At 41.5% G+C, this 46171-nt stretch carries 37 protein-coding genes, 2 tRNA genes, 3 rRNA genes and 2 pseudogenes (1 of these 44 cut by a window edge); 29 read left to right on the top strand and 15 right to left on the bottom strand.

Annotated elements, in window-relative coordinates:
• Positions 1–660: 660 nt before the first annotated feature.
• The 5 genes from rpmH (at position 661) to mnmE (ending at position 4769) form a co-directional block, all read left to right on the top strand.
• Complete coding sequence (rpmH, locus tag MST16_RS16955) at positions 661–795, top strand: 50S ribosomal protein L34 (protein WP_000831329.1); 135 nt, start codon at positions 661–663, stop codon at positions 793–795.
• 31 nt (positions 796–826) lie between these two features.
• A complete protein-coding gene (rnpA, locus tag MST16_RS16950; RefSeq protein WP_078189509.1) occupies positions 827–1219 on the top strand; it encodes a ribonuclease P protein component in 393 nt (130 codons plus the stop codon).
• A 9-nt stretch (positions 1220–1228) separates the two neighbouring features.
• On the top strand, positions 1229–1549 hold the full coding sequence (gene yidD / locus MST16_RS16945) for a membrane protein insertion efficiency factor YidD (RefSeq protein WP_078189510.1): 321 nt from the start codon (positions 1229–1231) through the stop codon (positions 1547–1549).
• Between the two features lie 5 nt (positions 1550–1554).
• Positions 1555–3321, top strand: a complete 1767-nt coding sequence (gene yidC / locus MST16_RS16940) for a membrane protein insertase YidC (protein ID WP_180011578.1) — start codon at positions 1555–1557, stop codon at positions 3319–3321.
• Positions 3322–3413: 92 nt separating this feature from the next.
• Entirely contained in the window at positions 3414–4769 is a 1356-nt protein-coding gene (gene mnmE, locus MST16_RS16935; RefSeq protein WP_180009134.1) for a tRNA uridine-5-carboxymethylaminomethyl(34) synthesis GTPase MnmE, read from the top strand.
• 85 nt (positions 4770–4854) lie between these two features.
• On the opposite strand, the gene MST16_RS16930 is transcribed toward mnmE, so the two are convergent.
• The 3 genes from MST16_RS16930 to MST16_RS16920 form a co-directional block, all read right to left on the bottom strand.
• Complete coding sequence (locus MST16_RS16930; RefSeq protein ID WP_180009136.1) at positions 4855–6033, bottom strand: hypothetical protein; 1179 nt, start codon at positions 6031–6033, stop codon at positions 4855–4857.
• Between the two features lie 128 nt (positions 6034–6161).
• On the bottom strand, positions 6162–7337 hold the full coding sequence (locus MST16_RS16925) for an MFS transporter (protein ID WP_257222694.1): 1176 nt from the start codon (positions 7335–7337) through the stop codon (positions 6162–6164).
• Between the two features lie 115 nt (positions 7338–7452).
• Positions 7453–7719 carry a metal/formaldehyde-sensitive transcriptional repressor gene (locus tag MST16_RS16920; RefSeq protein ID WP_180009138.1) on the bottom strand — a complete coding sequence of 89 codons (267 nt, stop codon included), beginning with the start codon at positions 7717–7719 and terminating at the stop codon, positions 7453–7455.
• Positions 7720–7775: 56 nt separating this feature from the next.
• On the opposite strand from MST16_RS16920, the gene dmeF reads away from it, so the two are divergent.
• Together dmeF and MST16_RS16910 are read left to right on the top strand one after the other, a co-directional pair.
• Positions 7776–8732: a CDF family Co(II)/Ni(II) efflux transporter DmeF gene (dmeF, locus tag MST16_RS16915; RefSeq protein ID WP_180092501.1), complete on the top strand. Its 957-nt coding sequence runs from the start codon at positions 7776–7778 to the stop codon at positions 8730–8732.
• A 113-nt stretch (positions 8733–8845) separates the two neighbouring features.
• Positions 8846–9544 (top strand): DsbC family protein, encoded by a 699-nt coding sequence (locus tag MST16_RS16910; protein ID WP_180009161.1) that lies wholly within the window; start codon positions 8846–8848, stop codon positions 9542–9544.
• A gap of 79 nt (positions 9545–9623) precedes the next feature.
• On the opposite strand, the gene MST16_RS16905 is transcribed toward MST16_RS16910, so the two are convergent.
• From MST16_RS16905 to guaD, 3 genes are all read right to left on the bottom strand, one after another.
• Positions 9624–9881 (bottom strand): GlsB/YeaQ/YmgE family stress response membrane protein, encoded by a 258-nt coding sequence (locus tag MST16_RS16905; RefSeq protein ID WP_078189516.1) that lies wholly within the window; start codon positions 9879–9881, stop codon positions 9624–9626.
• Between the two features lie 179 nt (positions 9882–10060).
• Positions 10061–10588, bottom strand: coding sequence for a hypoxanthine phosphoribosyltransferase (gene hpt, locus MST16_RS16900; protein WP_180009142.1), 528 nt, complete (start codon positions 10586–10588; stop codon positions 10061–10063).
• Between the two features lie 225 nt (positions 10589–10813).
• Positions 10814–12130 carry a guanine deaminase gene (gene guaD / locus MST16_RS16895; protein WP_180009144.1) on the bottom strand — a complete coding sequence of 439 codons (1317 nt, stop codon included), beginning with the start codon at positions 12128–12130 and terminating at the stop codon, positions 10814–10816.
• A gap of 208 nt (positions 12131–12338) precedes the next feature.
• Here guaD and MST16_RS16890 point away from each other — a divergent pair, with 208 nt between their 5' ends.
• The gene (locus MST16_RS16890; RefSeq protein ID WP_249748283.1) at positions 12339–12953 is read left to right on the top strand and encodes a nucleotidyltransferase family protein; all 615 of its coding nucleotides are present in this window, start codon (positions 12339–12341) and stop codon (positions 12951–12953) included.
• Positions 12954–13019: 66 nt separating this feature from the next.
• Here the strand turns inward: MST16_RS16890 and MST16_RS16885 are convergent, their stop codons facing one another.
• Together MST16_RS16885 and MST16_RS16880 are read right to left on the bottom strand one after the other, a co-directional pair.
• Positions 13020–13985, bottom strand: coding sequence for a TerC family protein (locus MST16_RS16885; protein WP_078194460.1), 966 nt, complete (start codon positions 13983–13985; stop codon positions 13020–13022).
• Between the two features lie 302 nt (positions 13986–14287).
• Positions 14288–15481, bottom strand: a complete 1194-nt coding sequence (locus MST16_RS16880) for a sugar transporter (protein WP_180009146.1) — start codon at positions 15479–15481, stop codon at positions 14288–14290.
• 156 nt (positions 15482–15637) lie between these two features.
• Between MST16_RS16880 and MST16_RS16875 the strand changes: the two genes are divergently transcribed.
• Together MST16_RS16875 and MST16_RS16870 are read left to right on the top strand one after the other, a co-directional pair.
• Complete coding sequence (locus MST16_RS16875) at positions 15638–15919, top strand: GNAT family N-acetyltransferase (protein WP_078194462.1); 282 nt, start codon at positions 15638–15640, stop codon at positions 15917–15919.
• A gap of 358 nt (positions 15920–16277) precedes the next feature.
• Positions 16278–16562 (top strand): GNAT family N-acetyltransferase, encoded by a 285-nt coding sequence (locus tag MST16_RS16870; protein WP_180009148.1) that lies wholly within the window; start codon positions 16278–16280, stop codon positions 16560–16562.
• 57 nt (positions 16563–16619) lie between these two features.
• On the opposite strand, the gene MST16_RS16865 is transcribed toward MST16_RS16870, so the two are convergent.
• Complete coding sequence (locus MST16_RS16865; RefSeq protein WP_180011574.1) at positions 16620–16955, bottom strand: hypothetical protein; 336 nt, start codon at positions 16953–16955, stop codon at positions 16620–16622.
• A 209-nt stretch (positions 16956–17164) separates the two neighbouring features.
• On the opposite strand from MST16_RS16865, the gene MST16_RS16860 reads away from it, so the two are divergent.
• Positions 17165–17635, top strand: a complete 471-nt coding sequence (locus tag MST16_RS16860) for a BLUF domain-containing protein (protein ID WP_180009150.1) — start codon at positions 17165–17167, stop codon at positions 17633–17635.
• A gap of 63 nt (positions 17636–17698) precedes the next feature.
• Here the strand turns inward: MST16_RS16860 and mpl are convergent, their stop codons facing one another.
• Entirely contained in the window at positions 17699–19063 is a 1365-nt protein-coding gene (gene mpl / locus MST16_RS16855; protein WP_180009153.1) for a UDP-N-acetylmuramate:L-alanyl-gamma-D-glutamyl-meso-diaminopimelate ligase, read from the bottom strand.
• 274 nt (positions 19064–19337) lie between these two features.
• On the opposite strand from mpl, the gene MST16_RS16850 reads away from it, so the two are divergent.
• Positions 19338–19676 carry a DMT family protein gene (locus tag MST16_RS16850; RefSeq protein WP_180009155.1) on the top strand — a complete coding sequence of 113 codons (339 nt, stop codon included), beginning with the start codon at positions 19338–19340 and terminating at the stop codon, positions 19674–19676.
• A 129-nt stretch (positions 19677–19805) separates the two neighbouring features.
• On the opposite strand, the gene MST16_RS16845 is transcribed toward MST16_RS16850, so the two are convergent.
• Positions 19806–19940 (bottom strand): hypothetical protein, encoded by a 135-nt coding sequence (locus MST16_RS16845; protein WP_257222697.1) that lies wholly within the window; start codon positions 19938–19940, stop codon positions 19806–19808.
• Between the two features lie 445 nt (positions 19941–20385).
• On the opposite strand from MST16_RS16845, the gene MST16_RS16840 reads away from it, so the two are divergent.
• From MST16_RS16840 to MST16_RS16825, 4 genes are all read left to right on the top strand, one after another.
• A complete protein-coding gene (locus MST16_RS16840) occupies positions 20386–21447 on the top strand; it encodes a transposase (RefSeq protein WP_257245665.1) in 1062 nt (353 codons plus the stop codon).
• 113 nt (positions 21448–21560) lie between these two features.
• Complete coding sequence (gene purE, locus MST16_RS16835) at positions 21561–22073, top strand: 5-(carboxyamino)imidazole ribonucleotide mutase (RefSeq protein ID WP_078189531.1); 513 nt, start codon at positions 21561–21563, stop codon at positions 22071–22073.
• A gap of 16 nt (positions 22074–22089) precedes the next feature.
• Positions 22090–23211, top strand: a complete 1122-nt coding sequence (locus MST16_RS16830) for a 5-(carboxyamino)imidazole ribonucleotide synthase (protein ID WP_180009614.1) — start codon at positions 22090–22092, stop codon at positions 23209–23211.
• 725 nt (positions 23212–23936) lie between these two features.
• The gene (locus MST16_RS16825; protein WP_180009615.1) at positions 23937–25223 is read left to right on the top strand and encodes a lytic murein transglycosylase; all 1287 of its coding nucleotides are present in this window, start codon (positions 23937–23939) and stop codon (positions 25221–25223) included.
• Between the two features lie 56 nt (positions 25224–25279).
• Here MST16_RS16825 and MST16_RS16820 read toward each other — a convergent pair whose 3' ends face one another.
• Entirely contained in the window at positions 25280–26407 is a 1128-nt protein-coding gene (locus MST16_RS16820) for an anhydro-N-acetylmuramic acid kinase (RefSeq protein WP_180009616.1), read from the bottom strand.
• A 63-nt stretch (positions 26408–26470) separates the two neighbouring features.
• On the opposite strand from MST16_RS16820, the gene tyrS reads away from it, so the two are divergent.
• Positions 26471–27703, top strand: coding sequence for a tyrosine--tRNA ligase (tyrS, locus tag MST16_RS16815; protein ID WP_171262600.1), 1233 nt, complete (start codon positions 26471–26473; stop codon positions 27701–27703).
• A 495-nt stretch (positions 27704–28198) separates the two neighbouring features.
• On the opposite strand, the gene MST16_RS16810 is transcribed toward tyrS, so the two are convergent.
• Positions 28199–28840 (bottom strand): YitT family protein, encoded by a 642-nt coding sequence (locus tag MST16_RS16810; RefSeq protein WP_180009617.1) that lies wholly within the window; start codon positions 28838–28840, stop codon positions 28199–28201.
• A gap of 250 nt (positions 28841–29090) precedes the next feature.
• Between MST16_RS16810 and MST16_RS16805 the strand changes: the two genes are divergently transcribed.
• Together MST16_RS16805 and MST16_RS16800 are read left to right on the top strand one after the other, a co-directional pair.
• Positions 29091–29951, top strand: a complete 861-nt coding sequence (locus MST16_RS16805; RefSeq protein WP_179992267.1) for an IS982 family transposase — start codon at positions 29091–29093, stop codon at positions 29949–29951.
• 91 nt (positions 29952–30042) lie between these two features.
• Entirely contained in the window at positions 30043–30315 is a 273-nt protein-coding gene (locus MST16_RS16800) for a hypothetical protein (RefSeq protein WP_111886092.1), read from the top strand.
• Positions 30316–30559: 244 nt separating this feature from the next.
• On the opposite strand, the pseudogene MST16_RS16795 reads toward MST16_RS16800, so the two are convergent.
• Positions 30560–31655 (bottom strand): annotated as a pseudogene (locus MST16_RS16795) (IS4-like element ISAba33 family transposase).
• Positions 31656–32038: 383 nt separating this feature from the next.
• On the opposite strand from MST16_RS16795, the gene MST16_RS16790 reads away from it, so the two are divergent.
• Complete coding sequence (locus MST16_RS16790) at positions 32039–33658, top strand: oleate hydratase (RefSeq protein WP_004883953.1); 1620 nt, start codon at positions 32039–32041, stop codon at positions 33656–33658.
• A 111-nt stretch (positions 33659–33769) separates the two neighbouring features.
• Here MST16_RS16790 and MST16_RS16785 read toward each other — a convergent pair.
• A pseudogene (locus MST16_RS16785) lies at positions 33770–34007 on the bottom strand (IS4 family transposase); the annotation flags it as partial.
• Between the two features lie 450 nt (positions 34008–34457).
• Between MST16_RS16785 and MST16_RS16780 the strand changes: the two are divergent.
• The 9 genes from MST16_RS16780 to MST16_RS16740 form a co-directional block, all read left to right on the top strand.
• A 16S ribosomal RNA gene (locus MST16_RS16780) occupies positions 34458–35995 on the top strand.
• Positions 35996–36056: 61 nt separating this feature from the next.
• Positions 36057–36133, top strand: a tRNA-Ile gene (locus tag MST16_RS16775).
• Positions 36134–36196: 63 nt separating this feature from the next.
• Positions 36197–36272, top strand: a tRNA-Ala gene (locus MST16_RS16770).
• A 441-nt stretch (positions 36273–36713) separates the two neighbouring features.
• Positions 36714–39607: ribosomal RNA gene (locus MST16_RS16765) — 23S ribosomal RNA — on the top strand.
• Between the two features lie 176 nt (positions 39608–39783).
• Positions 39784–39898: ribosomal RNA gene (rrf, locus tag MST16_RS16760) — 5S ribosomal RNA — on the top strand.
• Together the 16S, 23S and 5S rRNA genes with 2 tRNA genes alongside form the textbook arrangement of a ribosomal RNA operon.
• 602 nt (positions 39899–40500) lie before the next feature.
• Positions 40501–41874, top strand: a complete 1374-nt coding sequence (locus tag MST16_RS16755) for an MFS transporter (RefSeq protein WP_180005363.1) — start codon at positions 40501–40503, stop codon at positions 41872–41874.
• Positions 41875–42235: 361 nt separating this feature from the next.
• Complete coding sequence (locus tag MST16_RS16750) at positions 42236–43681, top strand: aldehyde dehydrogenase family protein (RefSeq protein ID WP_180009583.1); 1446 nt, start codon at positions 42236–42238, stop codon at positions 43679–43681.
• A gap of 87 nt (positions 43682–43768) precedes the next feature.
• On the top strand, positions 43769–44329 hold the full coding sequence (locus MST16_RS16745) for a DUF1287 domain-containing protein (protein WP_180009584.1): 561 nt from the start codon (positions 43769–43771) through the stop codon (positions 44327–44329).
• A gap of 367 nt (positions 44330–44696) precedes the next feature.
• A protein-coding gene (locus tag MST16_RS16740) for a sodium-dependent transporter (RefSeq protein WP_180009585.1) crosses the window boundary here: on the top strand, positions 44697–46171 show its 5' portion. The gene runs 10 nt beyond the window's last position; 1475 of the gene's 1485 nt are visible here — the first part of the coding sequence; its start codon is at positions 44697–44699; the stop codon falls past the right edge of the window.

The following is a 46171-nucleotide window of genomic DNA, read 5'->3' as shown; positions in this document are numbered from 1 at the left end:
GTGAAACCCCTATTTCAGTCCATTGTACGTAAAAAAATAATTCAACCCCACCTAAGCGGGCAGCCATTCTAACCATCTTATCCACATCTGTCATGAACAAATCAGTCGAAATCGATCAAAAAAACGCAAATTGAGTTTAAATTTAAATTTAAATCACGTGTGGATAAGTTTATCCGCAAGCTGTGGATAAATTGTAGCACAAAGTTATCCACAAACTATCAAAATTATAAAAACATCGTTATCCACAATGTAATCATTTGTTTTTTAAATCTAAAAATACGTTTTCCACAGAAAATATCAACACTAATAGTAATAAATTTAAATTTTAAAATTTGAATTTATTTATAAGACCGACCCATTCTGGGGATAACTTGATGGTTGGTTTAAATTCAAATTTAAATTCATAAAAACCAATTCACAAATTTGAGGTTGTGGATAAATCTGTGAGTAAACTTGAAGATAACTTAAATAATTAATATATACAATGATTTAGTTTGTGAATATTTTAATTTAAAACTTTCTGACTGATTTCTAATCCTTATATTATCTTGATATATCACAGCCTAGATTTTGAAAGAAAGCGTGTTTTTCATTGACAGCTCAAGCAATGAGCACTAAAATCGCGAACCTTTACTGAAAGATCATTTGTGGAGTTTCGATATGAAACGTACTTTCCAACCTTCTGAGTTGAAACGTAAACGCGTTCATGGTTTCCGTGCTCGCATGGCTACTAAAGCTGGCCGTCAAGTATTAGCGCGTCGTCGTGCAAAAGGTCGTCACAGCTTAACTGTTTAATTTCAGTTAAGACTGTCAAGACTTGGGTGTTATGACAACACTTTACGGCTTTAGCACAGATGTGCGAATACACTGTGCTGCCGATTATAAAAGTGTGTTCGATGGTGCGCTTTTTAAAGTGCATCAACCCCATTTCTTATTTCTAGCAAAAATCTCCGAACAGCCGAATAGCCGTTTGGGTATTGTTGTTGCTAAGAAAAAAGTGCGCCGCGCACATGAAAGAAATCGAGTAAAACGACTTGCACGCGAAAGTTTTCGCCTGCATCAACAGCAGTCTAATGTATTAGATATTGTCGTTATGCCAAAAATGGGCATAGAGGCGGTACCGAATGCAGAGTTGCATCAGCAATTACAATTTGCTTGGCAAAAATTGCAGCGCCTTGCAAATAAGCATAAAAAAATAGCTACCTCCCCACAAGCGTAGAGATGACCAATGGTTCGTTTACTGCATTGGCTCATTCGTTTCTATCAGATTGCGATTAGTCCTTTATTGGGACCACGCTGTCGTTATATTCCAACATGTTCTCAATATTCTTTGGAAGCAGTCCATCAACATGGTGCTGTACGTGGAGTGTGTCTAGCTGTTCAGCGTATTTGCCGTTGTCATCCTTGGGGCGGTTCAGGCTATGATCCTGTTCCATCAAAAGCAATTCGTTTTATTTCATTTCAGCAAATAGATTCTCAAACGCTTCACGTTGCTGTACCCTTTCGTGAACGTTTATTGAACCAAAATCACTCTAACCACTTGGGGTAATACCTATGCAACAATGGGCCAGGATTGCAATTCTAGGGGCCATGTTTGTTGTCGCATATTTGCTCATTTTGGCTTGGCAGAAAGATTATGGAAATGCGGAACAAAAACCTCAGCAAAATGCTGCGGTGGTAACGCATGAAGTATCTGCCGATTTACCAAATGGCCAGACAGCTACGGCTGCTACTGATGTGCCGCAAGCAAATAATGCTGCTACACAACAAACAACAGATGCCACTGCACCTGTTAGTCAACAGTTAATTTCAGTACAAACTGACCTTTACCATCTTTGGATTAATCCAAAGGGTGGCGATATTGTTCGTATTGAATTACTCAATCATGACAAAAATAAAGACAGCGACGAACCGTTTGTAATGCTTGAAAGCGATGCAAAACGGACTTATGTTGCTCAGTCTGGCTTAATTGGTCTTAATGGCCCGGACAGCAATCCGAAAGGACGTCCGACGTATGAGATTGAAAAATCTTCATATACGTTAAATGACGCAAAAACTGTGAAGGGTAAAAATGGCCAAACAGCAAAAGTTTTGTCAGTACCAATGGTTTATAAAACAGCAGATGGTGTAGAGGTTATTAAAACCTTTAACTTCACTGAAGGTGAATACCCTGTTGTCGTGAATCATAAAATCGTGAACCGCAGTGCTCAGAACTGGCAAGGTCAGATGTTTGGTCAGCTTAAACGCGACAACTCTGAAGATCCAGGTAAATCTGATCAAGGTATTTTCACTTTAGGTACATTCCTTGGTGGTGCATGGGGTTCGCCTGAAGAACATTACAACAAACTTAAATTTGCCAACTTCAATGAAGAAAAATTGAATGTTGAAGCAACTGGCGGTTGGGTTGCAATGGTTCAGCATTACTTCGTGAGTGCGTGGATTCCTGGACAGATCAAATTAACGCAAGCCAATGGTCAACCGTATGCTGCGAAACTTGAGTCACGTAAATCTACTGATGATATGAACATTATTCAGTTCACATCGCCTGCAATCAATGTTCCTGCAGGAACTGTGGCAGAAGTAGATGCAACGTTCTATTCAGGTCCAAAAATCCAATCTGAATTGAAAGAATTGGCGGTTGGTTTAAACCAAACTGTAGACTACGGTTGGTTATGGCCTATTGCGAAATTATTATTCGTCGGTCTTGAGTTTTTCCACGGTTTAGTGGGTAACTGGGGTTGGTCAATTATTCTATTGACGATTCTGGTGAAACTGATCTTGTGGCCATTGTCGTCGAAGAGCTACCGCTCTATGGCGAAAATGCGTGTGATTGCACCTGAAATGCAACGCATGAAAGAAGAGTTCGGTGAAGACCGTATGCGCTTCTCGCAAGAAATGATGGCATTGTATAAACGTGAACAAGTGAACCCACTATCAGGTTGCTTGCCGTTATTGCTCCAAATGCCGATCTTCCTTGCTTTGTACTGGGTATTGATGGAATCTGTTGAACTACGTCATGCGCCATGGTTAGGTTGGATTCAAGATTTATCTGCGATGGATCCATGGTTTATTTTGCCGCTATTAATGGGCTTGACCATGTTCATTCAGCAAAGTTTGAACCCACAACCGGCTGATCCAATGCAGGCGAAAGTCTTCAAAATCATGCCAGTGATCTTTACGGTATTTATGTTGTTCTTCCCTGCGGGCCTTGTGCTTTACTGGATCTGTAACAACAGTATTACTATTCTTCAACAAGGTTTGATTAACAAATCTGTTGAAAAAGACCGTTTAAAACGTGAAGCAGCTGACTCAGCAAACTAAGCATTGCTGATGGGCTGAATAAATCCGCTTAAGATGGTAATCTTAGGCGGATTTTTCTTTATCTGTCGTTTGAAAATTTTTAGGTGAATTTTATGTTAAACCGAACCACCATCGCAGCAATTGCCACACCGCCGGGTCGTGGTGGTGTCGGCGTGATTCGCCTGTCTGGTCCCAAATCTTATGCCATTGCAGAAGCATTAACGCAGCAATCCTTACCACAAGCACGTTTTGCTGGTTTCCGTAAGTTTTATGATGCATCGAATGAAATCATGGATGAAGGTTTGGTGATTTGCTTTCCAAATCCGCACTCCTTTACGGGTGAGGATGTGGTGGAGCTTCAAGGTCATGGCGGCCCCGTTATTCAAAATGCATTATTGGCACGGTTACTTGAATTGGGTGCTATTGCTGCAAAAGCGGGCGAATTTTCAATGCGCGCCTTTGAAAATGGCAAAATGGACTTGGTGCAAGCCGAGGCGATTGCTGATCTGATTGATGCCACCTCACAAGCTGCTGCACGTTCAGCGGTACGTTCATTACAAGGTGCTTTTTCGAGCAAGGTCAATACGGTGTTAGAAAAACTTATCCATTTGCGTTTGCATGTGGAAGCAGCGATTGATTTTCCTGAAGAAGAAATCGACTTTTTGGCGGATGGTAAGATTTTGGGCTTATTGGATGAAGTGGCAAGCTCGGTCCATGCTGTGCAGCAATCTGCTCGTCAAGGTCAGCTACTGCGTGAAGGTCTACAAGTGGTGATTGCCGGTAAACCCAATGCAGGTAAGTCTTCTCTACTTAATGCTTTGGCAGGTGTTGAACGTGCGATTGTGACGGATATTGCCGGTACGACACGAGATGTTTTACATGAAAAAATCAGCCTCAATGGTTTGCCGATTACCTTGACCGATACCGCAGGTTTACGTGAAACCGGTGATATCGTCGAAAAAGAAGGGATTCGCCGCGCAATTAAAGAAATTGAGCAAGCTGACTTGTTACTTTTGGTCTATGACTTAAGTCAGGGCGAAGATCCACTGCAATTGGCTCAAGCGTACTTCGCCGATCATATTGAACCGAAGCGTTTGATGCTGATTGGTAATAAATGCGATTTGACGGGATCTACCGCAGAAATTACCGATTTAAACGGTTTTCGACATATTCGTGTTTCGGCTAAACAAGAAACCGGCGTTCAAGCGCTTATTGATGCGATTACAGCGCATGCAGGCTTTCAACCAGAAGAAGATACCTTTATTGCTCGAACACGCCATTTAGACGCAATGAAGCGCACGCAGCGCTATCTTGCAGAAGCACGTGAGCAGTTGGTGGTTTATCATGCGGGTGAGTTGGTAGCCGAGTCTCTACGTTTGGCGCAAAATGCCTTAGGTGAAATTACGGGCGATTTCAGTGCAGATGATCTACTCGGTAAGATTTTTGGATCGTTCTGTATCGGAAAGTAATAAAACGATTGAGCTCCTCATTTCACCTATGGATAGATCCATCCAAAGCACGATGTTCGAAAACATCGTGCTTTTTTGCATGGCTTTAGCGTGGGTTTGAGCCAAAAATGATTTTAAAGATTGTTCTCAGCACATCTTTTATTTTCATCCCATAAAAAGGATTAATTGCTGCTCTTTTCGATACAGCCTCAACTTTGACTTTGAGTGTTGCATAGTCTGGAAATTGTTGCTGTTGCGAGGATTTTTCGACCGCTGACAAAATATCAATTAAAAATGCACGATTAATTTTTGAACTTAATGGAATGGATTGATACCACTGTTTTTCAAAGCGACGATCTAAAAAGATATCGGGAATTTCGGGGCTAGTGGCATAAAACATGGCTTTGGTGCGCATACATTTACTGCATTGACCACAATTTTTTGGTCGAGCCCTATAGTCCACACAGATCGACAGGGTTTGTAAATCTAAGTCCCATTGGCTTAGAAGTGCGGTTTTTTGTGATCGCGTGACATCATCGTCGAGGGTGATTAAGACCCCGGATCGGTTCTTCATCAATCGGTTGGATGCCGTATTTGAGCCATAGGGATGAACGAATAATTGTTGATCTAAACGGTAATCGGCTGAAATTCGATATTGCTGGTAATGTTCAAAAATCGAAGCGCAGGAAAACAGCGAAAAGATATGTGTGACATGCGAACCTTTAGGGTTACAGCCATATTTACTGTACAGCGTGTAAGCATCGGTTTTTACCACGCGACTTTGCTTAAAAACTTGGCTTCTAAAGTCATGGGTCTGATCCATTAAGGCCTGAAATTTTTTATGGTCATCAAATTTATAATCCATTCCATGCACAGTGAGACAATCAGAGTCTTGCCCATTTTCAAGAAAAGCTTTGTATGTACTATAAGTGGAGTCAATCCCACCGCTAAAAAAGCTTAAATTTTGAGTGGGTTGGTTTGCCGGTGGTGTTTGGATAATCGATGCAGCACTGAGCATGACTGGTTGATATAAATCAGGTAACCAAGCGGCCCAGACCGTTGAAACCTCCCGTGCGGAGTGGAGGGTTTGTATTGAAATAGGTCCTTCTACATGCAGCGGGATGCCAAGGCGCATGGCAATGGGTAAAAAGCCCCAAACGATAAAATCATAGGTTTCTAATTGCGGTAAGGATTCAAACGGTAAAATATAGTGAATATTCCCGTATTTGCTGCTGGCGATGATTTGATTTTCCGCAGTGTTAATTTGACATTGAATTTTTAGCATTTTTTTAAATTTTTGAATCACATCACACAAGATCTTAATTTAATTTGATTGATTTTTATAGGGTTTCTTAATTGCTTTTGGGTTTAAGAAGCACCCAATACAAGATGCTTCTTGAATAAGTTCAATGGTTAATTGGTGTTCAGACTGCGGTGCCAAAACAATAAGCCGATACACAATAAGCCTACGCCAATACAAAAACCTAAAACACCGACCATTAAGCCGAAATGATCAGATAAATAGCCGGCTGCAATAATTGGAATAATGGTGCCTAGATATCCAATAAATAAATAGGTCGAGATCACCGCAGCACGGTTTTGATTGTTGGTCATTTGATGAACTAAGCCAAATGCGCCTAAAAGCCCCAGACCATGCCCGACACCGACTAAAACATCGCTAATAAAAAACAATGCGCTCCAATGTTGGGTCATACATAGGGCAAGGAGCGCATAGCTCAGTATTAACACTATTAAGCCGGCATTGACACATTTTGCAGAAGGAATCGATTTCGCCATAAATTGCACGACAGCGGAAACCAGCAAGATACTTGCAATGGCACTACCACTGACCAAAGGGCCATGCCATGGGATTGCATCTTTGACGAAAGAGGGTGCGAGTGATGCAAATAAGCTAAAAGAGCCAAAGGCACAAAAGGCAGTTAGTCCGGCGATATAAAATCGTGAATGATCACGCTTTTCAGGCAATTCCAAATGTGGTGCCACTGAAAAAGGCTGTGGCTCAAAGTTCGGTGTGCGAATAAAAAACAACCCAATTAGACATGCCAAACCCCCAAAGATCACAGGGATATAAGGGGTGACTAAAGGCTGTTCCGAAAATTGGGCAATCACCCCACCAATAAATGGGCCAAGACCAAAACCAATCACGGTAATGATTGAACTCAGCTGCGGTGCATTATTTTTATGCTGTTCAGGAATGGTATAGACCAAGCCAAGCATGGCTGAGGTGCTAATTAAACCCGAGGCAATCCCGATAATAAAGCGCCCGATAGATAACCACAGTGCATTACTGGCAAACACTGATAAGCTTAAACCTAAGATGATGCACGCCATACCGATTTGCAGGGTTCTTAAAAAACCAAAACTGTTACTGGTACGACCTAAAAACAGCAAGGTCGCTAGGCAACCAAACATGTAGGCAACAAAGATATAGGTGATATGACTCGGCAGCAGTCCCCAAAGTTGTTGATAAATGGGATACAGAGGACTAGCTAGCGCTGTACCAATAGTGCCCATACAGAGTGCAAGGCTCACCATGATAAACGGTCGCCAAGAGGGAGATGTGGTCATTTTAAAGTCGCAGAGGTACAGCCAATAGGGTCAATATTGTGCTGTATGAGAAAGAAGAATATATGGACTCAGTTTAATGCCGATTGTTTTCCATGGTCAAATCACAGTTGTAACGTTATCCATAGCGTTTAAGCAGTTTTACAAATTCTTCCAGTTCTGCTTCATTGATTTCAACATCTTGAGGCAATACATGATGGCGTAAATGTGCTTCGATTAATTCATTCATTAATCCATTTACAGCACCTTTGATGGCCGCAACCTGTTGTAATACCTCAATACACCCTGCTTCGGGTTGCTGTAAAGCCAGTTCAACCGCATTGACCTGACCTTGTAGACGTTTAACCCGATTTAAAATCTTTTTGTCCTGATGTAAATGACTCAACACTTTCTCCAGAAAATAAATATACTATGGGGGAGTATATTTAAGCATAGAACCTAATGAAAACTTCCCCATCCATCCGAATTCATCATCATCAATTTGATGAAGGTAATCCACTCGCACAAAAACGGATCTTAATTGCCACTATTTTAACGGCAGTCATGATGTTGTTAGAAGTTATTGGCGGATGGATTTTTAATTCGATGGCATTATTGGCAGATGGTTGGCATATGAGTTCACATATGTTGGCATTAGGCTTGGCCTATTTTGCCTATCGTGCGGCACGCCACTATGCCCAAGACACTCGTTTTAGCTTTGGGACTTGGAAAATTGAAATTTTGGCAGGCTATAGCAGCGCGATATTATTGATGGTTGTTGCTGCATTTATGGCTTTTCATTCGGTGGAACGCTTATTCAACCCGGTCCAAATTCATTATAACGAAGCAATCCCTATTGCGATTTTAGGTCTGGTGGTGAACTTGATCTGTGCTTGGTTATTGCATGATGACCATCACCATCACCATCACCATCACCATCACCATCACCATCATGAGCATAGCCATGAGGAGCAGCATGATCATCATCACGACCTCAATCAGAAAGCAGCCTTCATGCATGTGGTTGCTGATGCGGTGACTTCTGTGTTGGCGATTGTGGCCTTATTTGCCGGAAAATGGATGGGCTGGGGTTTTTTAGATGCGCTATTGGGGATTGTCGGTGCAGTTCTAGTTGGCAAATGGGCCATTGGCTTGATGAAAGAAACTGGACAAACATTACTGGATGCGGAAATGGATCACCCTGTCGTTGATGAGATTCGAGAAGTTTTAATGCAATTGCCTGTCGACGTCGATGTGACCGATTTACATGTGTGGAAAGTGGGTAAAGGTCAGTTTTCGTGTATTGTGGCCTTAGAAACCAGTCAGGCATTGAGCGCAGATGAAGTGCGTCAAGCGCTGTCGATTCATGAAGAAATTGTACATGTGTCTGTTGAAATTAATTCACCTGATGCAGCTTAATATGTTCCACGTGAAACGGCATGTAGCTATTGCGTAATGAACTGAAAAAAGCCCAAGACTTTCACGTGTTAAGGCTTAGAATGCTGAATCAATTAAATGTTGAAGTTCGGTCTATGTTGAAAAAAATATGTGCGTTGGCGTTGAGTACCACCCTTTCGACTTTTGCTTTGGCAGATGCAGCACAGGTTCAAAAGCTCTTGGCAGAAAAGCACCCCAGTTTAAAAATTGAAAATATTCAAAGTACAGAAATGCCGGGCATATATAGCGGTTTTGTTGAAGATCAAGTTTTGTATTTGAGTGAAAATGCGGATTATGTGATCGCAGGTTCTATGATCCGTTTAAAAGATCAAAAGAATCTGACCAAACAATTGATCCTCGGTCAGCAAAAAACTGAGTGGAATAAACTTCCATTACAAGATGCGATTAAAACAGTCAGGGGGAATGGGAAGCGCCAAATCGCGATCTTTTCTGACCCAAATTGCCCATATTGTAAGAAGCTTGAAGTAGAACTGGCAAAACTCAATGATGTGACCATTTATACTTTTGTCACAGCGATAAAACCGCAGTCGTTGGCGCCATCTAAGCAGATTTTTTGTGAGTCAAACCCTGTTATGGCCTGGGATAATTTAATCAATAAGGGAATTCAACCGAAGTCAGCGAAAAGTTGTGCAAACCCCATTGATCGAAATTTAAAATTAGCTAAAAGCTTAAAACTAAGTGGTACACCGGGAATCGTATTTGCCAATGGTTCGATCTTAACCGGTGCTTACCCTGCTGCTGAATTAGAATCGATGTTAAAAGAGATCAAATAATTTCAGCTGTACGTCATGAATAAAATATAAATAAAAAAATACCCGTCTACAGGCGGGTATTTTAATGGTGCTATAAAAATTAGACGCGGGTTTTTTTCGTTACAAGGTTATAGATAAACAACACGATGATCGCACCAATGACGGAAGCGATAAATCCTGCAGCAGAATTTTCTCCATATAGACCTAATAAACGTCCGCCATAGGTCGCAAGTAAGGAACCTGCAATCCCGAGAATGGTGGTCATGATGAAACCGGCTTTGTCATCTCCAGGATGGATCGCACGTGCAATTAAACCAGCAATAAAACCAACAACAATCGCAACAATGAGTGACCACATAGTAACTCTCCTTTTGTTATCATGTATTTGTTTTTTACGACTTGTTCAATCTTTATCTTTAATCAAAACTGCGCAGAGCTATAGCCTAAACATGCAAAAAACTGTTGTTTTTTTGTTCAAAATAGCCCAAAAAATAAAAAAAAAGTGGCCTTCGGCCACTCTTAAGTATCTGATCTGGCTTAGAGACCAATTTCGCCAATAAATGGAATATGACGATATTTTTGATCATAGTCCAAACCATAACCCACGATAAATTTATCTTCGACTTCAAAACCTAAAAATTTTACATCGAGGTCAATTTCACGACGTGAAGGCTTGCTGACCAAAGTACAAAGCTCGATTGAGTTTGGATTACGCGTCTGTAAAATTTCTAAAACTTTGCTTAAGGTATTGCCTGAATCGATAATATCTTCAACCACCAAGACATCTTTATCTTTAATGTCGCCGTCTAAATCTTTTAAGATTTTTACATCACGAGTAGATACGGTCCCACCGCCATAACTTGAAACGGTCATGAAATCGAGTTCATGCGGTTTTGAAATCGCGCGGCAAAGGTCAGCCATAAAAATAACGGAACCACGTAATAGACCGATTAACACCAACTCTTTGCCGCTGTTAGCATAGTGTGCATCAATTTTTGCGCCAAGCTCTTTCACTTTAGCTTGAATTTCTTCAGTGGAAATCAGTACGCTCATTTGAACAGACATGGGTAGATACCTAAAAAAGCAAATCAAAAAAATAAAAAAGGTGTTGACTTGCAACACCTCTAAAGATGAACCAATTTTAATACATCTGGCTCGCAGATGCATCTTTTTTGCCGTTGAAAATGTAATCAGTTTTTCTTGAAAGTGCTGTCACGCTTGAGTAAGCACAAACAAGCGACGGCAATCAGTCCAATTTTCAACGTTGTTTTTCCTCTCGGTCGAGCCGTTTTATGCTTTGACATAAGCACATTGTCCAAACACATAGGTGGCATGGATATTACGATCATCCCCCATCAGCATCAGGGCAAATAAAGCATCTTCCAGATTTTTGGCACGTTGTTGACGTAGGGCTTGTAGCGCAGTGGCTTTTAAATCGAGTACCACAAAATCTGCTTCTTTGCCTAAATCAAAGTTTCCAAGTTTGTCCTGTAGGTCTAAGGCTTTTGCTCCCCCTAACGTGGCATGGTACAGCGCTTCAAATGCGGACAGTTTATCGCCTTGAAGTTGTTGAACTTTGTAGGCTTCATTGATGATTTGTAGTTGGTTAAATGAGGTGCCTGCACCAATGTCTGTGCCTAAGCCGACTTTCACCTGTTTTTCCCATGTTTTCTTTAATGGAAATAAACCACTGCCTAAGAACAAATTCGAGGTTGGACAAAACGCAATGGCAGAGTTGGTCTGATGCATACAGTCCCATTCAGCATCTTCCAAATGCACACAGTGTGCAAACACGGAACGTGATCCGGTCAGACCATAATGATGATAAACGTCTAAATAGCCGTTTTGCTCAGGGAATAATGATTTGACCCACGCAATTTCATTTTTATTTTCACTCAAATGCGTATGTACATAAACATCAGGATACTCGGCTTTTAGCTCCCCTGCCCGTGCCAATTGTTCAGGCGTTGAGGTTGGGGCAAAGCGAGGCGTGATGGCATAAAGGTTACGGCCCTTGCCATGCCACTTTTCGATGAGTGCTTTGGAGTCGTTATAGCCACTCTCTGCAGTGTCACATAATGCTTCAGGTGCATGTCGATCCATCATCACTTTACCGGCAATTAAGCGCATCTGATGCTGTTCTGCAGCCTTAAATAAAGCATCGACCGATTGTGGATGAACGGTACAAAAAACCAAGGCTGTTGTGGTTCCGTTTTTGAGTAACTCGTTTACGAAGAACTGTGCAATTTGCTCTGCATAAGCCGGATCTTCAAATTGGATTTCGGTTGGGAAGGTATAAGTATCAAGCCATTCCAGCAGTTGTTCACCATAAGCCCCCATCATTTCCGTTTGTGGATAATGGATGTGGGTGTCGATGAAACCCGGAACAATCAATTGATCTGGATAATGCTGTACGTCAACCTGATCTGGGAGATGGTGTTGTCCCTCAGACCATGGACCGAACCATTGAATTTTTCCGGCTTGCGTAATCAGCAAACCATCTTCGAAATAGCGCACTTGGTCGTGAATTTCACGTGCTTGGGCAACTGTATTCTGAATATCTAGAAAGCGACCACGGATCGCTGTAGATGCGATAACAGAAGACATGACATACCTGCAGTTTAGAATTTTTTCGGTTGATTGTAGCTTAATTTGGCTAGAAAAGGCGTTGTTGTAATTAGAGGATCATGTTCTAAAATATCGAACAGCCATTAATGTATGTCGAGAGCATGTCATTTTTTCAAAGCGATTGATTAAATCAATGCGCTTGTGTCAGGCTAAATCGAATCAAAGAATAGAATTCAACCGTGTATCTATGTCCCATCCAATGCATCCTGTGAATCAATCACAGCTTGAAGCCACTTATGTTGAGCGCTTGCAGCAACTGATTCAGCAACATGACGGCATCATGTCTATTTTAAAGCAGCTTTATTTGGTGGATGCCAGTGCGTATATTGCCGCAGGTGTCATTCGAAATATGCTGTGGTCAGTGCTACACCAACACAGCTATACACTGTCCCATACTGAGGTGGATATTATATTTTATGATGCTGAGGATAACGGTGCTCATAGTGATCAGATCCAAAAAGAAATGCAGTCTTTCTTTCCATTGATACAGTGGGATGTGACCAACCAAGCTTTGGTGCATCATTGGTATCGTTTAGACAATGGTGATTCTATTTTGCCCATAACATCGATTTCCCATGCCCTTTCTTTGTGGGTTGAAACTGCAACGGCTGTTGCCGTCCGTTTAAATGAGCTTGATCAAGTAGAAATCGTGGCACCATTTGGACTAGCTGATTTATTTGAATTAAAACTGCGTTGGAATTCAACCTTAGTTAGTCGAGCGACTTTTTTGCAACGTATAGAAGAGAAACAATTTTTACAACGTTGGCCGAAACTCAAACTCTTGATGACGCCTGAAGCTTAGTTCATGGCTTTGTTACAAAATAAATAAAAGCCTTCTCGAAAGAAGGCTTTTATTTATCTAAGCGTTTTATAACGTGGTTTGATGGTACTTCTTACTGTGTCGGATTGATAACCATGCAGTAATGGTTAAGGTCACCACAATAAAACCGAGTGAAATCCAAATTGGCATGTGGAACACATCGAGCAATAGCATCTTAGCGCCAATAAACACGAGGATAATGCCCAGACCATATGGTAAGTAATGCATTTTCGATGCAGCACCTGACAAGAGGAAGAACATTGCACGTAGACCTAAAATCGCCATTAAGTTTGCCGTCAGTACAATGAATGGGTCAGAGGTAACCGCAAAGATCGCTGGGATTGAGTCAACCGCAAAAATGACGTCCGATGCTTCAACCAAGATCAACACTAAAAAGAGCGGCGTTGCCCATAAGACACCATTTTGACGAACAAAGAATTTATCTTCATGCATCTGAGGGGTAATACGCATGTGTTTACGTAGCCACTTCAAAATCGCCATATCTTCGATATCTTTATCTTCTTCGTCTTGGCCTTTAAGGAATTTAAAGCCGGTATACACTAGGAATGCACCGAAGATGTACAGCACCCAAGAGAATTCTTGAACGAACCATGCCCCAATAAAAATAAAGATAGTACGGAGTACAATTGCGCCGAGTACACCGTAGAGCAATAGTTTGCGCTGCAAAGCAGGTGGAATGGCGAAGGCAGCAAAGATCATGAGCCAGACAAAAACGTTATCAATTGCGAGTGATTTTTCGAGCAGATAACCAGCGAAATATTCCATGACTTTGGTGTTTGCAACAGCGACACCAGCGGTTTGCTGTAAGTAGAGCCACAATGCACCACCGAATAAGGTAGCCACAGAGACCCATGCAATACTCCAATAGGCAGCGGTTTTGACTTTGATTTCTTGGCCTTTGTTATTTTTAAAGCCTAAAAAGTCGATGAGTAGCATGATGGTGACTAAACCGAAAAATGCCAGATATAGCCATAAAGAGCCAATCGTTTCCATGTGTATTCTCCACATCTAACAACCAGCCATAAAAAAACCTCGACCAGTTGCCAGACGAAATAAAACGCCTGAGACAACATGATCAAGGTCTTGCCTACATCGTACTGTAATGATTTTCAGCAGCGATGCTCAGATACCGACTTTTTGCAAAGTGTAATGACGATATTCTGACACGTAAAACAAGGTTTACGTTTGGAGGAGGCTACTCCCCTTGTTCAAATTTTGTTTTGGACACTGTCCAAATATGCTGCAAAGCATGACAGTTTTTAGTACAAAGTGCAATCGGCAATTTGCGAATTCATTTAATGTGCCACAGGAGGGTTAAAATCACCACGGTGTGCTAACGCTAAGGCTAAAAGTGTGCCGATCACGGCGATGATTCCTCCGATCACACCAATATAACTCAAACCGAAATGAACGCTGACGATACCGCCCAAGAGTGCACCACCGCCAATCCCGACATTATAAAGTCCTGAATAGATAGCCATGGCGACATCGGTGGCGTCGGATGCGAGATGTAGTGTCTTTGACTGTAATGCGAGACTAAATCCAATGATACTCATGCCCCACAATAAGCACACTGCACTTACACCTGCAAAACTGAAAGAAACAGGAAGCAACAGCAGCATGGATAAAGCCAGTGTGGCTGTACTCAAAGGAATCGCAACTTTGGGATATTTCCCACCAAATTTTCCAAAGAGATAAGAACCTAGAAAGCCTGCTGCACCAAAGATTAATAACAACGTGGTGGTTTGCATGGAGCTGAATGCAGCAATGTTGAGCGAGAATGGTTCGATATAGCTATATGCGGTAAATTGCGCGCTAATTACGATAATGGTTAATGCAAAGACCATCATTAAGCTTGGACGGCGAATAAACTGTTTTAGGCTGCTCAGCGAGCCAGAGTTCAAACTCGGCAGTATCGGCAGCGTTTTGGCTAAAATCAGGCAAACGATACTGGCGCCAATGCCAATCAGAGCAAAGGTATTTCGCCAACCATAAGCTTCTCCAACCATCCGCCCAAACGGAATACCGAGAACCATTGCCAAAGCTGTGCCTGTGGCCAAAAGACCCAAGGCCTGAAATTCTTTGCCTTTCGGCGCAACACGAACTGCCAGCGACGCAGTAATGGACCAAAAAAGTGCATGCGAGAAAGCAATGCCAATTCGACTGAGCAATAAAGTATTAAAGCTCCATGCGAAATACGACAGAATATGGCTGACAATAAACACCATAAATAAGGAAATCAGGAGCGAGTGACGTTCAATATTTTTGGTCAATAACATGATCGGCAAAGAAATCGGCGCAACCACCCATGCATAGAGCGTAATCATGATGCCGACATCGGTCGCGGCTAAATTAAAGGTTTTGCCAATATCGCTGAGCAACGCGACAGGTACAAATTCAGTGGTATTAAAAATAAATGCTGCGAAAGCCAAAGCAATCACAGCCGTCCAAGAGCCAGAAGAAGCCGTTTCGGAGGGAGAGGCAGACATGAGTGTCTTCAAATAAAAAAAGTGGCATATTTTACTATGCTCTATACACAAGCAGGAACCGATTTAAGCCCTGTACATGCGGTTTAAATTAATACAAAAACAACAGAGTTGACCTGCATTACATGCCAATTTATAAAAAAATGGAGGAAATTTAAGATGTTTGTACAACAAGATGATGATCAAAAAAAAGGAGCTTTCTTTGTTGAGCAAGATGGGGAGCGTTTGGCAGAGATGACTTACTCATGGGCAGGCGATGATAAATTTATTATTGATCATACCGATGTCAGTGATAGCTTGCGAGGACAAGGTGTTGGACGACATCTCCTCGATGCAGCAGTGAATTTTGCTCGGGAAAAGAACGTGAAAATTATTCCGCTCTGCCCTTTTGCAAAATCTGTATTTGATAAAGATGAATCGATTCGTGATGTTCTGCGCTAATACGCTAAATTGTATAGCGTGATGTGAATTAATCATTTGGATAAATAAAAAAAACAGCCTGATGGTATTGCAATCAGGCTGTTTTATTTGAAATCTAGTTGTGAAGTTGAATTAAGATCGTGATTTATACAGCGATACAACCAAGCATGCTGCAGCAATGAGCAATACAAAGATAGCGACGAGATAAAGGTCCACAATAAAAATATCCGGCAAGTGTGATTTAATTGTTTTTTAATTAATGTGAAAGGTGTACGGATTTATTATCACCTACAGTTGAATATAGGTCGTTTAAGTTCTGTACCAATCACTTTCTCGTTTGTTACACGGTGTATTTTTTCATAAAAAGGAAGAAAAAACAGTGACTATGCAACATCAAGATAATGGTCAAAAAGGTGAATTTTTTCAGTTAAATGCTGAGGGTGTACGCCTTGCAGAAATGAGTTATCTATGGCGTGATGAACACACTATTGTGGCAAATCACACGTGGGTAGATGATTCCTTACGTGGGCAAGGGGTTGCTCGTGTGTTATTGGATCATTTGGTGGAGTTCGCTCGTGAGAAACACTTAAAAATTATTCCAACCTGTTCTTATGTAGAGGTGATGTTTCGTCGAGACCAGACATTAGCCGATGTTCAAGCCTAAAAAAGCCCGCGATGCGGGCGTTTTTATCTGTATGAAAGTTTAAAAAATGAGTGGTGCTCAATTGAGTTTGAGTTTCAACAGCGTTGATGGTGTTTTGACGATATGTGGCCACAATTGGAACAAAATCGAGCAGATCAATATTCCTAAAACCAAGCTTAAACACATGATATTTAATAATTCAAAGTCATTCAGTACAAAATAAATACTGCCAATGGTCATCATCATTAGTAAATAAATAAGATAGTGAGGAATCACGGTGCGCAGTGTTATTCCTAAAATAAATGAGCAAATAACGACATTTAAAAAATCTGAAACGCCAAAATTATTCAGTATGATCAAGGCAGCAAAATATACACAAGTGATCGATAAAAAAATGAGTAAATTCTTGAGCATGGTAGGCCTCTTTATTCATCTTCAAATGGAAATAATTTCATTGTTTTAATATGTATGAGTTTAAAAAAATGAAGGTGATATCGGTATACGTGATCTTGGTTTTCTGTTGTAAGTTAAAAAGCACATTTGATTAAAAAATATACAAATATTTACTCATCCTGTAGCGCTTTCTACGTTAAAATCGTGCAAATACTTTAAGAATAAACACAATGATACAACTCTGTTATGCCAGTACACGTGTAGAACAACAATTTGATTTAATACAAGATTTAAGTGATATTTTGGTGAGAGCCCGCAGCTTTAATACTGAACAGCGTATTTTTGGCGTGCTGTACTATGCCGAAGGTCGGTTCTTCCAATGCCTGCAAGGTGAGCAAGCGGCTCTCGAACAGCTTTTTCAGCATATTGCGAAAGATACTCGCCATCGGGATATTGTGCGTTATCCTGATCAAAATATTGATCAAATCGATTTTTCAAAATGGTCGATGAAATATGTCAACCGACATAGTGAAATTGCTAGTTTGTTTCAGCGCTTTGGACATTCAAGCTTTCAACCCGACGTGCTCAATCTAGAACAAATTCAGGCGCTTTTAACGACCTTGTTAAGATTAGAAAATGTTGAACAGCCGGTTAAGCTGGATTCAGGCTATAAAAACCGAGGCTATCAGCATTATTTTTAAGCTGAGTGTGAATAAAATAAAAAAAGCCCGCTTCGCGGGCTATTTTTATTTTATCTAGTGGGTTTAGGCTTTTAATGCACTGATCAACTTCTGATGTAAACCACCAAAACCGCCATTCGACATAATCACCACGGCATCGCCCTCGCCTGCCTCATTTACGATAGTTTGAATGATGTCATCCAGTGAACGCGCCACGACGGCTTTATTCGCAGCAGCTTCAATCACAGGCTGTAGATCCCAATCCAAACCTTCAGGTTGATACCAAATCACTTCATCCGCTAAGCGTGCAGAATGTGCAAGGCCATCTTTATGGCTACCCATGCGCATGGTATTAGAACGTGGCTCGATTACTGCCCAAAGTTTACGTTGACCCAGACGCTTACGCGCACCTTCTAACGTGGTATCAATCGCCGTTGGGTGATGTGCAAAGTCGTCATACACTTCAATGCCACGGACTGTGCCCAAAAGCTCCATACGACGTTTGACACCGCCAAAGTTTGAAAGTGCTTCACACGCCGTTTCAATCGAAACACCGACATGTTCAGCCGCAGCAATGGTTGCCAAAGCATTGGCTACACTGTGTTGCCCAGTCATATTCCATTTGACTTCGCCTTTCACGACACCATGTTGCAGTACTTTGAAATGTGAACCGTCAGCAGACAATTGCTCTGCATACAGTTCAGATTGGTCATTGGCATCTAAAGATGTTCGCACCACAGGTGTCCAGCAACCCATTTCCAAGACTTCATCAATATTTGTCTCTGTGATGGGCGCAATGATACGGCCTTCACTTGGAATAGTACGCACTAGATGATGGAATTGCTTTTGAATCGCAGCCAAATCATCGAAGATATCGGCATGGTCAAATTCAAGGTTATTTAAAATCGCTGTTTTAGGATGGTAATGTACAAACTTAGAGCGTTTGTCGAAGAATGCTGAATCGTATTCATCGGCTTCTACACAGAAATATTGACCACCGCCTAAACGTGCGCTTTCACTAAAGCCTAAAGGTACGCCGCCAATCAAGAAGCCTGGGTTTAAACCGGCTTGATCGAGCACCCAAGCGAGCATGGTCGTTGTTGTCGTTTTACCATGAGTGCCTGCAACACCTAAGACATGTTTGCCTTGTAGGACGTGATCCGCTAGGAACTGTGGGCCAGAAATATAAGGCAGGCCTTCGTTCAGCATGTATTCCACAGCATCAATGCCACGTTTCATGGCATTGCCGACAATCACGAGATCTGGGTGTGGTTGAAGGTGGCTACGGTCATAGCCTTGCATTAAGGTAATGCCTGCATTTTCCAATTGGGTAGACATTGGTGGGTAAACGTTTTGGTCTGAACCCGTCACCTTATGTCCTAAATCACGCGCCAAGAGCGCCAATGAACCCATAAAGGTGCCACAAATACCCAAGATATGCAGATGCATTCGTTCTAACTCCACTGCTTTTATCGACACATCACTTTGTTATTGTGGTGTTGTCATTATAGATTTGGTTGAAAAGGTTAATTTCATTTGAGAGCAACCATAGCAAGGGTCTTAGCGAAAAGATAGATTTTTTTGTATGAGATCGTGCAAAAAGATTGAGCTCGTAACTGATCAAATGTACGCAATTTTCTTGAGGATAAAAACACGGAAAATAGGCGCGAAATCATGATAAAAAACGTACAATATGCGCAATTTTTTGCGATCTTGATTGCTTATGTCCCTTGCCCTGTTTTTATTGATTATTTCCAACTGTTTTATGACTTTGGCCTGGTATGGGCATTTGAAGTTTTTACATGATGCACCGCTTTGGCAAGCGATTTTATTTGGATGGGCGATCGCGTTACTCGAATACAGTTTTATGATTCCAGCAACGCGACTGTTGGCCAAACATGGGTGGTCATTGGGCCAAATGAAAATCACACAAGAAGTCGTGACGCTCTTGGTCTTTGTTCCATTTATGATTTTCCTTTTTAAACAACCCTTTAAGTTGGACTATTTGTTGGCAGGTTTATGCCTTTTTGGATGTGTCTATTTTGTATTTCGCAGTGCTTAATTGATTCAATACCGCATGGGGCTGATCATTTAAGTGAGGCGTGTTTGCAGGCATTTTTGAGGACTTTACTAAACTCACGGTCTCGTGGAGTGGGATCTTCATAGTCAAAGGTATAATCACTCTCATTGGTTAGTACAGTCTTTGACCGTCTGCTTCAAAGTCCATGAGTGCAAAACCAAAGCTTTGGTCATCACAATACACACGATATTCTGAAATTGAATACATGTTATCATGGCCATCATCTGCTTTGTAATAGCCTGTCATCTTGACCGGCTCACGTTCATCAATGATCGATTTTCCGGTGACTAAAAATTTTTCGTGGATGTAGCCATTACTCTTAATTTGGCCGTTATAGCCTTTTTGTTGCTATAAGAGGTTAAAGTCTTTTTCAAATTGGCTTGTATTGAGTTGAACGAGTTGGGCAAAACTTTGAGAGCTTAGGGCTAGAGTGAGCAGGATGAAGATCTGTTTCATCTTTAAAGTGTCTTATAAATATTGATTTAATAAAAGTTTTTATAAAATTGAAAAAAATAAAAATAATTTTATAAAAATATTATGGAGTTTTCTCTTTAAAGACAACCGTTAAATTTTATCAAATGGAGCTTAAAACTCAGTCCTTCAGGTCAGAGATATAAGCGACACGACATGAAGTGTCGTTTGATTTAACTAAGGACTATTTTCCTTGAGTTTTGATTGTTAATATAAGTACATGAAAACCCTTAAATTACGTATAAAAGACAAACATTGCAAGGTGTTAGACCAACTAGCATCAGAAGTGAACTTCGTCTGGAATTATGTCAATGATTTAGGGTTTAGGCATTTGAAGCGGAAAGGTGAATTTCTCTCTGCTTTTGATATTGCCAAATATACGAAAGGCACATCCAAAGAATGTAATTTACATAGTCAAACCATTCAGGCTGTAACTGAAGAATTAGTCACCCGAAGAAAGCAATTTAAAAAGGCAAAGCTGAAATGGCGTGTCAGCAATAAAAAATCAGCAAGGCGCTCTTTGGGATGGGTTCCCTTTAAAAAGGTGGCTATCAAATATGCCAATGGATATGTCCAGTATGGAAAACACCAATTTAAGCTTTGGGATAGCTACGGTTTAAGCAAATACACGTTAAAAACAGGTTCATTTGTAGAGGATAGCCGTGGGCGTTGGTATGTATGTCTTGTTGTTGAATCGCCTAAGCAAGATAAATCGACAGCAACCAAAGCGATTGGTATTGATCTAGGCTTAAAAGATATTGCCACCTGTTCTGATGGCACTGTAATTTCAAATCCAAAATTCTATCGAAAATATGAGCAGAAATTAGGTATTGCTCAGAGAGCCAGGAATAAGAAGCGTGTTCGTGCATTACACGCCAAGATTGCAAATAGTCGAAAAGATCATTTGCATAAAGCAAGCACCAAGCTTGTGAATGAAAATGCATTGATTATTGTAGGTGACTTGAGTGCTAAAAAATTAGTAAAAACCAAAATGGCAAAATCTGTTTTGGATACAGGATTTTCTGCACTAAAAACAATGCTCAAGTATAAGTGCGAGAACGCAGGCGTATTGTTTGAAGAAGTCCAAGAAGCCTATACCACCCAAATCTGTTCGTGCTGCGGTGAGATCACCTCAAGTAGTCCAAAAGGTAAGACAGATCTTGGAATAAGAGAATGGGAGTGCATGAGCTGTGGTACAGCTCATGATCGAGATATAAACTCAGCTCTAAACATTCTTGCGCTTGGGCATAAGCGTCTAGCTGTAGGAATCATCCTCTTTTAAGGGGGTGAGGATGTCAATGAGATGAATTTTCAGTCTATAATACGGGGCTCTTATTAAAGCTTGGCTCTAGTCGAGATTTACTCTCTCTTACTTTAATCTCTGGAAACATTGCAATGAATGCGGCCGCTTCACAAGACACTCCTCTCGTTGGAATTATCATGGGTTCTCAATCGGATTGGGCAACGCTAGAAAACACTGCCAATATGCTCAAACAGCTTGGCGTCCCATTTGAAGCGGAAGTAGTATCTGCACACCGAACTCCAGATCGATTATTCGAATATGCCGAAACCGCACGTGATCGTGGTATTCAAGTAATTATTGCCGGTGCTGGCGGCGCAGCACATTTGCCAGGCATGTGTGCAGCCAAGACTGATTTGCCTGTACTCGGCGTACCGGTAAAATCATCGATTCTAAATGGTGTTGATTCACTGCTTTCAATTGTACAAATGCCTGCAGGGATTGCTGTCGGTACTTTGGCCATTGGCCCAGCGGGTGCAACCAATGCGGCGATCATGGCTGCACAAATTTTAGGTTTAACACGGCCTGAAATCGCAAAAAATGTTGCAGATTTCCGTGCTGCGCAAACCGATAAAGTGGCGAGTAAAAATATTCCGGGTCAAGCTTAATTAAGGGGCATTTCTCATGGATAAAACCATTGGTATTTTTGGTGGTGGCCAGCTTGGTCGCATGATGGCGCAAGCGGCATTGCCTTTAAACATTCAATGCACCTTCTTTGAAGCGAGTACCGACTGCCCTTCTGCAGCGCTGGGTCCAGTGATTTCGACTCAAGCTGAAAATGGTTTGCAAGATTTCATTCAGAGCGCAGATGTTTTCAGCTTAGAGTTTGAAAATACTCCGCTGGCAGATGTTGATGTGCTGACCAAGAACAAAGCACTGCACCCGCCGCGTCAAGCTTTAGCGGTTGCACAGCATCGTTTGTCTGAAAAAGCCTTGTTTGATGAGTTGGCCATTCCCGTTGCACCGTATAAGGCCGTAACGTCTTTAGAGAGCTTAGAAACTGCTGTTGCGGAGCTGGGCTTACCGATCGTGCTGAAAACATCGCGTGGCGGTTATGACGGTAAAGGTCAATTTGTGCTACGTAGCGCTGATCAAATGGATCAAGCATGGGCTGAACTGGGCCCTGCTGGTGAATTGATTGCGGAAAGCTTTGTAACCTTCTCACGTGAAGTCTCAATCATTGCGGTGCGTGGTCAAGACGGTGATGTGAAAACATGGCCATTGGCGGAAAACCACCACCACAACGGCATTTTGTCGCATTCGATTGTGCCTGCGCCAAACAGCGCAGACTTACAACCAGTTGCGCAAGACTACATTACTCGCCTGCTCAATCATTTGAATTATGTCGGTGTTTTGACGCTAGAGCTGTTTGTGACAGATAAAGGCTTATATGCCAATGAGATGGCGCCACGTGTGCATAACTCTGGGCATTGGTCGATTGAAGGCGCAGTGTGTTCACAGTTTGAAAACCACATTCGTGCTGTAGCAGGTCTACCTTTGGGTTCGACTGAAGTTGTTCGTCCAACGGTCATGGTAAACATCATTGGTCAACATCCGAAATCTGAAGATGTATTGGCACTGAATGGCGCGCATTTGCATCTGTATAACAAAACAGAGCGTGAAGGTCGCAAAATTGGTCACATCACTTTAATGCCGAACGATACCGCTGAATTAACAGCTTTATGTCGTGCTTTGGCGAAAATTTTGCCGAATCCATTGGCACTTAGCGAAGATATGACCATTTAAACCTGAGTTTGAATGATAAAAAAGCGGTCATGCACATGGCCGCTTTTTTTATTGCTGTAGTTCGGGCATCATTGCGCCTCTTTGCAAAATCACACCGTTTATCGGTGAAACGATAAGAAACTATTGATCATAAAGTGTTCGTTCGTTTATAAATATTCTGCGCTAATCTTCGTATGGTTTTTTCTGTATCAATGGCCTGCGATGTATGTGAATCAAAATCAAAAATAACTAATGCGTTTTGAATTCGAACTGTGTTTTTAAATTTAAACTATGAATTTGAATTCAAAAAATCCTATACCAAAAACAATGAATTCAAAGTTTATGAATTTAAATTTGAAAAAATGAATTCATTTCGCTGTGTTTAAATTTAAAAAATTTGAATTTAAAAGTTGCGTAGAATTATTGGATCTATAGAGAGTGTATTTAAAACCTATAATATTTTGATTATTAACAATAAAAATTAATTTTCACGCCATTTTAAATTTGTGGATAACTTTTTATGCACGTAATTTATTTTTAAATTTAAAAGTTTTGAATTTAAATCGCTGTTTGGATTGTAATGAATTTAAAGTTGGGTTGTGGGTAACTGCTTTTGAATTTAAATTTAAAAAATGAATTTAAATAAGTAGAAATTATGAATTTAAATTTACGTTTTGAACCTTTAACTTTTGCTTTGAGCTGCTATTGTTAAAGCAACAATTTAAATTCAAAAAAAGATCAAGGGTATGAAGCATCACTTAGGATTTGTTTTCGGGACTGCTTTTTTGGCAATAACTCAGGCAAATGCCGAGTTGATTATTAATGGTCAGTCTGTCAATGCGTCGAGCATGCCTGCAACAAGCAGCATTTCACCACAAAATAACTTTCAAGGCTGTTTAGCCAATTTGCGCTCGCAAGCAATGAATGCTGGCGTGAGTGCGTCCACTTATGATCGCTATACACAAAATTTAACACCTGATTATTCTGTGATTGAAAAGCTCAACTATCAGCCTGAGTTTTCAACTCCGATTTGGGACTATTTGTCCGGTCTGGTGGATGAAGAGCGTGTACAATTGGGTCGGCAGAAATTGGCACAGCATCGTGATGTATTAAACCGTGTCGCAGCGGCTTATGGTGTACCTGCTGAAACCGTGGTTGCGGTTTGGGGTGTGGAGAGTAATTTTGGTGATATTGCGGGTAGCTATCCTTTATTACAGTCATTGGGCACTTTAAGTTGTGAAGGCCGCCGTCAAAGCTATTTCCGTGGTGAGTTTTTTGCTGCCATGCGGATTTTGCAGCGTGGTGATTTAAATGAATCACAATTGAAAGGTTCGTGGGCAGGTGCATTTGGTCATACCCAATTTATGCCGAGCACTTATGAAGAGCTGGCCGTGGATTTTGATGGTGATAGCCGCCGTGATTTGGTATCGAGCACCACAGATGCGTTGGCTTCAACTGCGAATTTCCTGAAAAAGCGTGGTTGGCAAACTGGTCAGCCGTGGGGCTTTGAAGTAAAAATTCCCGAAGGAATGTCGATCAGTGGTGAAAGTCGCCGTAATAAAAAGTCATTAGACAGCTGGATGAATCGTGGTTTGCAGCGTGCCGATGGTACGCCGTTAATTCAAGGTAACCTTTCTGGATCGAGCCAAGCAGGTTTAATGGCACCGGTTGGGGCAAGTGGGCCTGTGTTCTTAGTGTTTAAAAATTTCGATGCAATCTACAGCTATAATGCGGCAGAGAGTTATGCATTAGCGATTGCGCATTTATCCGATCGCTTGCAAGGCAAGGGTGGCTTTAGTACGACATGGCCAACCGATGATCCTGGGACTTCACGTGCGGAACGACGAGAGATTCAACAGTTTTTACTTAACCGTGGCTATGACATTGGTAAAGTGGATGGATTAATTGGAGATAAAACCCGTCAAGCTATTCGACAAGAGCAAAATCGACTGGGTTTAAGTCCAACAGGACGTGCAGGGCAACAGATTTTACGCGCATTTCGCAATGAAAATGCGAAAAATATGATGCGTTAATTCATCAATAATAAAAAGGTCTGCAATTGCAGACCTTTTTTATATGTTTTTGACTCTTAAACCGCAGTGATTGTACCTAAGATACGATAACCAGCAGCACCCGTCACACTTGGTAAATTTGCACTAAGCTGATTGACAAAGCGCATCGCCAACCAAGCAAAGGCTGTGGCTTCCACCCATGTTGGGCTTAAGCCTAAATCTGCGGTACTTTGCACCGTCCATTCATGTTTACGTAGACGCCAGCGCAGTTGTTCTAAAAGGTGCGAATTGTATGCACCACCACCACAGACATAGACTTCACCAGTATCCATATCAGAACGGTAAATGGCTTTTTTAATGGCACGTGTGGTGAGTTTCATTAAGGTTGCTTGAATGTTTTCTGGCGTATCTTCGAGTTCGTCATATTCGAGATCTCCACGCCAATCGAGAATCTGTTCATCTAACCATTCTAGATTGAAGTCTTCACGACCTGTACTTTTTGGCGGTTCTTTAGAGAAAAACTCATGCGCTTGTAAGCGGTCGAGCAGGCTGCGAATAGGCTGACCATAAGCCGCCCAGTTGCCATTTTCATCATACGGTTGACCAGTATAACGTTCGCACCATGCATCCATTAAAATGTTGGCAGGGCCTGTATCAAAGCCATAGACATTTTCAGGTTTGCCTGCAGGTAACATACTGACATTGGCGATGCCGCCCAAGTTTAAAATCACACGGTGAATGGTGTCATGTTGGAAAAGCGCTTGATGGAACGCAGGAACTAAAGGTGCGCCTTGACCACCCGCAGCCATATCGCGGCGGCGAAAGTCTGAAATCACAGGGATTTTAGTGAGTTCGGTAATAATATTGGGGTCGCCAATTTGCAGGGTAAAACCATGTTCAGGACGGTGGCGAATGGTTTGTCCATGTGAGCCAATAGCCTTGATTTGACTACGATCTAGCTGATTTTTCTCGATCAATTCGTTGATGCCATGACCGATCATTTGAGCTAATGCAACGTCTGCCTTACCCATGCGATCAATTTCGTTATCATCAGGCAAAGTGAGCGCCATCAGTTCATCACGAAGGTCTGGGTCAAAGGGAAGTGTGAGCGTCGCATGAATCTCTAAAGGATCAAAAGAAGCAGCAACAATATCGACACCATCCATGCTTGTGCCGGTCATTACCCCAATGTAGATCGCTGTCATGATGATTCTTAAGCCTGCAATGTGCTGAAAAAGTGTTAGTATATCGCACAAATTGTATAACTGATCTATTTGGATTTTGTGATGTCAAATTTCCTGCCGGCTGAAGAACAACTTGCCCTCATCCAACGAGGCACACATGAGATTATTTCTGAAGAAGATCTTCTTAAGAAATTAAAGCAGAATCGCCCATTAAAAATTAAAGCGGGTTTTGACCCGACTGCACCTGATTTACATTTAGGTCATACGGTTCTGATTAATAAATTAAAAGTTTTCCAAGATTTAGGTCATGAAGTTTACTTCCTGATTGGTGACTATACAGCCATGATCGGTGACCCAACGGGTAAGAGTGCTACGCGTCCACCGTTGTCACGTGAAAAAGTTTTAGAAAATGCTAAAACGTATCAAGAACAAGTATTTAAGATCTTAGATCCAGCGAAAACTAAAGTTGTGTTTAACTCAGAGTGGTTTGGTCAAAAAACTGCTGCTGACTTGATTCAGTTGGCTTCACAGCAAACTGTGGCACGTATGTTGGAACGTGATGACTTCACTAAACGTTATAACAGCCATCAACCGATTGCGATTCACGAGTTTTTATATCCATTGGTGCAAGGTTATGATTCAGTTGCGCTAGAAGCGGATGTAGAGTTGGGGGGTACAGACCAAACCTTTAACTTGCTGATGGGTCGTACATTACAAAGCCGTTATGACCAAGAGTCTCAAGTGTGCATTACTGTGCCGATTCTTGAAGGTTTAGACGGCGTAAATAAAATGTCTAAATCTTTGGGTAACTATATTGCTGTATTTGATGCACCGGGTGCGATGTACCAAAAAGTGCTGTCAATGCCAGATGATTTGATCGAACGTTACTTTGACTTGTTGAGCTTTAAATCGATTGAAGAAATTCAACAGTTGCTCAAAGAAGTGGCTGAAGGCCGTAATCCACAAGAAGTGAAGAAAATTCTTGCACTTGAATTGGTTGAGCGTTTCCATGGCGCAGAAGCTGCGGCAAATGCACACAAAGGTGCAGGTAACTTGATTACTGAAGGCGAACTTCCAGAAGGTACACCAGAAGTGACGATTTCTCGTGGTGCATTTGGTGGTGAGATTTTCATTACTTCTATTTTGCGTGAAGCGGGTTTGACTAAAAATGCTGCTCAAGCAAAAGATGCAATTGGTCGTGGCGCGGTGAAAGTGGATTGGGAAGTGGTTGATGCAGGTTATGCTGTGTCAGAAAACAAAACTTTGATTATCCAAGCGAGCAAAAAAGCGATCGCAAAAGTAACTTTTACCGACTAATAAATTCTTGAATTTTTAGTTAAGTTATTGAATTAAAAGCAGGCTTTGGCCTGCTTTTTTTTACCAATTAATATATTAATAATATAAATAAGCAAATTCAAAAAAAACCTTATAAAAACAACACTTAAATTTTGCCAAATGTGTTGCATTTCTTGAATTTTATGTATAAGATTTATTCATCTAGAGATATATATACCATCTAGAGGGCACATAACGATAACTCCACTTTTTATAAGTCTCTTCCCCAAGGGACTCTTTTTTTAGTGAGTTAACAAATAACTATAATAACTACACGATGGATCGACTAAAGATTCAATTCTAAGGGAAAGATTTTGGGAGAGATCTTTCCCTTTTTTATTTGTAAAATTGAGCTATTCCTTTCAAAAATCACACTCATTTCTGTATTAAAGATTTTAATCGCGCCAGAAAAAAAGCCCGATTCAATCGAGCTTTAAAATGTCTCTCTACTAAGATCGATGTTCATGGAGTTTTGTTTTAGGGCTTAGAGCCAAATTGAATGAAGCTTAATTTAGGTAAGATCCGCTTAACTAATGTTCCCACTAAAAGTGCGGTAATAATGGTGCCTTCACGGACTCCGATGACTTGATGTAAGATCAGCCAACTACTGATAACCGCAATACTGACCAAGAGGATGTCGCCATAGGTTTTACAGTTGCCAAAATCAAGGCGATAACGAACAGCAATGGCTTGATAGAGACCTTCTGCGGCCAAGAGGACTAGACTGGCTTTGACCACTAAGCTCACACCTAAAGCAGTAATCAGGCAACTTGCCAAGCAAGCTAGGAGTTGAAGTGGGTAACTTTCTATGCTCCAGCCTTGGGTCAGCCACATTAAACCGTCAATAAATGCACCAAACAAAATTCCCACGGGTAATTGCAGCCACTGTATCCATTGAAAGCGTGATTTTAAGATCAGCATTTGCAGCAGGATCATGATGATATGCATTAATACTGTTAATGTGCCGACGGTGAGAGGAAAGATATAGCTAAAGCTGTAGGGCACCGAGGAAATAGGGGATGTCCCTAAATTTGAATGTATAGAGAGTACGACACCAAAAGCCAAAAATCCTAATCCGCCTAATAGTAAGAATAAGCGTGGAAAAAACTGTGTTGGCATCCTGCACCTAAAAAATAAAAAGAGTGTACGTAAAACGCAGCCTGCGCTCTATGCGTCTAAAGCCCAAAAATAGTGGCTTTTTATGACTGTGATCGTTAATAGTGATTATTCAAATAAAATAGGCTGTATTTTTATCAGCAAAAATGACTAAGCATGTAATTAACCTGAATCGCGGATAAGAAATTAACTTGAAAAAAAGGTGACTGAAAACCATTAGGGAGTTACCACACAACCTAAGCCTTCAGCCACCATGTTCGATTTTACATATTTCTTCTGCATCGTTGATGACTTTTTTCAGAAATTTGAAGCAAGCTATTGGGAATTTTTAAAACACAACAACAAGCGTTTGAGAATGCGGTCTTCTCAATTGAAAATTTCAGAAATCGTATTCATCGCAATTTGGTATAAATGCTCTCATTTCAATAACTTCAAAGCATTTTTCTTTTCATTAAAGCACAATCATAGTCAACTCTTTCGATATTTACCGTGTTACCAACGAATGGTTCATCTCATCAGAGCACATCAATTGGCACTGCATGCTTTACATTTTGCCTTAATGAAAGACTGTCAGAGTCAGTATTTATGGATCGATTCGACCACACTACCTGTATGTAAAAATCAGCGGATTCAACGGCATAAATCTCTAGCAGCAATTGCAACACGCGGCAAAAGCTCAATGGGATGGTTCTTTGGCTGTAAGCTGCATTTAATCATGAATCAGTCAGGAGACATGGTCAGTACAGCTTTATCAAATGGGCATACAGCAGATATTAAAATGGTTGAACAGTTGGTAGAAGGATTAAAAGCCAAGCTCTATGCTGATCGTGGTTATATCAGTCAGGAATTAAAGAGTAGATTAAAAGTACAAAGTACTGATTTAATTACCTATCACCGAAAGAATATGAAATCTGTACAACTCTCAACAGCAGATGAATATCACTTAAAGCAGCGTAATAAAATAGAGACTTTATTTAGCCTGTTAAAAGGGAAATATCATTTGGTGACGAGTAAAGCGAGAAGCATTGAAGGATACTTAGCTGGAATTTATGCATCTCTATGTGCTTACCAGTTATGCCATCAAAACAAGCCAACCATTCGAGTAATGGAATGATTGGCTTAAGCAGGATTCAGGTTAATTAAAATGATTTTTGCAAAAACAGGCCTTATGGAATAATGGTCAAAAATCAAAAAAGAGCAACAACATGGCGTATTACAATACCGATAATCATGATGAACAGATTGATCGAATCTTGAGATATTTATTTGATCACCAAACCACACAGTATAAGCGAGCATTATTTTGTGAGGCGCAGCAACAATTACATGATTTGGATATCGCAGCACAGTACCAACTATTTGCATTGGTACGAGAACAACTCCCTCGACGTGCCAAGCTGCTATTTTCTGCCGAGGATTTCCGTGGAAAGCAACAAGTCATCTTGGAAGTCATGCAACATTTAGCATTTGAACGTTAAAAAATGCTTGGAAATATAAAAATGCACGCAAAAAAATGTCTATAAAGCTTGAATAGGTGTGATGACTGAAAAAAATGATGTGCTTTGAGGAAGAAAAGTAGACTAATGATCAATAAATAATCAAAGCTACTTTTATTAGATTTAAAAGCGCTGAAAAAGATTTGCTAGATATAAGAAATTTACTTAATTAAATATCGACTATTTGCTAAAAATTTATAAAAAATGCCTCTGTACACGACAAATTTCATAGGATCCTTGTCCTATCAGGCTTTTTCTTTCTTAAAATTGCTAGCACTTTCTTAAATTCTTCTTTTTTTCCAAAACCAATCAAACGTAGAATAGCCATTTGAACATAGTCCAAACCGTAGCGAAATAAACTTACTGAAAGTCGTCCATGCTTCTTTATTTTTATCGCTTTTTTCCGATCATGTTGCCATTCACCTGTTAAATAGCACCAACAGAAACCGATAGCTAGCACTGCTATCAATTTCTTGACTCGTCTAGGGTGGGTCTGTTAAACGAGTATTTTCAAGATTGAATCCACGTCCTTTGAGACAACTAAATAACGTTTCGATTTCCCAGCGTAATGCATAATCACGAATAGCAGAAGCATTAAACATAGGAGAAACAACAAGTAAAAGTTCTCCATCTTCTAATCGTAGCGCACTAATATACAGTTTCACTCGACCAACCCAAATACGTCGTTTACGACATTCAGTTTGACCAACTTGAAGATGACGAAATAAATCACTAATTTTATGATTCTTGGCTAAGTGATTGGTCACAATAAAGTTTTTTTAACACGTATACAGAAGTTAATGTCATTTTCAATTAACCATGTAAACCATTTCTCACCGATAAATTCTCTGTCTGCAAACACATTCACAATACGATCTTTACCAAAAATGGAGATAAAGCGTTGAATCAAAGCAATACGCTCTTTTGTATCTGAATTTCCACGTTTATTGAGCAATGTCCAAACAATAGGTATCGCTATTCCACGATAGACGATGGCTAACATCAAGATATTAATATCTCGTTTTCCCCATTTCCAATTAGTTCTATCCAAAGTTAATTGGACTTTATCGAATGAAAATATATTGAAAATTAACTGAGAAATTTGACGATAATCGAAATACTGATCTGCAAAGAAGCGTTGTATACGTCGATAAAATGATTGTGGTAAGCACTTGATGGGTAAGGCTTTAGATGCAGAAGAAAGATTACATGTCTGTTTTTACAATTAATGCAAGCATAATCAGTGTAAAACATTTTGCATGTGACTTGTTCCACTTTAGATATTTGTTTAAGATGAGATGTAACTCATTGAAATGTGTCATCATATTCGTCGTCAGAAAACAAGTATTATGCCATTATTTCAATGAGTTATCTTTTTTTGTCGTGTACAAAGATATTTTTTAATGATAAATAAAAAGCCTATTTTTAAAGAAATTTAGCATACGGCATAGTGAAAACAACAATAGAGCAATTACTCAACAATAAACATTAACATCAATTATTTAGATCATATTCAATTTTAATAAAAAGACAAATGTGTATTAAAAATAGCCATCATACGTCTATTTTTGATTACAAAATATAATGAGGGGATTGCTTCCCATTTCATACATTTTTCATATATAAAAAGACATACTATTTTTAAGGTTTTTCTAAACCAATTTTTTTACTTCATAATTTTTAACATCATAATTAAAGGTGAACCATGCAAAATAAGAAGCGCACCCCATTAGACGCGCAACAGTCCCATCTTTGGATTATTGGTGGTGGTATCGCAGGTATGGCTGCTGCTGCATTTGCAATCCGTGATGCCAAAGTCCCTGCCAAAAATATCCATATTTTAGAAGAACTCGATATTTCAGGTGGTTCGATGGATGGTGGACATACACCGCATGCCGCGCAAGCTTGGGTAACACGTGGTGGGCGAATGCTGACCGATGAAACTTATTTGTGCCTATGGGACTTATTTTCCAGTATTCCATCTTTGGAAAATCCAGACATTTCGGTGCGTGAAGAATGTCGTGAGTTTAATGAAAAAGTGAAAACCCACGCCAATGCACGGTTGATTGATGCCGAACATGTCATTGCGGATGCAGCAAAGCTTGGTCTGAATACGCTACATCGTGCACAGATGCTGCGCCTATTAGCTTCAAAAGAAGAAAAAATTGGCAGTCGCCGCATTGATGAGTTTTTTGATGAAACCTTTTTTGAAACCAATTTCTGGCGCATGTGGCGCACGACTTTCGCTTTTCAAAAATGGCACAGTGCAGCAGAGTTAAGACGCTATTTCTTGCGTTTTATTCAAGAATTGCCACGCATTCATACCTTAGCGGGTGTGAAACGTACCAAGTACAACCAATATGACTCGATGATTCTGCCCCTACAGCGTTGGTTAGTCGCACAAGGCGTCGATGTGCGTTTTGGACACTATGTCACAGATGCAGACTTCATTACCAATGCTGAAACTCAAGAACGCTACGCTTCACGTCTATATGTACAATTGCCTGAAGGCTCAGAGCAAATTAATCTGAAAGCCAATGATTTAGCTATTTTCACTTTAGGCTCTATTACAGCAGACTCACGTTATGGCGGTAATCATGACGTGCCTGCCCTTATTCGTCATCGAGAAGATCATGGCTGGACGCTTTGGGAAACGCTGGCACAAAAAGCCCCAGACTTTGGCCGTCCAATGACTTTTTATGGCAATGTCGATGAACATAAGTGGGAGTCTTTCACTCTGACCATGAAAGATGACGTGCTACTTAAACGTATTATTGACTATACAGGCAACGAACCAGGCACAGGCGCACTCATGACTTGGTATGAGTCGGGTTGGCATTTATCCATCGTGGTTCCTGCACAGCCACACTTTGCCGACTTACCTGAAGGTTTATATACCTTATGGGGCTACGGTTTCCAAATTGACCATATAGGCGATTACATCAAAAAACCAATGTCCGAAGCCACGGGGCAAGAAATCCTAACAGAACTGATTAAACAGCTCGGTTTTGACGACATTTTAGATCATGTTTTGGCAACGACTGATGTTACTACCGCCATGATGCCATACGCCTCTGCCCTATTCGCCTGCCGTAAACCGGGGGACCGTCCACAGGTAATTCCACAAGGCTCACAAAACTTTGCTTTCCTTGGACAGTTTGTGGAAATTGAAGATGACGTGGTCTTTACTGTGGAATATTCAGTTCGTGGGGCGATGCTTGCCATTTATGAATTTTTTGGGGTGGAACGTGAAATCCCTGAAATTTACAACGGTCTACTTGATCCCAAAGTGGGTTTAAAAGCTTTAGAAACAGTGTTCCACTAAGTTTTTAATATATAGCGATAAGAGCACCTTTATGTCGCCACTATTACATAGTTTAATTTAAGCAACGTTTGGATACACGAGTGTGGCAGGGATGCCACACGTTATCCATCATAATAGGGATGTTATGTATGGGTAACAATCGAAATACTGATCTGCAAAGAAGCGTTGTATACGTCGATAAAATGATTGTGGTAAGCACTTGATGGGTAAGGCTTTAGATGCAGAAGAAAGATTACATGTCTGTTTTTACAATTAATGCAAGCATAATCAGTGTAAAACATTTTGCATGTGACTTGTTCCACTTTAGATATTTGTTTAAGATGAGATGTAACTCATTGAAATGTGTCATCATATTCGTCGTCAGAAAACAAGTACTATGCCATTATTTCAATGAGTTATCTTTTTTTGTCGTGTACAAAGAAAAAATGCTTAAAAAATAGGTAAAAGTGCAATTTTTTTAGCAAAAACGCTTATAAAAAATACATACGTGAAAAATATAGTGAATTGGGGGTTGCAATGATTCTGAAATGCTCTAGAATGCACCCCATACCGACGAGATAGACGGAAACGAACGAAGCGTTGAATTGTTGAGTTTATCGAAGTCCAGCTTTTAGCATTGACGAAATGTTAGAAAGATCATTAAGAGATTATGAAGAACAACTTGTGTGGATTTTTACTGGTTGATCGATCGAAATTATTTTCATTGATTGATGGTAGAAATTACTCGAAGTTTATTTGAGCAAATTTTTGTCAGTAATTGATGAGCCAAGATTGGTACACTATATGTACTATTGATTTTAAACTGAAGAGTTTGATCATGGCTCAGATTGAACGCTGGCGGCAGGCTTAACACATGCAAGTCGAGCGGGGGAAGGTAGCTTGCTACTGGACCTAGCGGCGGACGGGTGAGTAATGCTTAGGAATCTGCCTATTAGTGGGGGACAACATTTCGAAAGGGATGCTAATACCGCATACGTCCTACGGGAGAAAGCAGGGGATCTTCGGACCTTGCGCTAATAGATGAGCCTAAGTCGGATTAGCTAGTTGGTGGGGTAAAGGCCTACCAAGGCGACGATCTGTAGCGGGTCTGAGAGGATGATCCGCCACACTGGGACTGAGACACGGCCCAGACTCCTACGGGAGGCAGCAGTGGGGAATATTGGACAATGGGGGGAACCCTGATCCAGCCATGCCGCGTGTGTGAAGAAGGCCTTTTGGTTGTAAAGCACTTTAAGCGAGGAGGAGGCTACTTTGGTTAATACCTAAAGATAGTGGACGTTACTCGCAGAATAAGCACCGGCTAACTCTGTGCCAGCAGCCGCGGTAATACAGAGGGTGCGAGCGTTAATCGGATTTACTGGGCGTAAAGCGTGCGTAGGCGGCTTTTTAAGTCGGATGTGAAATCCCCGAGCTTAACTTGGGAATTGCATTCGATACTGGGAAGCTAGAGTATGGGAGAGGATGGTAGAATTCCAGGTGTAGCGGTGAAATGCGTAGAGATCTGGAGGAATACCGATGGCGAAGGCAGCCATCTGGCCTAATACTGACGCTGAGGCACGAAAGCATGGGGAGCAAACAGGATTAGATACCCTGGTAGTCCATGCCGTAAACGATGTCTACTAGCCGTTGGGGCCTTTGAGGCTTTAGTGGCGCAGCTAACGCGATAAGTAGACCGCCTGGGGAGTACGGTCGCAAGACTAAAACTCAAATGAATTGACGGGGGCCCGCACAAGCGGTGGAGCATGTGGTTTAATTCGATGCAACGCGAAGAACCTTACCTGGTCTTGACATAGTAAGAACTTTCCAGAGATGGATTGGTGCCTTCGGGAACTTACATACAGGTGCTGCATGGCTGTCGTCAGCTCGTGTCGTGAGATGTTGGGTTAAGTCCCGCAACGAGCGCAACCCTTTTCCTTATTTGCCATCGGGTTAAGCCGGGAACTTTAAGGATACTGCCAGTGACAAACTGGAGGAAGGCGGGGACGACGTCAAGTCATCATGGCCCTTACGACCAGGGCTACACACGTGCTACAATGGTCGGTACAAAGGGTTGCTACTCCGCGAGGAGATGCTAATCTCAAAAAGCCGATCGTAGTCCGGATTGGAGTCTGCAACTCGACTCCATGAAGTCGGAATCGCTAGTAATCGCGGATCAGAATGCCGCGGTGAATACGTTCCCGGGCCTTGTACACACCGCCCGTCACACCATGGGAGTTTGTTGCACCAGAAGTAGGTAGTCTAACCGTAAGGAGGACGCTTACCACGGTGTGGCCGATGACTGGGGTGAAGTCGTAACAAGGTAGCCGTAGGGGAACCTGCGGCTGGATCACCTCCTTAACGAAAGATTGACGATTGGTAAGAATCCACAACAAGTTGTTCTTCATGACGATGTATCTGAGGGTCTGTAGCTCAGTTGGTTAGAGCACACGCTTGATAAGCGTGGGGTCACAAGTTCAAGTCTTGTCAGACCCACCACTACTGACACGTAAGCAATTGCAGAGTAAACGGAAATCAGAAACATTGACTTATTGATAAGCTGGGGACTTAGCTTAGTTGGTAGAGCGCCTGCTTTGCACGCAGGAGGTCAGGAGTTCGACTCTCCTAGTCTCCACCATACATTGCTACGCAATGTATAGAGAACGAAGCTAAAATAAACAATCAAACGATTGTTAGCTTAGTCCTTAATCGATCAAGTGTTTAGGTTATAGAGCTTAGCAACAAAGTGGCGTATGATTCGCTCCATTGTTATTAAGCTCTGTGATTTATCACAGTTTCCTGACCTGACGAAGGCTGGAAAAATCATTAACAGAATATATTTGAGTTGAAATAATTTGTTCATACTCATAACTGACATTAACACTAACAGTGATTTATTACTGTGATGTGAAGATAAAAGCTATGAGTTACTAGCGAAATTAACTGAATCAAGCGTTTTGGTATATGAATCTAATTGAAGCTGTACAGTGATTAAGTTCACGAGACTCTAACTGTGGCGATTAAGTTCGCAACGCAACATCTTCACTTGTAGGAGATGGGCGACTGTTTGGGGTTGTATAGTCAAGTAATTAAGTGCATGTGGTGGATGCCTTGGCAGTCAGAGGCGATGAAAGACGTAATAGCCTGCGATAAGCTCCGGGGAGGCGGCAAATATCCTGTGATCCGGAGATTTCTGAATGGGGAAACCCACCCGCTATAAGGCGGGTATCATAAACTGAATACATAGGTTTATGAGGCGAACGAGGGGAAGTGAAACATCTCAGTACCCTTAGGAAAAGAAATCAATTGAGATTCCCTCAGTAGCGGCGAGCGAACGGGGAAAAGCCCATTAAGTTATCTAAGCTTTAGTGGAACGCTCTGGGAAGTGCGACCATAGTAGGTGATAGTCCTGTACGCGAAAGGGCTTAGATAATGATGTCGAGTAGGGCGAGGCACGTGAAACCTTGTCTGAATATGGGGGGACCATCCTCCAAGGCTAAATACTCCTGACTGACCGATAGTGAACCAGTACCGTGAGGGAAAGGCGAAAAGAACCCCTGTGAGGGGAGTGAAATAGATCCTGAAACCGCATGCATACAAGCAGTGGGAGCCAACTTGTTTGGTGACTGCGTACCTTTTGTATAATGGGTCAGCGACTTACATTCAGTAGCAAGGTTAACCGATTAGGGGAGCCGTAGAGAAATCGAGTCTTAATAGGGCGTTTAGTTGCTGGGTGTAGACCCGAAACCGGGTGATCTATCCATGAGCAGGTTGAAGGTTGGGTAACACTAACTGGAGGACCGAACCCACTGTCGTTGAAAAGCCAGGGGATGACTTGTGGATAGGGGTGAAAGGCTAATCAAACTCGGTGATAGCTGGTTCTCCCCGAAAGCTATTTAGGTAGCGCCTCGGACGAATACCATTGGGGGTAGAGCACTGTTTCGGCTAGGGGGTCATCCCGACTTACCAAACCGATGCAAACTCCGAATACCAATGAGTACTATCCGGGAGACAGACTGCGGGTGCTAACGTCCGTAGTCAAGAGGAAAACAATCCAGACCGCCAGCTAAGGCCCCAAAATTATAGTTAAGTGGGAAACGATGTGGGAAGGCATAGACAGCTAGGAGGTTGGCTTAGAAGCAGCCACCCTTTAAAGAAAGCGTAATAGCTCACTAGTCGAGTCGGCCTGCGCGGAAGATGTAACGGGGCTAAAACTATATGCCGAAGCTGCGGATTTACACATTAGTGTAAGTGGTAGGGGAGCGTTCTGTAAGCCGATGAAGGTGGATTGAGAAGTCCGCTGGAGGTATCAGAAGTGCGAATGCTGACGTGAGTAACGACAAAACGGGTGAAAAACCCGTTCGCTGAAAGACCAAGGGTTCCAGTCCAACGTTAATCGGGGCTGGGTGAGTCGACCCCTAAGGCGAGGCCGAGAGGCGTAGTCGATGGGAAATTGGTTAATATTCCAATACTTCAGTGTAATGCGATGAGAGGACGGAGAAGGTTAAGTCAGCCTGGCGTTGGTTGTCCAGGTGAAAGGAAGTAGGCATGTATCTTAGGCAAATCCGGGGTACTCTATGCTGAGATCTGACAGCAAGCTGTACTTGTACAGTGAAGTGGCTGATACCATACTTCCAGGAAAAGTCTCTAAGCTTCAGTTACACTGGAATCGTACCCGAAACCGACACAGGTGGTCAGGTCGAGTAGACCAAAGCGCTTGAGAGAACTCTGCTGAAGGAACTAGGCAAAATGGTACCGTAACTTCGGGAGAAGGTACGCTGCTTTTGGTGATGGAACTTGCTTCCTGAGCTGAGAGCAGCCACAGAAACCAGGCCCCTGCAACTGTTTATTAAAAACATAGCACTCTGCAAACACGAAAGTGGACGTATAGGGTGTGATGCCTGCCCGGTGCTGGAAGGTTAATTGATGGGGTTAGCGTAAGCGAAGCTCTTGATCGAAGCCCCAGTAAACGGCGGCCGTAACTATAACGGTCCTAAGGTAGCGAAATTCCTTGTCGGGTAAGTTCCGACCTGCACGAATGGCATAATGATGGGGGCGCTGTCTCCAGCAGAGGCTCAGTGAAATCGAAATCGCCGTGAAGATGCGGTGTACCCGCGGCTAGACGGAAAGACCCCGTGAACCTTTACTGCAGCTTGACATTGAACTTTGATCTTACTTGTGTAGGATAGGTGGGAGGCTTTGAAACCGAGACGCTAGTTTCGGTGGAGCCAATCTTGAAATACCACCCTGGTAATATTGAGGTTCTAACTCTGTCCCGTTATCCGGGACGAGGACCATGTCTGGTGGGTAGTTTGACTGGGGCGGTCTCCTCCTAAAGAGTAACGGAGGAGTACGAAGGTGCGCTCAGCGTGGTCGGAAATCACGCGTAGAGTATAAAGGCAAAAGCGCGCTTAACTGCGAGACCCACAAGTCGAGCAGGTACGAAAGTAGGTCTTAGTGATCCGGTGGTTCTGTATGGAAGGGCCATCGCTCAACGGATAAAAGGTACTCTGGGGATAACAGGCTGATACCGCCCAAGAGTTCATATCGACGGCGGTGTTTGGCACCTCGATGTCGGCTCATCTCATCCTGGGGCTGAAGCAGGTCCCAAGGGTATGGCTGTTCGCCATTTAAAGAGGTACGCGAGCTGGGTTTAGAACGTCGTGAGACAGTTCGGTCCCTATCTACCGTGGGCGCTGGAAATTTGAGAGGATCTGCTCCTAGTACGAGAGGACCAGAGTGGACGAACCTCTGGTGTACCGGTTGTGACGCCAGTCGCATCGCCGGGTAGCTATGTTCGGAAGGGATAACCGCTGAAAGCATCTAAGCGGGAAGCCTACCTCAAGATAAGATTTCCCTTGGACTTTATGTCCACTAAAGAGCCGTTGAAGACTACGACGTTGATAGGTTGGATGTGGAAGTGCGGTGACGCATGAAGCTGACCAATACTAATTGCTCGTGAGGCTTGACTATACAACACCCAAACAGTTGTATGTAAAGCATCAATTGATTCGATATTAAGCAAAATAACTTGATTTAGTTAACGCTTAAGAACAAAATATGCAACTTAGATATGATCTGTTAATAACTCATTTGACCAAGCAACGGCACTGAAAAGATAAGACCAAATGCAAAGTCATAACAGTTGTGCTGGCGACAATAGCAAGAGTGAACCACCTGATCCCTTCCCGAACTCAGAAGTGAAACCTCTTAGCGCTGATGGTAGTGTGGGGTTACCCATGTGAGAGTAAGTCATCGCCAGCTCATTATTCAAAACACCCCCTGATATCTCAGGGGGTGTTTTTTTATGCAAGGAGAAAAAAGGAAAAAGGGAAAAGGAGAAAAATATAGATAAATTGATGCTTGAATCATCTAAACATGGGTGATTATTAGACAATCAATGCATTCAAAAAATCATCAATTTAAGGAATTCTCAGCTTTAAATGCCGTAAAACCTGAATGTAAGTAAGCCAAAACAACCGTTTAAATGCCTAATTATCGACTTAAGTGATGGCTGATGACTTATGATTTCGAAATCTACGACTTAGATCGTAGAACTGCGATTTTTTTCTATAAAATTTGAGTTTTATTCTGACAATTTTCATATCAAATAATCTATCGTCTGATTGTGATTTAGCTTCTAATAACGCATTGATAATTAATCATTATTAAAACTAGACCCGCAGTTCATCGACTTTTGTATGTATAAATATTTCAAAAATATTCGAGTTTTTATGACATTTTATTCCCAAACAACATGGATATATCTGAAAGGTATGGATCTATACCTTTGTAATTTTGGACAATTTACATTGAAAAACGGCATTGTAGCGAAAAATAAAACTCACAATTGGAGGTGAGGTTCAATGTCTGCAAGCACAATGAATGTGAATAGCGTTGTCGATAACGCTAAGTTCACAAAATCGCATTTCAGCATCATGATGTGGTGTCTAATTCTTATTTTATTTGATGGTTATGACTTAGCGATCAATGGTGTTGCGCTGCCTTTATTGATGAAAGATTGGGGATTAACAGCTGTTCAGGCAGGCATGCTTGCGAGTACAGCACTTGCAGGGATGATGTTTGGTGCCATGATGTTTGGTACTTTGGCTGATAAGATTGGCCGTAAGAAAGTCATCATGATCTGTGTATTTTTATTCAGTACATTCACATTTCTAGGCGGTTTTGCATCAAATCCTACTGAATTTGGTGCTTTACGTTTTATTGCTGGACTTGGCATTGGTGGGGTATTACCGAACCTTGTGGCATTGACATCTGAATATGCACCTAAGCATCTACGCAGTACTTTAGTGACCACTATGTTCAGTGGTTATGCAATGGGTGGCATCATGGCGGCTCTCTTTGGTTCATGGTTTACTGCGGATTATGGCTGGCAAATCATGTTCTTCATTGCGGGTATTCCACTGTTACTGTTGCCATTTGCTTGGAAATTTTTACCTGAATCGCTCACATTTTTGGTGAAGGTGAATCGTCATGATGAAGCACGTCGTATGATTCAAACCATTGCACCTGAACAAACCGTGACTGCAAATACTCAACTGGAACTGACTGAAGTTGCGGTTCCGGGTGGAACATCTGTTAAAGCGTTGTATAAGCAAGGTCGTGGCGTAAGTACGATGTTGTTTTGGCTGTGTTTCTTTATGTGTCTATTAACGCTTTATGCATTAGGCAGTTGGTTACCAAAACTAATGATGGCCGCAGGTTATTCATTAGGTAGCAGTTTGACCTTCCTATTGGCGATGAATATTGGTGCCGTAATTGGTACGATTGGCGGCGGTATTTTAGCGGACAAATTCCACTTAAAACCGGTGATCATTACATTATGTCTCGCAGGTGCTGTGGCACTATCTTTACTCGGCTTTAATTCACCACAGCCTGTGATCTATCTTTTGGTTGCTGTCGCAGGTGCATCGGCAATTGGTTCGCAAATCTTGCTGTATAGCTATGTTGCACAGTACTATCCGTTGTCTGTACGTTCGACAGGTATTGGATGGGCATCTGCAGTCGGTCGTACAGGTGCGATTGTTGGCCCTATTCTGATAGGCTATTTATTATCACAAGAATTGCCACATCAAATTAATTTTATGGCTGTGGGAATTCCAGTAGTCATCGCAGCGATTGCAGTGTTCTTTATTCGCAAAGCGCAAACGGATGAAGAGGTTGCCGCTTTAGAAAATGTGAATAAGACTTCAGTGAAAACACAGCGTTCGTATAGCTAAAACATAGATTTAAAAAGCCCGTCATTTGATGGGCTTTTTTTATGTTGTACTCATAATTCTTATCATTGAATTTAGGTTGAATGATTTATTAAAAAATTGATAAATAATGAGATTTAATATTTTAAATAGCTTTTCTAATTTAATTTCATCGTTATATAGAGACTCGATCATACGGTTTTCAGTGCAAGCAGAGATCTGAAAATAGGGGATGAAGTTTAGGGCGTATAAGTAATCAAGTTTGAGGCTTGTGGTTCATTTTGTTACTTAAATATAGTGAACTCTGTGCTCAGTCAGCGCATGATAGAGGGCATAGATTTATTCACATTTATCAATAATGTCTCAAGATCATGGAAATATCGTCATGTCCAAAGCCGTACAAGATATAAAAGATTATCCGCTCTATGTTGCAGGTAAAGCAGCGACTACCGATCAGTGGTTAGAAGTGAATCAAAAATATACCCAAGACGTATATGCACGCGTTGCACTCGCAGATGCTGCAACCATTGAAAAAGCCATTGATTCAGCGGTTAAATCTAGCGCTGCAATGGCGGCATTGGAACCTTTTCAAAAACAAAAAATCTTACTGCACTGTGTTAAACGTTTTAATGAAATGCGTGCAGAATTGACTGAAATTTTAATTGCGGAAGGTGGAAAACCGCATAAAGCCGCAGCTGCTGAAGTTGAACGTTTAATTAATACCTTTCAAATTGCTGCCGATGCTGTCACACAGATGGATGATGGTCGCATGATCCCATTGGCGGTTACCGCAGCGGCATCTGGCTATCAAGGCATGGTCAAACATGTGCCAATTGGTCCTGTATCGTTGATCAGCCCGTTTAATTTTCCGATCAATCTGACTGCGCATAAAATTGCACCTGCCATTGCCGCAGGCTGTCCATTTGTTTTGAAGCCTGCAAGTTTGACGCCTATTTCAGCTTTAAAAATTGCGGAAGTTTTGGCAGAAACGGATTTACCTAAAGGTGCTTTTTCAGTTTTACCTTGTCCACGTGAACATGCAGATGTCTTGGTAACAGATGACCGATTTAAACTGCTCAGCTTTACCGGTTCCGATGTTGTCGGCTGGGATATGAAAGCGCGTGCGGGGCGTAAAAAAGTGACTTTGGAACTCGGTGGCAACGCTGCTGTATTGGTTGAGCCTGATACTGAAATTTCAGCGGCATTTATTGAACGTTTAGTCGGTGGGGCGTATAACCATGCAGGGCAGGTGTGTATCAGCGTACAACGCATCTTGGTGCATGCCGATATCTATGCCGATGTGAAGAAAAAACTCGTGGCGAGAATGAAGCAGCTTAAAGCCGCTGATCCTCATTTGGAAAGCACCATGGTCGGTCCAATGATTAAGGAAGCAGAAGCAACACGCGTACATAAATGGGTCGATAAAGCAGTAAAAAAAGGTGCTAAAGCATTGGTTCGTGGTGAACATCAGGGTGCATTGCTCGATCCAATTTTATTGGAAAATGTCGATGAATCGCTAGAAGTGTATAAAGATGAAATCTTTGGCCCTGTAGCGATTTTAGAGAAATACAAAAACTTTGAAAAAGGTATCGCCAAAATTAATAGCAGCCGTTTTGGTTTACAGGCGGGCATCTATACGCAAAATTTGAATAAAATGTTGTATGCGTGGAATCACTTAGAGGTTGGTGGAGTGATTATTAATGACATTCCGTCTTTCCGTGTCGATAACATGCCATATGGTGGCGTAAAAGATTCTGGCTTAGGCCGTGAAGGGATTCAGTCTGCCATTCGAGATATGCAAGAAGAACGCGTATTGGCGATAAAACTGTAGCAGTTTAAACTTGGGCTTTGTTCAGTATGGATCTGTTCGAAGCCCAGTTTTTGAATCATTGCAAAAATCTAAAGTGAATAAGAAAAAATGAAACGAATTTTATTATTGGTCAGTTTGATGACCGTGAATATGGCTGTCTTTGCCTTTAACGCCACTCAAATGGTGACGGATGCACGCAGTCAAATAGGGAAAACCTTATATTACGATCCTGCGTATACTGCACTGCGTTATCCGATGGGAGATGTCCCTTTAATCAAGGGTGTTTGTACCGACGTGGTAATTCGTGCATTACGACAGCAAGGAATTGATTTACAACAAGCCATTCATGAAGATATGAAAGCCAATTTTAAGCAGTATCCACAAAAATGGGGCTTAAAAAGTACTGATAAAAATATTGATCATCGGCGTGTTCCCAATATTCAAACCTGGATGCTACGTCAGGGCTTTGTTGTCAAAGATAAGCAGTATTTGGCCGGAGATATTGTCACTTGGGACTTAGGGCGTGGTTTAGTGCATATCGGTGTGGTTTCAGATCGTAAAGTGAAAGGTAGCGATGTTCCGCTGATCATCCATAATATAGGAAAGGGCACACAGGAAGAAGATATTTTACATGCCTATCAAATTACCGGACATTATCGAGTGAAATAACTTTAAAAATTTAATAGGAAATAAAACATTCCTAAAAGTTATATTATTGATAACTTAAATTGTATGAAAAATAAGCTGATTAAATGAACATTTAAGCCTAAACACATTATAAAAATGGAATATTTGCCGTAGAAATTACAGAAAAACTTAAAAAAAGTGAGTATTGTTAATTCATACAAAGGGAAAGTTATTTGTGGTGTTTTTAACCAAAATGCGCATGTGATTTTTCTGTTTGCAATTTGGTATAGACGCTCACAAGGTATCTCACCAGATCAAACACCCAGAATTTTATTTTTATGGTTCTTTTTTTGCTCGCGATATAACCATAACAAGCAGCAGTTAAAGATGCCTGAGGTTTAGGTGTTCTATGTCAGATAATCGTGAAAACTGGTCGGCACGATCAGGATTTATCATTGCCGCTATTGGTTCCGCTGTAGGTTTGGGAAACATTTGGCGTTTCCCTTACGTGGCGTATGAAAATGGTGGCGGTGCATTTTTAATTCCCTATTTAATTGCAATTTTTGCAGCAGGTTTGCCTTTATTGTTCTTAGATTATGCAGTGGGGCATAAATTCCGAAAAGCACCGCCAACTGCATATAAAAAACTTATGAACAGTGAGGCATTAGGCTGGTGGCAAGTGATGGTGACACTCATCATCGGGATCTACTATGCCAGCGTATTGTCATGGGCCGGCAGTTATATTTTCTACTCAATCGGTCAAAAATGGGGTGAAGATACGCAAGGCTTCTTCTTTAATACCTACTTGCAAAATGCCGATGGAATTGCCTTTGGTTTTGTACCGACCTTATTTTTTGGATTGGTGATTGTTTGGGCGATTACCATGTTCATTTTATATGGTGGTGTGAAGAAGGGTGTAGAGCTTTCGAATAAAATCTTTATTCCATTGTTGGTGATTTTGTTCTCGATTTTAGTGATTCAAGCAGTGCGTTTACCTGGTGCTACAGAAGGTTTAAATGCATTCTTTACGCCAAACTGGGATGCGATGACTGACTATAAAGTATGGTTAGCAGCCTTTGGTCATATCTTCTTCTCGTTATCGATTGGTTTCGGGATCATGTTGACCTATGCATCTTACTTAAAAGCAAAAACCAACTTGACCGGTTCAGGTGTAGTCGTTGCATTAGCCAACTCATCATTTGAAATTTTAGCGGGTATTGGTATTTTTGCGGCATTGGGCTTTATGGCGCATAGTGCGGGCGTACCTGTAAATGAAGTGGTTTCAGGCGGTATTGGTCTTGCGTTTATTGCTTTCCCGAAAATCATTTCGAGCTTGGGTACGGGCGGTGATTTATTTGGTTTCTTGTTCTTCTCGTCACTGGCTGTAGCAGGGATCACCTCAATGGTGAGTATTTTGGAAGTGCCAATTGCGTCGTTCCAAGATAAATTCGGCTGGTCACGTAAAAAAGCTGTAACGATTGTTGCGGGTGGTTCTGCCATTGTATCGACTTTAATTTTCTCAACCCACAGTGCGATTACTTTCGTTGACATCATTGACTACTTTGCCAATAACATTGGTATCGTGGCGGGTGGTTTGTTCTCGATTATCTTGGTGTCGTGGTTCCGTCGTCCATTGCTTGCGCAATTACGTGATCATGTGAATCAATATTCAAGTATCAAATTGGGCTTTGGTTGGAACTTCTTATTAACGGTTGTTACTCCGCTTTCATTATTAGTAGCTTTAGGATTAACCATTAAAGACGTTGCATCTAAAGGCTATGGTGGTTATCCAGTAGACGTGTTATTGCCTGTAGCCGGTTTAGTCATTGCGATCTTTGTGCTTGGTGCAATTGTATTTAGTTGCATGAAAGACAAAAAACCTGA

Source organism: Acinetobacter sp. YH16040_T, from assembly GCF_024605785.1.
Classification (GTDB): domain Bacteria; phylum Pseudomonadota; class Gammaproteobacteria; order Pseudomonadales; family Moraxellaceae; genus Acinetobacter; species Acinetobacter amyesii.
The sequence above is the reverse complement of the archived record's forward strand: the minus strand, read 5'-3'. Positions and strand labels throughout refer to the sequence as shown.

What these genes read in the sequence shown, in the direction of transcription:
- yidD (WP_078189510.1), top strand. Translation starts at nt 1,229, where the DNA reads ATGGTTCGTTTACTGCATTGGCTCATTCGTTTCTATCAGATTGCGATT.
- rnpA (WP_078189509.1), top strand. Translation starts at nt 827, where the DNA reads ATGACAACACTTTACGGCTTTAGCACAGATGTGCGAATACACTGTGCT.
- MST16_RS16790 (WP_004883953.1), top strand. Translation starts at nt 32,039, where the DNA reads ATGCAAAATAAGAAGCGCACCCCATTAGACGCGCAACAGTCCCATCTT.
- purE (WP_078189531.1), top strand. Translation starts at nt 21,561, where the DNA reads ATGAATGCGGCCGCTTCACAAGACACTCCTCTCGTTGGAATTATCATG.
- MST16_RS16885 (WP_078194460.1), bottom strand. Translation starts at nt 13,985, where the DNA reads ATGGAAACGATTGGCTCTTTATGGCTATATCTGGCATTTTTCGGTTTA.
- MST16_RS16755 (WP_180005363.1), top strand. Translation starts at nt 40,501, where the DNA reads ATGTCTGCAAGCACAATGAATGTGAATAGCGTTGTCGATAACGCTAAG.
- MST16_RS16865 (WP_180011574.1), bottom strand. Translation starts at nt 16,955, where the DNA reads ATGCTCAAGAATTTACTCATTTTTTTATCGATCACTTGTGTATATTTT.
- MST16_RS16890 (WP_249748283.1), top strand. Translation starts at nt 12,339, where the DNA reads ATGTCCCATCCAATGCATCCTGTGAATCAATCACAGCTTGAAGCCACT.
- MST16_RS16750 (WP_180009583.1), top strand. Translation starts at nt 42,236, where the DNA reads ATGTCCAAAGCCGTACAAGATATAAAAGATTATCCGCTCTATGTTGCA.
- MST16_RS16860 (WP_180009150.1), top strand. Translation starts at nt 17,165, where the DNA reads ATGATACAACTCTGTTATGCCAGTACACGTGTAGAACAACAATTTGAT.
- MST16_RS16805 (WP_179992267.1), top strand. Translation starts at nt 29,091, where the DNA reads ATGTTCGATTTTACATATTTCTTCTGCATCGTTGATGACTTTTTTCAG.
- dmeF (WP_180092501.1), top strand. Translation starts at nt 7,776, where the DNA reads ATGAAAACTTCCCCATCCATCCGAATTCATCATCATCAATTTGATGAA.
- MST16_RS16905 (WP_078189516.1), bottom strand. Translation starts at nt 9,881, where the DNA reads ATGTGGTCACTCATTGTTGCGATTGTTGTTGGTTTTATTGCTGGTTTA.
- MST16_RS16840 (WP_257245665.1), top strand. Translation starts at nt 20,386, where the DNA reads ATGAAAACCCTTAAATTACGTATAAAAGACAAACATTGCAAGGTGTTA.
- guaD (WP_180009144.1), bottom strand. Translation starts at nt 12,130, where the DNA reads ATGTCTTCTGTTATCGCATCTACAGCGATCCGTGGTCGCTTTCTAGAT.
- MST16_RS16745 (WP_180009584.1), top strand. Translation starts at nt 43,769, where the DNA reads ATGAAACGAATTTTATTATTGGTCAGTTTGATGACCGTGAATATGGCT.
- MST16_RS16825 (WP_180009615.1), top strand. Translation starts at nt 23,937, where the DNA reads ATGAAGCATCACTTAGGATTTGTTTTCGGGACTGCTTTTTTGGCAATA.
- MST16_RS16850 (WP_180009155.1), top strand. Translation starts at nt 19,338, where the DNA reads ATGTCCCTTGCCCTGTTTTTATTGATTATTTCCAACTGTTTTATGACT.
- MST16_RS16845 (WP_257222697.1), bottom strand. Translation starts at nt 19,940, where the DNA reads ATGACAGGCTATTACAAAGCAGATGATGGCCATGATAACATGTATTCA.
- MST16_RS16925 (WP_257222694.1), bottom strand. Translation starts at nt 7,337, where the DNA reads ATGACCACATCTCCCTCTTGGCGACCGTTTATCATGGTGAGCCTTGCA.
- mpl (WP_180009153.1), bottom strand. Translation starts at nt 19,063, where the DNA reads ATGCATCTGCATATCTTGGGTATTTGTGGCACCTTTATGGGTTCATTG.
- MST16_RS16820 (WP_180009616.1), bottom strand. Translation starts at nt 26,407, where the DNA reads ATGACAGCGATCTACATTGGGGTAATGACCGGCACAAGCATGGATGGT.
- MST16_RS16880 (WP_180009146.1), bottom strand. Translation starts at nt 15,481, where the DNA reads ATGTCTGCCTCTCCCTCCGAAACGGCTTCTTCTGGCTCTTGGACGGCT.
- MST16_RS16910 (WP_180009161.1), top strand. Translation starts at nt 8,846, where the DNA reads ATGTTGAAAAAAATATGTGCGTTGGCGTTGAGTACCACCCTTTCGACT.
- yidC (WP_180011578.1), top strand. Translation starts at nt 1,555, where the DNA reads ATGCAACAATGGGCCAGGATTGCAATTCTAGGGGCCATGTTTGTTGTC.
- MST16_RS16930 (WP_180009136.1), bottom strand. Translation starts at nt 6,033, where the DNA reads ATGCTAAAAATTCAATGTCAAATTAACACTGCGGAAAATCAAATCATC.
- mnmE (WP_180009134.1), top strand. Translation starts at nt 3,414, where the DNA reads ATGTTAAACCGAACCACCATCGCAGCAATTGCCACACCGCCGGGTCGT.
- MST16_RS16875 (WP_078194462.1), top strand. Translation starts at nt 15,638, where the DNA reads ATGTTTGTACAACAAGATGATGATCAAAAAAAAGGAGCTTTCTTTGTT.
- hpt (WP_180009142.1), bottom strand. Translation starts at nt 10,588, where the DNA reads ATGTCTGTTCAAATGAGCGTACTGATTTCCACTGAAGAAATTCAAGCT.
- rpmH (WP_000831329.1), top strand. Translation starts at nt 661, where the DNA reads ATGAAACGTACTTTCCAACCTTCTGAGTTGAAACGTAAACGCGTTCAT.
- MST16_RS16830 (WP_180009614.1), top strand. Translation starts at nt 22,090, where the DNA reads ATGGATAAAACCATTGGTATTTTTGGTGGTGGCCAGCTTGGTCGCATG.
- MST16_RS16810 (WP_180009617.1), bottom strand. Translation starts at nt 28,840, where the DNA reads ATGCCAACACAGTTTTTTCCACGCTTATTCTTACTATTAGGCGGATTA.
- MST16_RS16800 (WP_111886092.1), top strand. Translation starts at nt 30,043, where the DNA reads ATGGCGTATTACAATACCGATAATCATGATGAACAGATTGATCGAATC.